This is a genomic window from Pseudomonas sp. (assembly GCF_030684895.1).
Taxonomy (GTDB): Bacteria; Pseudomonadota; Gammaproteobacteria; order Pseudomonadales; family Pseudomonadaceae; genus Aquipseudomonas.
In genome coordinates, this window is record NZ_JAUXXP010000043.1 from 1 (window position 1) to 49,522 (window position 49,522).

Genomic DNA, 49,522 nt, shown 5'->3' on the forward strand with positions numbered 1-49,522 from the left:
TCCTGCAACTGATCGGACGGAGCAAGTAATGCCGCGACTGGAACCTGGGATGGCGCGCATCCGCGTCAAGGACCTGCGCCTGCGCACCTACATCGGCATCAAGGAAGAGGAGATCAACAACAAGCAGGACGTGTTGATCAACCTGACCATCCTCTACCCGGCGGTGGAAGCAGTGCGTGACAACGATATCGACCACGCGCTGAACTACCGCACCATCACCAAGGCGGTGATTCGCCACGTCGAGGAAAATCGCTTTGCTCTACTGGAGCGTATGACCCAGGAGATTCTCGACCTGGTCATGGCCAACCCGGACGTGCGCTACGCCGAAGTGGAAGTGGACAAGCTGCACGCTCTGCGTTTTGCCGAATCGGTGTCGATCACCCTCGCCGGGCATCGCTGAACAACACGCTAAAACGCCTCACATGATTCCCGGCGCGTCCTGCGCCGGGGCCGTTGCCGCCAGGCGGGCATGCTCTTATCATCGCCGCCACGCACTCCCGCCTGCCTTTAGAGAGCATCGCCATGACCGAGCAAGAACGCCTCGAACTTGAAGCCGCCGCCTTTCGCAGCCTGGTGCAGCACCTGCGCTCCCGCCCGGATGTGCAGAACATCGACATGATGAACCTCGCCGGCTTCTGCCGTAACTGCCTGTCCAAGTGGTTCAAGGCCGCCGCCGACGATATCGGTGTGGCCATCACTCCGGATGAGGCGCGTGAAGAGGTCTACGGCATGCCCTATGCCGAGTGGAAAACCAAATACCAGAAGGAAGCCAGCGCCGAGCAGCAGACAGCCTTCAGCAAAGGAAACAAGTAATGCGCAGCCTCACCGATTTTCGCGCCAAGCTGCGCGGCGAGCACTTCACCTTCGCCGAAACCCTGGCGTTTATTGCCGAGCACTACCACTACCAGCCCAGCGCCTTCAGCAATGGCACTGTGCACAACCCAGCCGGACAGAACGAAGGCTCGTGCAAGACCCTCGGCCTGGCCTTGCTCGAAGGCCTGAGCCTGGAAGAAACCCTGCTGTGCTTTGGCGAACATTACCGCAGCGTACTGGCCACCCCGAGCGGCAGCGACCACGGCAATATCCGCGCATTGATGGAAACCGGCCTGGCGGGCGTGCGCTTCGAGCAACCGTCACTGCAGCGCAACAGCTTGTAATCACTCGAAAGAGCAAGCGTGCAAGTTCTTGCGCAACTGTCGGCAAAGGCTGACAGACATCACATTTAAATCCCCCTATGCTGCGCGCCATTACTTGAACGAGAACACCAGGGAAGGTGCTCCGTGCTGCGTCAGGGCCGTGCTTCCCCGGTTTCTCCAACCCTACCTGGCTTGGAGTCGCTTGCATGCAGCAGACCTTGGTATGGAAACCATGGCACAACCCCGGCGTGGAAAATCTGCGCCTGAACATCGATGAACACGGCATCAACGCCACCAGTCATCTGATGCAAAGCCTGCAAGGCCACAGCATCGCCGCCACCTACGTGCTCAACTGCGACCCACGCTGGCGCTTTCGCCGCCTGTGGCTAAAGGTCGACAACCACGGCCAACGCAGCCTCAACCTCAAGCGCGACATCCGTGGCAACTGGTTCCACAACGGCGAACCACGCCCGGACCTCAGCGAATGCCAGCAGGTCATGCTCTCCGAATCGCCCTTTACCCACACCCCAGCCCTGCAGCGCTGCGCCCTGGAAACCGGGCAGAGCGAACTGATGCAAGTCGCCTATGTCGACTTGCTGACGCTCAAGGTGGAAGCACGCAGCCAGCGCTACCAGCGCCTGCGCGAAGAAGGCGCGACAACCCTGTACCGCAGCGAAGCGCAGGGCAAAAAGAGCAGCGAACTGACCGTCGATGAGCACGCCTTGCTGGTCAAAGCCAGCGATCAGTTTCTGCGCATGAGCTCGCGGGATTTGAAGTTGAATACCTGGGTCTGAGGAACCACTGCTGATGTGGGAGGGGCTTCAGCCGCGATACAACCACTAAAAGCTCGCCGCTAAAGCGCCTCCTACGAAGCCCTCATCGCCCCGTACAGATGCTTTCCTCGGACACATAAAAATGCCGCCGACCTGATCCAGGTCGGCGGCATTGCGGTTCATATCAAGGTCTTTGCATTCTCAGGCTTACTGACCGTCGAGATAACGCTCTACATCCAGCGCCGCCATGCAGCCGGCACCGGCCGAGGTGATCGCCTGGCGGTAGACGTGGTCGGCCACATCGCCCGCAGCAAACACGCCGGGAATGCTGGTCGCAGTGGCATTGCCGTCACGACCGCCGTTAACCACCAGATAGCCGTCCTTGAGCGCCAGCTGGCCCTCGAACAACGAGGTGTTCGGCGTATGGCCGATGGCGACGAACAGGCCATCGACGCTCAGCTCATCGAAGCTGCCATCGTTGTTCTTCACCCGTACACCGGTCACGCCCATGTTGTTGCCCAGTACCTCATCCACCTCGGCGTGCAGCTTGAGCACGATCTTGCCTTCGGCCACCCGCGCCTGCAGTTTGTTCTGCAGAATTTTCTCCGCACGGAAGCTGCCACGGCGATGCACCAGGGTCACCTTACTGGCGATATTGGCCAGGTACAGCGCCTCTTCCACAGCGGTGTTGCCGCCACCAACCACCGCGACTTCGCGGTTGCGGTAGAAGAAGCCATCGCACGTGGCGCACGCGGAAACGCCCTTGCCCATAAAGCGTTCTTCGCTGGGCAAGCCCAGGTAACGAGCGCTGGCACCGGTGGCGATGATCAGCGCATCACAGCTGTAGGTGCCGCTGTCGCCGACCAGGGTGAACGGCTTGCCGGCCAGGTCGACGGCATTGATATGGTCATAGACAATTTCCGTCTCGAAGCGCTCGGCATGCTCCTGCATACGCTGCATCAGCGCCGGTCCCGTCAGGCCATGTACATCGCCCGGCCAGTTATCCACCTCGGTGGTGGTAGTCAGTTGGCCGCCGGCCTGCAGGCCGGTGATCAGCAGCGGCTTGAGATTGGCCCGCGCCGCGTAGACCGCAGCGCTGTAGCCGGCAGGGCCGGAGCCCAGAATGATCACACGGGCATGACGATCAGCAGACATCAACAGCTCCTCCCGGCAATGCCGGCAGCAATAAAAAGGGACTTCCGCGAGAACCTAGGGGAAGGCAGTAAGGTCGGAAGCCCCACAAAGGGATGCCGCGCAGCCTATGCCCGCCCAGCCCACGGCGGAAATATGCTTTGCCAATCCCTTGCATAGGCAAGCGCTATAACCCCGCCAGGCAATCGTTAACGCCCATTGCAGAGGCTTTCACCTGCCAGACAAAGCCGGTAAGGTCGCGCGGAGTTCAATTTCACGGAGACGCCCTTATGTCCGCGCCTGTGCTGACCGGCCCGCAATACCTCAGCGAAGGCCTGAAACTGGTGCTGAGCCCCGGCCTGCGACTGTTTGTGCTGCTACCCCTGACGATCAACCTGATCCTCTTCGTTGGCCTGATTTACCTGGCCTTGCAGCAGTTCGGCGGCTGGGTCGATACCTTTATGCCCAGCCTGCCGAGCTGGCTGAGCTTTCTCGAATACGTACTGTGGCCACTGTTTGTGGTGCTGGTACTGCTGATGGTGTTTTTCACCTTCACCCTGCTGGCCAATATCATCGCGGCGCCGTTTAACGGCTTTCTCGCGGAAAAGGTCGAAGTGGTGGTACGCGGTCAGGACGACTTTCCGCCGTTCAGCTGGGCCGAGCTGATGGCCATGGTACCGCGCACCCTGGGCCGCGAACTGCGCAAGCTGGGCTACTTCCTGCCGCGCGCCATTGGCCTGCTGATTCTGAGCTTTATCCCGGTGGTCAACCTGATCGCCGCACCGCTGTGGCTGCTGTTTGGCGTGTGGATGATGGCGATTCAGTACATCGACTACCCGGCGGACAACAACAAGATGAGCTGGCAGGAGATGCTCGCCTGGCTGCGTGAAAAACGCTGGCAGAGCCTGGGCTTTGGCGGCATCACCTACGTGGCGCTGCTGGTGCCAGGGCTGAATATCCTGATGATGCCGGCGGCCGTAGCCGGCGCCACGGTGTTCTGGGTGCGTGAACGCCAGGAGCAGGCGCTCACGCCCACTGCCTAAGTAATCACCCCGCAGGCTAGCTGCGCTCAAGCACCGTGCGCAGCGCCTGCATCGAGGCCTGGGATTCGCGCTCAATGCGCCGGCTTAGCAGCAGGCGATTGGCCAGGCGCATCAGCACACCGTCGAAGCCGTATTCCAGGGTGCGGACAAACTCGCAACCGCCTTCCACTTCCAGGCACTCGTAGGTCAGCAGCAGCCCCAGGCCGTGATCACCACGGGCGCTGGCTTGCCAGCGGCGTGCCGGTTGATAGTCGAGTACATCCCAGCGCAGATGGCCGGCGCGGCCGCCGGCGTGGATATCTTCCTCGAACACGTCACCCGCGAGCAGGACACCATCGCGGCCGTAGATATGTAACGACGACGGGTGCCATTCGGGCCAATGAATAGGCGCGGCGGCATAACTCAGCACCTCGTCCGCCGGGCGGGTGAGGCGAATGCGATGCTGCTGGCGGTTCTGCTGATAAGTCGGCTCCGGTTCCCAGTGCAGGGTGCCGTACAGCCAGTCCATCAGTGGATGGACGATGCCGAAGTTGCGCGAATGCATCAGCTCACGGCGGTGGTGCAGCGCATGTAGACGGCGCATCTGACGAATCCACGGCAGGCGCGTAAGCGGATGTTCGGCCGGCAGGTGCTCGCAGGCGTGCACCACCTCGTAGCTCATATACCCCAGCAGCATGCTGCCGGCGAACAGCGCGGCAAGGTTGCCGTCGAGCTGCGCCAGCAGCCACCAAATGCCCAGCAGCGGCAGGCTGTAGAGCACGATCAGCCAGGCAGGAAAGAGGATCACCCGCCAATCACGCAGCGTCTCGTAGCGCATCTGGCCTTCAACAAAAAAACTGTGGTGATCGCCGGTGTGGCGCTTGTAGAACAGCTGGCCGAAGCGCGTCTTGTTGTGCCCCAGGCGCTTGTGCACCTGGTACTCACCCCAGCTGAAGAACACCAGGCTCAGCGGCACCAGCAGCCATTGCCAGAGCGCCACCGCGTCCAGCGTGCGCCACAGCAGGCTTATACAAGTCAGGCCGTAGGCCAACACAAAGCCGGCATGCAGCCAGGGGTTGTACAGCGGGTGGATGGCATCCCGATAACGTGTGCGGAAAGCCTGAGCATTGTCATTGTTATAGGCCACGGCATGACTCCTGTGCGGATTGACAGCAGTCTAGGCGCGGCCAGATCATTCCGATAATGGATATTCAGAAAGAGCATTATTCTTGATAACGAATTTGCGTCAGCTCGACCTCAACCTGCTGCTGGTCTTCGATGCGCTGATGCAGGAAGGCAACCTGACCCGCGCCGCCGAACGCCTGCACCTGAGCCAGTCAACCGTGAGCAACGCCCTCGCCCGCCTGCGCCAGCAACTGGGTGAAGAGCTGTTCCTGCGCACCGCCCGTGGCCTGACCCCCACCGCCCGCGCCCAGGCCCTCTATATACCCGTGCGCCAGGCGCTGCGCCTGCTGCAGACCGGCCTGGGCCCGGCCGAACCCTTTGACCCGCAAACCCCGCACGCCTTCAGCCTGTCGCTGAACGACTACGCGCAAGCCGCGCTGCTGCCCATGTTGCAGGCGCATCTGACGCGAGTCGCCGCGCAGGTCGAGCTGCTGGTGCAAGCCGATGATGCCGACAGCCTGGTGCAGCGTTTGGAAAGCGGCGCGCTGGACCTGGCCATCGACTACCTGCATTTCGATTCACCCGACCTGCATTACGCGCCGCTGCGCGAAGAACCGCTGGTGGCCATCGGCCGCGCCGGGCACCCAGCCTTTATCGGCGGGCTGAGCCTGGAGGATTACCAACAGGCGCGGCATATCATCGTCACCCCACGCGCCGGGCGTGGCTCGCCGCTGGAAATCGTCCTGGGTTCGGCCAGGGTACGGCGGCAGGCGGCCTTGCATTTGCCCAATTACCTGCCGATCCCGGCCATCGTCGCCCAGACCGACCTGCTCGGCACCGTGCCCGCCCGCCTGGCCGAGGCGTTCGCTCCGGTGCATGCGCTGGAAATCGCGGCGCTGCCCTTCGCTATGCCGCCCGTGCAGGTCAGCCTGATCTGGCACCAGCAACAGCACCTCGACCCGGCGCACATCTGGCTGCGTCAGCAGCTGATCAAGCTGCTCGACTGAAATACAAGCGCAATCAAAGCGTCACAGTCACTACATAACGGCAGCGGACACTGCTGCCATGAGCACAGCTTCCCTGCATATTGCGCTGATCAGCGAAACCTTCCCGCCGGAAATCAACGGCGTAGCCAACACCCTCGGGCGCCTGGTCGATGGCCTGCGTGGCCATGGCCATCGCGTGCAACTGGTGCGGCCGCGACAAAGCGTCGACCCGCGCGGTGCGGTCGATCAGGATTTATTGCTAACCCGTGGCTGGCCGCTGCCCGGCTACCCCGGTTTGCAGTGGGGTCAGTCGTCGATGCACAAGCTGCTGCGCAACTGGCAACGGCAGCGTCCGGATGTGCTGTATATCGCCACCGAAGGCCCGTTGGGCCTGTCCGCCCTGCGCGCCGCGCGGCGTTTGCAGATTCCGGTGGTCAGCGGTTTTCACACCAACTTCCAGCAATACACCGGGCATTACGGCTTTGGCTTGCTGACCCGCGTTCTGACCAACTACCTGCGCTGGTTCCATAACCGCTCGCAGATGACTCTGGTGCCCAGCGTCAGCCAGCAGATCGAGCTGCAACGGCGTGGCTTCGACAACCTGGAACTGCTTTCGCGCGGCGTCGACAGCCAGCTGTTTCACCCGGCCAAACGCTGCGCGGCTTTGCGCGAGCGCTGGGGCCTGGCGGAACAAGACATCGCCATCCTGCATGTCGGCCGCCTGGCCGCAGAAAAGAACCTGGCCCTGCTTAGCAAGAGCTTTCAGGCGCTGCAGCAGGCGCACCCGCAGCGGCGGCTGAAACTGATCCTGGTCGGCGATGGCCCGCAGTGCGCCAACCTGCAGCAGCAACTGCCCGAGGCGGTGTTCTGCGGCCTGCAGCGCGGAGAGGAACTGGCGGCGCATTACGCCTCGGGCGATCTGTTTCTATTCCCGAGCCTGTCGGAAACCTTCGGCAATGTGGTACTCGAAGCCCTGGCTTCCGGGCTTGGCGTGGTGGCGTTTGATCAGGCGGCGGCCGCGCAACATATCCGCCACGGGCACAACGGCGCGCTGGCGGTGGCCGAGGACGAACAAGGTTTTATCGACGCCGCCAGCTGGCTGCTGACCGACCACGAAGGCCTGCGCCGGGTGCGCCTGAATGCCCGGCTACATGCCTCACGCCAGGGCTGGCCGGCGATTGTCGAGCTGTTCGAGCAGCATCTACGTACTGCCATGCAACCAGTAGCGGAGCTGCCGGCCGGCAGAACGCAGCATTGAAGCCCCTGTAGGAGCGGGCCATGCCCGCGAAAAAATGGACTTAAACAGCAAAAGCTCGCGGACAAGTCCGCTCCTACAACAGCACATCCAGACGCTTGATCAGGCACCGTAGCCCGGATAAGCCTTGGCGCAATCCGGGAAGCAATCACCGCCCTACTCACAGGCCACTGCGCAAACATCCAACCCCGGACTGCGCTGCGCTTGTTCGGGCTACGGGTTGAAACGGAAAGCTCCGTTCCTACAACCGCACATCCAGACGCTTGATCAACCGCACTTCCTGCGCGCTGATCGCCGCGCCATAGGCCAACACCTCAACACCGGCGCTCACTGCCTCACGCAACGCGGCGGCATAGGCCGGGTCGATTTCCTCAGCTGGGCGCACCGCGTCGATGTCCGTCAGGTTCACGCAATACAGCTGCACCGCGCGAATGCCCTCACGGGCCAGTGCCGCCAGTTCACGCAGGTGTTTGCTGCCGCGCTCGGTGCGCGCATCAGGAAAGGCGGCGACGCGGCTGTCGGCGAAGCCCAGGGTCACGCTCTTCACTTCGACAAACGCCGCGCCTGTCGGGTAGTCCAGGCGAAAGTCGATACGGCTGCGCTCATGGCCATACGGCACCTCGCGCTTGAGGCTGGTAAAGCCGTTCAACTCGGTGATCAGTCCAGCATTTAGCGCCTCCTCCACCAGGGCATTGGCGCGCCCGGTATTGATCACCGCCAGGCGGCCGTGCGGTGTCTCACCAATCTCCCAGGTGCCCGGCAGCTTGCGCTTGGGGTCGTTGCTGCGGCTGAACCAGATGCGCGCGCCTTCACTCATGCAGTTGAGCATCGAGCCGGTATTGGCGCAGTGGATGGTCAGCCGCTCGCCGCTGGCGGTCTCGATATCGGCGAGAAAACGCTTATAGCGGCGCAGCAGCCGTCCCTCTTGCAGCGGCGGCTCAAACTGCATGGGGCTTCCAGCTATTCAAGCCACGTTTGATGCGATCCACCGCCTGCTGCAGGCGCGGCAGGTCCTGGGTATAGGCAAAGCGCACATGCTGCGCGGCCTGGTAGCGGCCGAAATCCAGACCGGGGGTAAAGGCCACATGCTCGGTTTCCAGAAAGTGCTGGCAGAAGGCAAAGGCATCACCGCCGAAGGCGCTGATATCGGCATATAAATAGAAGGCGCCCTCCGGCTCCACGGCGATCTTGAAGCCCAGTTCACGCAACGCCGGCAAGAGGAAATCACGGCGGCGCTGAAATTCATGGCGACGCTGCTCGAGGATCTCCAGGGTCTGCGGCTGAAAACAGGCCAGCGCAGCGTGCTGGGCCATGCTCGGCGCGCTGATATAGAGGTTCTGCGCCAATTTCTCCAGCTCCGGCACGGCGGCCGGTGGCGCCACCAGCCAGCCCAGGCGCCAGCCAGTCATGCCGAAATACTTGGAAAAACTGTTGAGCACAAAGGCTTCGTCGTCCACTTCCAGCACGCTGGCGGCATCTACGCCGTAGGTCAGGCCATGGTAGATCTCATCCACCACCAGATGGCCGCCGCGCGCCTTCAAGGCCTGGGACAGCCCGCTTAGCTCATCACGGCTAAGCAAGGTGCCGGTCGGGTTGGCCGGCGACGCCACCAGTGCGCCGACGCTATCCTGATCCCAATAACGCTCGATCAGCTCGGGCGTCAGCTGATAACGCACCTCCGGGCCCACCGGCACCAGCTGCGCCGCGCCTTCGACCAGGCGCAAAAAGTGCCGGTTGCAGGGATAACCGGGATCGGCCAGCAGCCAGTGCTTGCCGGGGTCAACCAACAGGCTGGTGGCCAGTAGCAAGGCGCCCGAGCCACCCGGGGTGATCAAAATGCGCTGCGGGTCGATATCCAGACCGTAACGCTGGCCATAGAAACTGGAAATCGCCTCACGCAGGGCCGGCAGGCCGCGCGCGGCGGTGTAACGAGTGTGCCCATCGGCCAGAGCGGCCTGCCCGGCGGCGACAATCGGCGCGGCGGTGGTGAAGTCCGGCTCGCCGATTTCCAGGTGAATCACGTCATGGCCGTCAGCCTGCAGCTGATTGGCACGAGCGAGCAGCGCCATCACGTGAAAAGGTTCTATGGCGCGGCTGCGCGCACTGTAGGACTGGGCCATGGGACTGCCTTGGTCTGGATTAAGGCGCGGATTCTAACAGGCCGTCGAAAAACTACCTGCCTTGGCAATACGGCGTTAAAAACAGGCTCGGAATGCTCATGTACAAAAGTACACTCCGCTTCCTCGCCTGTTTTCGCCTTGTCTTGCCTGCCTCGCCTACGTTTTTCAACGGCCTGCAGCAGCATACCCGGCGCAACCACGACAACCGGGAGTGGCGCAGGCCGAGTTGTTCTGGTAAGTTCGCCCGCTTGCAGCCGCAGGGCCAGTTCTACTCGACGTAGAACGGGCAAGGGACACCGTCCTGCGCAGTGGATTAGAAGAGTGAGAGGCGGTCATCCATGCCCACCAAAGCAAAAGCAAAAAGCAGCCAACTGACTCGTGGTTTCGAGCCCTATAAAGAAACAAAGGGTGAGGAATACATGGGTGAGCCGATGCGCGCCCACTTCACCGGCATCCTCAATAAGTGGAAGCTGGAATTGATGCAGGAAGTTGATCGTACTGTGCACCATATGCAGGACGAAGCAGCCAACTTCCCCGATCCAGCGGATCGCGCCAGCCAGGAAGAAGAATTCAGCCTGGAACTGCGTGCCCGTGATCGTGAGCGCAAGCTGATCAAGAAGATCGACGAAACCCTGCAACTGATCGAAGACAACGATTACGGCTGGTGCGATTCCTGCGGCGTCGAAATCGGCATCCGCCGTCTCGAAGCACGCCCCACCGCCACCCTTTGCATCGATTGCAAAACCCTGGCGGAAATCAAAGAAAAACAGATCGGTTCCTGATCTGACCCAGAGGGTGCTTCGGCACCCTCTGTTGTTTCTGTCCCTGTGTGTGCCAGACATGAACACACCCGCCTACATCGGCCGCTTCGCCCCCACCCCAAGCGGTTATCTGCACTTCGGCTCACTGGTCGCAGCTCTTGCGTCCTACCTTGACGCGCGCGCGGTAAACGGCCGCTGGTTGCTGCGCATGGAAGACCTCGACCCGCCCCGCGAAGTCGCCGGCGCTCAAGCGGGGATTCTCAGCACCCTGGAAAGCTACGGCTTCGAGTGGGATGGCGAACTGGTACGCCAGAGCGAACGCCACGCAGAATACGCCGCGCTGGTCGAACGCCTGCTCAGCCAGGGCCTGGCCTACGCCTGCACCTGCTCACGCAAGCAACTGGAAGGCAGCCAGGGCATCTACCCCGGCACTTGCCGCAATGCCGGCCACGGTTTTGCCGATGCGGCGATTCGCCTGCGGGTCCCAGAGCTGACCTACCACTTTGTCGACCGGGTGCAAGGCGAGTACCGCCAGCACCTGGGCCGTGAGGTGGGTGACTTTGTGATTCGCCGCCGTGATGGCCTGTATGCCTACCAGTTGGCGGTAGTGCTCGACGATGCCTGGCAGGGCATCACCGATATAGTGCGCGGCGCCGACCTGCTCGACTCCACCCCGCGCCAGCTGTACCTGCAGGAGCTGCTAGGCTTACCGCAGCCGCGCTACCTGCATGTGCCGCTGATTATCCAGCCGGATGGCCACAAGCTGGGCAAATCCTACCGCTCACCACCGCTGCCGGCCGATCAAGCAACGCCATTGCTGATACGCGCTCTGCGCGCACTGGGCCAGCCGTTACCGGACGGCGCCCCCCATGGCCAGCCTGCCGAACTGCTGCGCTGGGCCAGCCAGCACTGGGATGCATCGCTTATTCCGCGCAGCCTGACCCTCGCCGAAGCGCAGCTGCGTTAAACGCAGGCCCATTTGCAGCTATGTCCGTTAGCGAACAGACGCCAGCCAGGGCCCTGCTGTAGGGTGGTGACAATGCTGCGACAGCATTCTTCCCGATGGTGCAGGTTTACCCCGCCATCGCGGTACCCGGGTCTTGGGTGTTGACCGGTCACACCAGCGTCTGCGGCCAATATGCAAAATCAGCACGGCGAAGCAACAGGGCACGGCAATCGTGACTTCGTAGGTCCGCTGTCGCGGTTTCTCAGATGGGTCTCGCACCTCGACGCCCATCGCGCATGCCAATGATGGCTGGAACCGCGCCCTATGACCTCAGTCTTCTCTGCTCTATTCAGCCGTGCAGCTGCACCCTCGCCATGGCTTGATCACGCCCCGGTACGCGAAGAACTGTTCGGCATCGAACGCCTCGAACAACACGCCTGCACCCTGGCCGCTGCCCAGCCGGTGAGCAGCAAGCCGCCCGCCGTGCTGTCCCTGCATCGCCGCCTGAATGACAACGCCAAGGTGCTGCTCGCAGCCTACCGCGCCAGTGCTGCGGAGCTGGCCAATGGTCGCGGCGTGGTGCCAGCGGCCGAATGGCTGCTGGATAACTACCACCTGGTCGAAGAGCAGATTCGCGAGATCCGCGATGACCTGCCGCCCGGCTATTACCGCCAGCTGCCGAAACTGGCCAGCGGCCCCTTTGCCGGTTACCCACGGGTATTGGGCATGGCCTGGGCGTTTATCGCCCACACCGACAGCCACTTCGACCCGGACATCCTGCAGCGCTTTCTCGTCGCCTATCAGCAGGTGCAGCCGCTGACCATCGGCGAGCTGTGGGCGGTGGCCATCACCTTGCGCATCGTGCTGATCGAGAACCTGCGTCGCCTGGCTGACCAGATGACCGCAGGGCGCAGCGCGCGGGCCGACGCCGATGCCCTGGCCAGCCGTCTGCTGGGCAAAAGCGCCACGCACGCAGCACTCGACAAGGAGCTGCACGAACGCGCCCGCATACCGCTTAGCGAGCCGTTTGCCGCGCAACTGGCCAAGCGCCTGCGTGACCATGATCCGCTCACCACGCCAGCGCTGGGCTGGCTGGAAGAGCGCCTCGGCGCGCAGGGCAGCAGCATCGATGAAGTGGTGCAGCACGCGCAGCAGCGCCAGGGCGCGTCCAACCTCACGGTGCGCAATATCATCAACAGCATGCGCCTGATTTCCTCCATCGACTGGGCGCAGCTGTTCGAGAACGTCAGCCTGGTGGATGCCCGCCTGGGCGCACGCAGCGACTTTGCCGCGATGGACTTTGCCACCCGCAACCAGTACCGCAGCGCCATTGAGCAATTGGCCCGTGGCAGCGCCTGCAGTGAACTGGAGGTTGCCGAACAGGCCCTGCAGGCCAGCCAACTGGCCGGCGAGGCCGAGCTTGCCGACCCACGCACCAGCGACCCCGGCTACCACCTGATCGCCGAAGGCCGCCTGGCGCTGGAGCAGCGCATCAATTTTCGCCCGCCGCTGCGTCTGCGCATCAGCCGTGGGCATATGCACCTCGGCATGCCCGGCTACGTCGGCGCCATCGTCGGCCTGGCCAGCCTGCTGCTGGGTTTGGCGTTGTACAGCCTGGCCGGCCAGGGCGTCACCGCTGGCTGGCTGCTGGCGCTGGGTGTGCTGGGCTTTCTGCCCGCGACTGAGGTGGCCACCGCGCTGGTCAACCGCGCGGTCAGTAACAGCTTCGGCGCCATGGGCCTGCCGGGTCTGGAGCTTAGCGAAGGGGTGCCCAGCAACCTGCGCACGCTGATTGCCGTGCCGACCCTGCTCGGCAGCAAGGCCGATCTGCTGGAGCAGATCGAGCGCCTGGAAGTGCATCACCTGGCTGGGCATGGCGGCGATCTGACCTTCGCCCTGCTCACCGATGGCCTGGATGCCCAGCAGGAGTACCTGGCCAGCGACGCCGCCCTGCTGCAATTGGCCAGCGCCGCCATCGACCAGCTCAACCAGCGTTACGGCCCCGGCATCGTCGGTAGTCGTTTCCTCCTGCTGCACCGGCGCCGGCAGTTCAACCCCAGTGAAAACGTCTGGATGGGCTGGGAGCGCAAGCGCGGCAAGCTGCATGAACTCAACCGCCTGCTGCGCGGCGCCGACGACACCAGCTTTACCGAGGTGCCTGGGCTAAGCCAGCGCATCCCCACAGATGTGCGCTATGTCATCACCCTGGATGCCGACACCCGTCTGCCGCGTGATGCGGCGCTGCGCCTGATCGGCAAGATGGCCCACCCGCTGAACCAGCCGCGCTTCAACACCGAGCTACAACGGGTAGTCGGCGGCTACGCGATTCTGCAGCCCCGGGTGACCCCGTCGCTGCCCTTGCAGCGCGAAGGCTCGCTGTACCAGAAAGTCTTCTCCAGCCCCGGCGGTATGGACCCCTACGCCGCTGCTGTCTCCGATGTGTACCAGGACCTGTTCGGCGAAGGCTCCTTTACCGGCAAGGGCATCTACGACATCGATGCCTTCGAGGCCGCCTTGGCCGGCCGGGTCGGGGAAAACAGCATGCTCAGCCATGACCTGTTCGAAGGGGTTTTCGCCCGCGCAGGCCTGGCCTCGGATGTGGAAGTGGTCGAGGAATTCCCCTCGCGCTACGACGTCGCCGGCAAGCGCCAGCACCGCTGGACCCGTGGCGACTGGCAGCTGCTGCCGTGGATTTTCGGCCCGCTACGCGGCAAACAGGCGCTGCCGAGCATCGGCCGCTGGAAGATGCTCGACAACCTGCGCCGCTCCCTGCTGGCCCCGGCCACCCTGGCGGCGCTGGGGCTGAGCTGGCTGCTGCCGTTGCCGGCAGCGCTGAGCGCCAGCCTGCTACTGCTTGCCAGCCTGCTGATCCCGGCCGTGCTGCCGCTGTGCTTCGGCCTGCTGCCGGCACGCGCCGGCATTCGCTGGCGCAGCCACCTGGGTAAGCTGCGCGATGACCTGCTGCTGGCCCTGCTGCAAAGCGCGCTGAACCTGACATTTCTCGCCGACCAGAGCTGGCGCATGCTCGATGCGATCAGCCGCACCCTGACCCGCCTGCTGATCACCCGGCGCAACCTGCTGGAATGGACCACCGCAGCCCAGGCGGCGATCAGCCCGCGCCTGAAACTGCTGGGCTTCTACTGCGGCATGGCCGGCGGCACCACGCTCGGCCTGCTGCTATGCGTCCTGGCCGTGCTCTGGGCGCCGGCCATCTGGCCGCTGGTACTGCCCTTCGCCCTGCTCTGGCTCAGCGCGCCGGCAATTGCCATGCTGGTCAGCCGTTCGCCACGCGTGGCCAAACGCCTGCTGATCGACCCGACGCAAACCAGCGAACTGCGGCTGATTGCCCGGCGCACCTGGCGCTTCTTTGAAACCTTCGTCACGCCAGCCGACAACCAGCTGCCACCGGATAATTTCCAGGAAGACCCCAAGCCGGTTATCGCCCACCGCACCTCGCCGACCAATATGGGCCTGTACCTGCTCTCCGCTATCGCCTCCCGCGATTTCGGCTGGGCCGGCACCCAGCGCACTCTCACCCGTCTGCAGGCCACGCTGACGGTCATGGCGCAGCTGCAGCGCCATCGCGGGCACTTCTTCAACTGGTACGACACCGAGGATTTACGCCCGCTGGCACCGGCCTATGTGTCGTCGGTGGACAGCGGCAATCTGGCGGGCCACCTACTGGTGGTCGCCAATGCCTGCGAGCAATGGCTGAAAGCCCCCGTGAGCGCGGACGCCCGCCAGGGCATCCACGACAACCTGCAACTGGCCCGCACCGCGCTGGCGGCCCAGCCAGCCACCGGTAGCGAACGCAGCCAACAGCTGCACGAATTACTGCAACAGATCGAAGCGGGCCTGAATGGCGCGCAGCCGCTGCTTAGCCTGTTGCCAACCCTGCTGCGCCTGAGTGACAAAGCCGTGCTGCTGGCCAGCGGCATCGCCCCGCTCGACACGGACAACCAGGCTGGCGACCTGTTGTTCTGGCTGCAGGCCATCGCCCAGGCCCTGGGCGACCTGCAGCAGGATGTCGAGCTGACCGATAGCCAACGCACAACCCTGCACAACGAGCTGCGCAGCGTCGCCGAACAAGCACGCAACATGGCCCTGGGCATGGATTTCGCCTTCCTGCTGGAGCCGGAACGCAAGCTGCTGTCGATCGGCTTCTGCCTGGCCGACAACAGCCTGGACAGCAGCTGCTATGACCTGCTCGCCTCGGAGGCGCGCCTGGCCAGCCTGTTCGCCATCGCCAAGGGCGATGTCAGCACCCGTCACTGGTTCCGCCTGGGCCGCACGGCCACGCCACTGGGCAGCGGTTCGGCGCTGATTTCCTGGTCCGGCTCGATGTTTGAATACCTGATGCCGTCGCTGGTGATGCGCGCCCCGGCCGGCAGCCTGCTGGAGCAGACCAACCGCCTGGTGGTGGCGCGCCAGGCCGCCTATGGCGAAGCCCTGGGCATCCCCTGGGGGATTTCCGAATCGGCCTACAACGCCCGCGACATGGAGCAGACCTACCAGTATTCCAACTTCGGCGTACCGGGCCTGGGCCTCAAGCGCGGCTTGTCCGCCAACCGGGTGATTGCCCCTTATGCCACGGGCCTGGCGACCATGGTTGACCCACAAGGCGCCCTGGCCAACTATCGACGCCTGGCGCAGAAGGGCGCATTGGGCCGTTATGGCTTCTATGAAGCGCTGGACTTCACCCGCACGCGCCTGCCGGATGACCAGCCCTTCGCCATCGTGCGCAACTTTATGGCCCACCATCAGGGCATGAGCATCGTCGCCATTGCCAATACCCTGCATGACGGCCAGATGCGTGCGCGCTTCCACCGCGAACCGATGATCCAGGCCTGCGAGCTGCTGTTGCAGGAACGCATGCCACGCAATGTCGCCGTCGCCCATCCGCGCGCCGAAGAGGTCAGCGCCTGCGCCACAGAAGCCGACTGCACGCTGCACAACGAGCGCCGGCTGAACCACTTCAACGGCAATCCGCCGGTCACCCACCTGCTCAGCAACGGCCGTTACAGCGTGATGCTCACCGCCAGCGGTGCGGGTTACAGCCGCTGGCGCGACATCGCCATCACCCGTTGGCAGGAAGACAGCACCCGCGACCAGCACGGCTCATTCATCTTCCTCTGGGACACCCGCAACGGCACGCACTGGTCCCTGGGCGCGCAGCCGAGCAGCGGCAACCCCTATGACGAAGTGGTGTTCGCCGAGGACTACGCCAGCTACAGCCGCCACGACGGCAACCTCACCACCAGCCTGGAAGTGCTGGTCTCCGGCGAAGACGATGGTGAAGTGCGCCGTGTTTCGCTGACCAACAGCGGCCGCGTGGCGCGGGAAATCGAACTGACCTCCTACGCCGAACTGGTGCTCGCCAGCGCCGCCAGCGACAACGCCCACCCGGCGTTCTCCAAGCTGTTTGTGGTCACCGAATACCTGCCCGCCTTCGCCGCGCTGATTGCCACACGGCGTCCGCGCAGCGCCAGCGAGCAGCCGTTGTGGGCCGCGCATTTTGCCGTGGTTGAAGGTGACGTGAGCGCCGAGCCGCAGTACGAATCCGACCGTGCGAAGTTTCTCGGACGCAGTTGCGCGCTACACGCCGCCGCGGTGATTCGCCAGGGCCAGCGCCTATCCAATAGCGTCGGCACTGTGCTCGACCCGATCTTCTCGCTGCGTCAGCGCCTGCTGATCGAGCCGGGGAAAATCGCCCGCGTGGCGTTCTGGACGATGGTGGCGCCGACCCGTGAGGCGCTGCTCGACCTGATCGACAAGCACCATGACCGCAGCGCCTTCGAGCGGGCGAAAACCCTGGCCTGGACCCAGGCCCAGGTGCAGCTGCGTCACCTCGATATGCTCGCCGCCGAAGCCGCCGACTTTCAGCGCCTGGCCGCGCCGATTTTGTACGCCGACGCGCGCTTTCGCGCACCGGCCGCCAGCCTGCTGCGCGGCCTCGGTAGCCAGTCGGTGCTGTGGTCCCAGGGGATTTCCGGCGACCTGCCGATTGTCCTGCTGCGCATCAGCGACGCCGAAGACATCGCCCAGGTGCGGCAACTGCTGCGCGCCCACGAATACTGGCGGATGAAGCGCCTGGCGGTGGACCTGGTGATCGTCAACGAGCATGCCTCCTCCTACCTGCAGGACCTGCAGGTGGCCATTGAAACCGCCGTACGCAGCAGCCAGTCACGCCCACGCTTTGCCGCCGAACTGGCGCAGGGCTCGGTGTTCGTGCTGCGCGCTGATCTGCTCAGTGGCGAGTTCCGCGAACACCTGCAAGCGGTGGCACGGGTGCTGCTGGTGGCCCATCGCGGGCCGATCAGCGAGCAACTGGCGCGTATCCCGCCCTGCCCCAGCCCGCTGCCTGCCAGCATCGGCAACCACAGCGCACAGCCCATACCGGTATCTCACGCGCCACCGCCCAGCCCGCTGGAGTTTGCCAATGGCCTGGGCGGCTTCGACCTGGACGGCCGCGAGTACGTGGTGCGCCTGAACGCCTGGAGCAACACCCCGGCGCCGTGGATCAATGTGATCGCCAACCCGCAATTCGGCTTTCAGGTTTCAGCCGAAGGCAGCGGCTACACCTGGGCCGACAACAGCCGGGAAAACCAGCTCACGCCCTGGTCCAACGACCCGGTCAGCGACCCGCCAGGCGAAGCCCTGTACGTGCGCGACGAAGACAGCCTGGCGCTGTTCAGCCCCACCGCCCAACCGCTGCGCGACAGCGGCCACTATGAAGCGCGGCATGGCTTTGGTTACAGCCGCTTCAGCCACCAGGCCAGCGGCATTGCCATGGAGCTGCTGCAGTTCGTGCCGCTGGACGACCCGCTCAAGATCTCCCGGCTGACCCTGCGCAACCTCTCCGGCCGGCCACGCCGCCTGAGCGTCACCGCCTATGCCGAATGGGTGCTGGGCAGCACGCGAGCGGCCAATGCGCCGTTTATCCTCAGCCGCCAGGACAGCGCCACGGGTGCCATCCTGGCGCGCAACCCTTGGAGCATTGCCTTTACCGGGCGCAGCGCGTTCAGCGACCTGGGCGGCCGGCAAAGCAGCTGGACCGCTGATCGCAGCGAGTTTATCGGGCGCAACGGCAGCCTCGCGCAGCCTGCCGCCCTGGCCCGAGAAACAGCGCTGAGCGGCAGCCTGGGTGCGGGCCTCGACCCCTGCACGGCGCTGCAATGCCAGCTGGAACTGCAACCCGGGGAAAGCGTTGAGGTGCTCTGGCTACTGGGCCAATGCGCCAGCGAGCAGCAGGCCAGCGCCTTGATTGCGCAGTACCGCCAGGCCGACCTGGACGCCGTACTGGCCCAGGTGCAGGCGCACTGGCAGCGCGTGCTCGGCGCGGTGCAGGTGCAAACCCCAAGCCGCGCCATGGACATCATGCTCAACGGCTGGCTGCTCTATCAGACCCTGGCCTGCCGCGTCTGGGCGCGCTCGGCGTTTTACCAGGCCAGTGGCGCCTACGGTTTTCGCGACCAGCTGCAAGACGGCATGGCACTGACCTTCGCCAGCCCGGCCATGACCCGCGCGCATATCCTGCGCGCGGCCAGCCGCCAGTTTGTCGAGGGCGATGTACAGCACTGGTGGCTGCCGCATTCCGGCCAGGGCGTGCGCACGCGCATCTCCGATGACCGGGTGTGGCTGGCCTACGCCACCGCGCAGTACATCCAGTGCAGCGGCGATGCGGCGATTCTCGATGAGCAGTTGGACTTTCTCGAAGGTCCGCTGTTGGCCGCCGGTGAGCACGATGCGTTCTTCCAGCCGATGCAGGCCGATGCGCCGGCTTCACTGTTCGAGCACTGCGCCCGTGGCCTCGACCAATGCCTGCAACTGACCGGCGAACTGGGCCTGCCACTGATTGGTGGCGGCGACTGGAACGACGGCATGAACCGCGTGGGCGAACACGGCAAGGGCGAAAGCGTGTGGCTGGGCTGGTTGCTGCTGCGCAGCATTGCGCTGTTCAGCCCCTATGCCGAGGCGCACGACAGCACCCGTGTGGCGCGCTGGCGAGCGCATGCCGAGCAACTGCGCCTGGCGCTGGAGACCTATGCCTGGGACGGCCAGTGGTACCGCCGCGCGACCTTCGATGACGGCACCTGGCTCGGCTCGGTACAAAGCAGCGAATGCCGAATCGACTCGATTGCCCAGTCCTGGGCGGTGCTGTCGGCCAGCGCCGATCCGCTGCGGGCGAATATGGCCATGGCTGCCATGCAACGCCAGCTGATCCGCGAAGACGACGGCATCGCCCTACTGTTCACCCCGCCGTTCGACAAAACCCCGCTGGAGCCCGGCTATATCAAGGGTTATCCGCCGGGCCTACGGGAGAACGGCGGGCAATACAGCCACGCGGCAATGTGGGCAATTCTGGCGTACTGCCAGCTCGGCTCCGCCAAGCAGGCGTTCGATCTGTTTGACCTGGTCAACCCGATCAACCACGGCAACAGCCCTGAGGCCTGCCAGCGCTACAAGGTCGAGCCTTACGTGCTGGCCGCCGATGTTTACGCGGTGGCGCCGCACAATGGTCGCGGCGGCTGGACCTGGTACACCGGCGCGGCCGGCTGGATGTACCGCGCCGGCGTGGAAGGGATTCTCGGTATTCGCCGTGAGGGTGACTGGCTGCTGCTCAACCCTTGCATTCCGGCCGACTGGCCAGGCTTTAGCGCACGCATTGCGCTGGCAGGCAGCCATTACCAGATTGAGCTGAGCAACCCAGCGCAACGCAGCCAGGGCATTCGCCAGGCCTGGCTGGACGAGCAGCCCATCGAGTGCCCGCAAGGGCTGCTGAAAGTGGCGCTGGATGGTGCCACGCATCGTTTGCGGATCGAGTTATAGGTCGGTATTAGAAGGCGCTTCGGCCAGCAGTTCGGCCAGCTCATCACAGCCACTCTGCACCGTTGCCAAGGCGGCGGCGCAGAGGGCGCGGTAGCGCTGCAGAATCAACTCGCCGGTGGCGGTGAGCTGGGTGCCGCCGCCCTGCTTGCCGCCGGCCAGCGTGCTGACCAGCGGCTGCTGGAAACTGCGGTTCATGGTTTCCACCAACAGCCAGGCACGCCGATAGGACATGCCCATGGCGCGCGCGGCGGCGCTGATCGAGCCGTGCTGGGCGATAGCCGCCAACAACTCGGCCTTGCCGGGCCCGATGGCAATGTCGGAGCCGTTATACAGGCGGATTTTTAGATCAAGACGGTACATACGGCGACCACAGCGGCGGATACGCTGCGCAGACTAACGCCTGATCAGATCAGGTGGAAGGGACACGTCAGCCAAGTGGGTAGGTTGGGTTGAGGAGCAACGCGACGAAGCCCAACGAGACCTGTCACAGCCTGTTGGGCTTCGCTGCGCTCAACACCAACCTACCCATTGCATGCACACGCAATGGCTACATAGCCTTTAAATTCGGCCCATTAACAGCAGCACCACCAGCACAATCACCACTACGCCCAAGCCGCCCGTAGGCCCGTAGCCCCAACTGCGGCTGTGTGGCCAGGCCGGTATGGCGCCGACCAGCAACAACACCAGCACGATCAATAGAATGGTACCCAGGCTCATGGCGTTCTCCTTGATGAGTCACTGCAGCACGCCGGAACAACAGGTGCCGACATGACACCCAAGCGCCCCTTCATCCTGTACGCCAGCGCCACCTCCGTCGGTGCGCTATCGCACCAACAGGCGCAGCGCTATTCGCCAGTCAGGGCGCCATCGACGATCTGCTGCGCCTCGCTGAAGATGCGCTGCAGGTGCGCCTCATCGCGAAAGCTCTCGGCGTAGATCTTGTAGATGTCTTCGGTGCCCGACGGCCGCGCGGCAAACCAACCGCCTTCGCTGACCACCTTGATCCCGCCAATCGCCGCGCCATTGCCCGGCGCCTTGTCGAGCACCTGGGTGATGGCATCACCGGCCAGTTCACGGCTGCTGATCTGCGCTGGCGAGAGTTTGCCCAGGGCTTTTTTCTGCGCCGGTGAGGCCGGTGCGTCAACGCGGTCGGCATAGATTGCGCCGAACTCATCGCTCAGGCCCTGGTACAGCTCGCCCGGGTCACGCCCAGTCACGGCGGTCATCTCGGCGGCCAGCAGGGCCAAGGCGATGCCGTCCTTGTCGGTGGTCCAGACCCGACCATCACGGCGCAGGAAGGTCGCCCCGGCGCTTTCCTCGCCGCCAAAGCCCAGGGAGCCATCGAACAGGCCGCCAGCAAACCATTTGAAGCCCACCGGCACTTCCTGCAACGGCCGCCCCAAGCGTGCAGCGACGCGGTCGATCATCGCGCTGCTGACCAGGGTTTTACCCACCGCCGCGCTGGCGCTCCACTGCGGACGATGCTGGAACAGGTAATCGATGGCCACGCTGAGGAAGTGGTTGGCCGGCAGCAGGCCGACGCTCGGCGCGACGATGCCGTGGCGGTCGTAGTCGGTGTCGCAGGCAAAGGCAATGTCGTAGCCATTCTTCAAGCCGATCAGACGCTGCATGGCATGGCTGGAGGATGGGTCCATGCGGATCTGCCCGTCCCAGTCCAGGCTCATAAAGGCGAACTGCGGATCGATAATCTCACTCACCACATCCAGATTGAGGCCGTACTGCTCGGCGATGCGCGCCCAGTAATGCACCCCGGCGCCGCCCAGCGGATCGACGCCCAAACGCAAACCGGCTGCGCGGATCGGCGCGAAGTCGATGACATTGCCCAGGTCATTCACATAGCTGCCGAGGTAATCGTATTCCTGCACATTGGCCGCCTGCCGCGCCTGCGCCAGGGGCATGCGTTTGACCTCGCGCAGGCCGCCTTCGAGCAGCGCATTGGCGCGGTTCTGCACCCAGGTGGTGATATCGCTGTCGGCCGGGCCGCCATTGGTTGGGTTGTACTTGAAGCCGCCGCTGTCCGGCGGGTTGTGCGAGGGGGTGATGACGATGCCATCGGCCAGGCCCGAACTGCGGCCCTGGTTGTGCACCAAGATGGCCTGGCTGATCGCGGGCGTCGGGGTGAATTCGCCGCCAGCGGAGATCATGGTCTGCACGCCATTGGCCGCCAGCACTTCAATCGCGCTTTCCAGCGCCGGTTGCGACAGCGCATGGGTATCGGCGCCGATAAACAACGGGCCGCTGATGCCCTGGGCCACCCGGTAATCACAGATCGCCTGGCTGATCGCCAACACATGCGCCTGATTGAAGCTGCAAGCCAGGGAGCTGCCGCGATGCCCGGAGGTGCCGAATGCCACACGCTGGCTGGCCACGCTCAGGTCCGGCTGCAGATCGTAATAGGCCGCCAGCAGCGCAGAGATATCGGTCAACAGGGTCGCAGGTGCCGGCTGACCGGCCAAAGGGTGAATGCGCGGGCTCACAAGGGGCTCCAAAGGATGATCGGGCGGTGAAAAGTGCGCCAGTTTAGCAGCCAGGCTGGCTAAACCGGGCAGGCTTTAAGCCGCATGCACGCTAGGTGCGATAGCGCACTGACAACACCCCGGCAATCAGCGTATCTAAGACTTAGCCCCACCCTATTTGCGCCAGCATGGGACTTGCTCAGAGGTGATTATGGACAGACCAACCCAGCGCCAACCCGCCCCACGCCCAAACGGCCAGGCTCGACGAAAGGCCATGCGGCGCACCCTGAGCGAAAGCCCGATTAATCAGCAGTAAACCTATTGCAGTTGTCGACGTTAGCGCGGGTTAAGCCCAGCGGCGGACGTTGTGCGTTGGAAAAAGCACGTGAAACACGTCCACGAACAGGGAGAGATGACATGCACAGGCTTGGATACATCCACACGATGGCCAGCAGCATCGCTCTGATACTGCTGACCTTGCTGGCCGGCAGCGCATCTGCCGAGCTATTTGCACCTGAAGTGTTCAGCCATGCGCCGCTGTACGCGCCAACCGCCGAACCGGACGAGAGCAACGGCCTATACAACACCAGGTTGCTGCCCAAAACAGAGAGCACTGAGCCCGCCAGTAGCCAGGCGCGGCTAAACAGCCGCTGGATCAGCCTGCCGGTAAAAGCACCACAGTACGACCAGCCACCACCACCTGGGCTGCGCTTCTAAGCACGCAAACACACTGCACCGCCCACGATGCTTAACGCCATATCGGCAACGCAGGTGCCTCACCCGCCCCGCGTAATGTTGTGCAAGGAAGAATAAGCATCATGGTTAATCGCGTTCTGATCATTACCGGCAACACCGACGACGCCGCCACCCTGGAAGACGTGCTGGAAAGGGCTCAGGACGGCCCGTTCTTGATCGAGTGGGTGACCAGCCTGGCGCAGGCCCTGCAGCGCCTGGAAACCCACCGCAAAGCGCCCATCGACGCGATCATGGTTGATCTCGACCTGCCGGACAGCCAGGGTATGGCCACCTTCGATCAGCTGTTCGCCCTCGCCTCCAGCATTCCAATTCTCACCCTCAGCACCCTGGATGATGACCAGCAAACCTGGGACGCCATCCAGCGTGGTGCCCAGGGCTGCCTGTCCAAGGGCCACTTCAGTAGTTACCTGGTGCCGCAATCACTGCGCAATATCATCCAGCGCAAGGCGGTGGAAGAGGCGCTGTTCGTCGAAAAAGCCCGCGCATCACTGACCCTCAACTCGATCAGTGATGCGGTGATCAGCACCGACCTACAGGGCAACGTCGACTACCTCAACAGCGCCGCCGAACATATGACCGGCTGGCAACTCGACGAAGCCCATGGCCTGCCGATCGACAGCGTGATGCGCCTGGTCAACGACAAAACCCGCGAGCCGGTAATCAACCCCATCGTCCAGGTACTGCAGCACGATGAGGGCAAAGTGCTGGCGGCCGGCACGATACTGATCCGCCGCGATGGCAGCGAGTCCGCCATCGAAGATTCCGCCGCGCCGATCCATGATTCAGCCGGGCGCCTAAAGGGCGCGGTGATGGTCTTCCACGACATGACCGCCGCCCACGCCATGACCGAAAAGATGACCCACCTGGCGCAGCACGACGCCCTGACCAACCTGCCCAACCGCGCCTTGCTCAATGACCGGATCAACCAGGCGATTGCCCTGGCCGAACGGCGCAGCAGCCACCTGGCGTTGCTGTTTCTCGACCTGGATAACTTCAAGCACATCAACGATTCGCTCGGCCACGGCGTCGGCGACCAGCTGCTGCAAGCGGTAGCGCTGCGCCTGAGTGACTGCGTGCGCAGCTCCGACACGGTCAGCCGCCTGGGTGGTGACGAATTTGTTGTGCTGCTGAGCGAAAGCCATTGCGCCGAAGATGCCGCGCGCACCGCTGAAAAAATCCTCAGCGCCCTGGCCGTGAGCCACAACATTGGCCAGCAGCAGCTGCACATCACATCCAGCATCGGCATCAGCACCTACCCCAACGATGCCAAAGATGCCGAAGGCCTGATCAAGAATGCCGACACGGCGATGTACCTGGCCAAGGAAGAAGGCCGCAACAACTACCAGTTCTTCCGCCACGAAATGAATGTTCACGCAGTTGAACGACAGTTGATCGAAACGCACCTGCGCACGGCCATGGAAAACAGCGAATTTGTCCTTCACTACCAGCCGAAGATCGACCTGCACAGCGGCAGAATCACCAGCGCCGAGGCGCTGATCCGCTGGCAGCACCCGGCCTGGGGCATGATTCTGCCAGGGCGGTTTATTCCAGTGGCCGAGGCCTGCGGGCTGATCGTGCCGCTGGGCCGCTGGGTGCTGCTGCACGCCTGCGCCCAAGCCAAACGCTGGGAGAACTGCGGTTATGCCCTGGAGTCGGTGGCGGTGAACATCTCGGCCCTGGAGTTTCGCCGCAAGGATTTTGTCGACAGCGTGGAAAGCGCCCTGCGGGTCACCGGCCTTGACCCCAACAACCTGCAACTGGAGATCACCGAAAGCGTGCTGATGCGCGACGCCCAGGCCAGCGCCACGATCCTGCAGCAACTCAAGACGCTCGGCGTACAGCTGGCGGTGGACGATTTCGGCACCGGTTACTCAAGCCTCAGCTACCTCAGTCAGTTCCCCATCGATGTGCTGAAAATTGATCGCTCTTTTGTTCAGGACATCCACACCAGCAACGGCATTATCGTCAGCGCCGTGATTGCCATGGGTAACAGCCTCAAGAAACGAGTGATCGCCGAGGGCATCGAAGAAACCGCGCAGCTGGAGTTTCTGCGCAATCATCACTGCAGCGAAGGCCAGGGCTTTCTGTTCAGCCACCCGGTCAGCGCGCAAAACTTCGCCAACCTGCTGCGCAGCGGCATCAACTCGCCGATCAATACGCTGCACCAGGTAACCGGCACTCTGGGTTAGAACTGCGCGCGGTAATCGGCCTGCAACGCCGCATAACACTCGCAGGCCGCGCGTTCCAGCCCGGCGCGGTCAAGGATATTGATCTCGCCTCGGCTGTAGCTGATCAAGCCGCGCGCCTGCAACGCCGCAGCGGCAATCGATACACCACTGCGGCGCACCCCGAGCATGTCAGCGAGAAACTCATGGGTCAGGTGGAAATGATCGGCATGGGCGCGGTCATGGGTCATCAGCAGCCAGCGCGCCAGGCGCGGCTCGATTGCATGAAAATGCGTGCAGGCCGCGCTCTGTGACAACTGCGCCAGCACCACATACAGGTAGCGTTTGAGCGAACGCAACAGCGCCGGGCTGCTCAGCAACTCCTGCTTGAACAACTGGCTGCTGATGCGCAAGGCACTGCCGGAGCCCTGCACCACCGCACGCATGGGCGCCAGGCCGATGCCCAGAGCGAGGGTCGCACCGAGCATGCCTTCATTGCCGATCAGGCCCATTTCCAGCGGCTGATGCCCATCCAGGGTGGTGACCAGCGAGATAAAGCCGCTGAGGGGGAAGTACACATGGTGAATCGGCCGGTTGGCCTCATGCAGCACATTGCCGAAAACCAGGTCCACCGGTTCGCAGCTTTCAAGGAGTTGTTTGCGTTGTTTGGCCGGCAGCCCTTCGATCAGCAGGCTGAGGATATGCAGCGGTGCTTTAACAGACATTCACTTGTCCCGAGCACGACGCTTGCCAAAGAATGGCACGACAGCGGTGCCTGACGCTCTCGCCGCTGCAGTCTGCCTGAGCACCCGGCAAAGCTCTGTGCGCTACGGCACTCAAGCCACGCCATTAAATTGCTAACCGCGCGCGTAACAGGTTAGTGCGCCGGATGCGCCACTTTATAAGGCAGCAGGCGGTCTGTTTCGCGCTTGACCACGGCATAACACTCGCAGCTCAGGCGTTCGAGCTTGTCGCGATCCAGCACAGTGATCAGCCCACGGCTGTAATCGATCACACCCAGGCGGTGCAGTTTGCCGGCCGCCTCGGTAACGCCCTCGCGGCGCACGCCGAGCATATTGGCGATCAATTCCTGGGTCATGGCCAACTGGCTGCCGGAGAGGCGATCCAACGACAGCAGTAACCAGCGGCACAGCTGCTGGTCAATCGAGTGGTGGCGGTTGCACACCGCTGTTTGCGCCATCTGGGTAATCAGCGCCTGGCTGTAACGCAGCATCAACTGCAGCATGTCACCATGGCGGTTGAACTCTTCCTTGAAGCGCTTGCCGAGCACCCGGTAAGCACTGCCGGCACTCTGCACAATGGCCCGGCTGGTGGTGCTTTCGCCGCCCATAAACAGCGCTACGCCAATCACCCCGTCATTGCCCACCACGGAAATTTCCGCCGAGGCGCCGCTTTCCATCACATACAGCAGGGACACAATCGAGTCGGTGGGAAAGTACACATGCCGCAGCGTGTCGCCCGATTCGTAGAGCACCATGCCCAGCGGCATCTCCACCAGCTCAAGGTGCGGCAACAGGCGCTCCAGCACCTCATCGGGCAAGGTGGCAAGCAGATGGTTTTGTTGCGGATATGGGGCTGCGGACATCACTGTCTCCGGTCTTCTTAGGCCTGTTGGCGATTGATATGCGCTCGCTACAGAGCCTTAACTGCACACGCCAGCATAAGCCAATCTGTTTTTTTGTCTGTACGCCATCGCACAGACAGGCTCTATGCCGGGCAGTTAAAAACACGTAAGAATGGCCGCCAGTGCGCCCGCAAACGCGCACAAATGCAGCGTTTACAGCCGTTTCCGGCTATCCTGGCCGGCCTCTTTTATGCCGCAGGATGACCCGAATGAAAGCCCAGCTTGAAGAACTGATCAGCAAAATAAGCTCGGGCTGCATGCTGGCAGAAGAAGTCGCGCGCATCGCCGATGAGGCCGCTCAGGCCTACGCCGACCCGCAGGCATTTCTCGCCGCCAACCCGGACATCAATTTCGACGACAGCTTCCCAATCCCGCTGGGCGAATGGGTGGTGGTCGGCAGCCTGCCGGAAACCGTGCTGTTTCAGGCCGATAGTTATGATGCGCTGTTTCAGCAGATCGTCGACTCCTTCGGACCAGAGGTGAGCTTTGTGCTCAAGCCCAAGCAACTGGTGAAAGTCGAGCCGCTGAAAGCGCTAAACCGCATCCAGGTGCAACTCGCCAGCCTCAGTCCGGAAACCAAGGGTTATGTCTTGCTGGATTTCAGCGAGCCGCTGGATGACGAGCTGCAAGCCGTACTGGTGTACAGCACAGACTTGGCGCGGGTGATGGAGCTGGCGGTGGAAGTCGGCATCTACGCCGCACCGGCCTATGAGGCGCTAAAAGCCGCGCAAAGCGAAGAATAGAGGTGAGCAGGCAGCAGCAGATTCAGCGCTGCTGCCGGCGCAATTCGGCAAGTTTGCTCGCCAACTCATCCAGCTCAGCGCTCTGCCCAGGCGGCAGTTGCCGTAGCACCGCCTGACTCAGGCGCATCTGGCGGATAAATCGTCGGCAGTGCTGACACATGGCCAGATGCATGCGCACGGACAGGCGTTTGCGCAGGCCCAGCTGACCATCAAGAAATTCACTGGAGTGGGCCACCAACTCCTTACAGCTCAACATTGGCCGGTCTCCTCAAAATGCTCCAAGGTAGCAAAGACCTTGAGACGCGCGCGGTGCAGCAGCACCCGCACATTGGAGAGCGAGACCTGCAAAAGATTACAAATTTCCTCCAACTCCATGCCTTCACGTTCACGCAGGTGCAGCACGCTGCCCTGCATCTCAGACAGACTACCCAGGGTTTTCTCCAGGCATTCGCGCAACTCGTCCTCGGTCAGCAGCGCTTCCGGGGAGTCGTGATGCCAGGCATGCGGCGCCAGCAACCAATGGCCATCGGCGCTGAAACGCTCATCACCAATGCTGCCGTGGGGCGAGGGAATATCGTCGAGTAATACTTCGCGGCGATTGCCCTTGAGGCGGGTTTTCGCAGTATTGGCGGTAATGGTCAGCAGCCAGGTCTTCAGACTCGAACGGCCTTGAAAGCCATCCAGATTGCGCACTACAGCAAGCCAAGCGTCCTGCACCACCTCATCTGAATTACGGCTGCCAACAATGGCAAAGGCCACCGCGCGCATTGCCCCCTGATAGGTGGCGACCAGCTCGCGGTAGGCCTTCTGCTCACCCGCCCGCAGACGAGTGAGCAGCGCCTGATCGGCCGGGTACTCCATCAATGCTTACGCAGGATCACGCTACCAATCGAATAACCGGCGCCGAACGAGCTGAGCACGCCCAGCGCGCCGCTCGGCAGGTCTTCCTGGTATTTGTGCAGGGCGATTACCGAACCGGCCGAGCTGGTGTTGGCGTAGGTGTCGAGAATCACTGGCGCCTCGCCTGGCTCGGCATCGCGGCCAAGCAGCTTGCGCGCGATCAGCAGGTTCATATTGAGGTTGGCCTGGTGCAGCCAGAAGCGCTTCACATCGCCGACGTTCAACTTGTTCTCGGCCAGGTGCGCGGCAATCAGCTCGGCAACCATCGGGCAGACATCCTTGAACACCTTGCGGCCTTCCTGGACGAACAGTTTGTCACGCGCGCCAACGCCCTCTTGCGCACAGCGGTTGAGGAAGCCGAAGTTGTTGCGGATGTTGTTGCTGAACTGAGTGATCAGCTTGGTGCCGACGATATCGAACTGGTAGTTCGAGGTGGCCTGATCAGCACGCTCGATAATCACCGCCGTAGCGGCATCACCGAAAATGAAGTGGCTGTCGCGGTCACGGAAGTTCAGGTGGCCGGTGCAAATTTCCGGGTTGACCATCAAGATCGCGCGGGCCTGGCCCAGTTGTACGCTGTTGGCGGCCGCCTGGATGCCAAAGGTGGCCGAGGAGCAGGCGACGTTCATGTCGTAGCCAAAACCCTGGATGCCCAGTGCAGCCTGCACTTCAATCGCCACGGCCGGGTAGGCGCGCTGCAGGTTGGAGCACGCGACGATCACCCCGTCGATATCGGCAGCGGTCTTGCCGGCGCGGGCCAGGGCGTCCTTGGCGGCGCCTACGGCCATCTCGCAGAGGATGCCCCACTCGTCATTGCTACGCTCAGGCAGGCTCGGCGCCATGCGCGCGGGGTCGAGGATGCCGGCCTTGTCCATGACAAAGCGGCTCTTGATGCCCGAGGCTTTTTCGATAAAGCCGCTGCTCGACTCGCTCAGCGCTTCCACTTCACCGCTGGCGATGGCGGCGGCGTTGTCGGCATTGAATTGCTGGACGAAGGCGTTGAACGACTCGACCAACTCATCGTTGGAAATACTGTTTGCCGGGGTATAGAGGCCGGTACCACTGATCACGACGTTATGCACAGTCATTCCTCTTGTTCTTCGCCGCAGGCAGCGGCCAATTATGCAATACACCCAGGGCAGGCTAGGCCATGGGCAAAAAACGGCTGACAGGCTCAGCAAACTCGATCCATGAAACGTCCTGTTACGAGCCACGGAGTTTGCCACAGCCAGGGGGGCTTCGTCCGCTCAGCACGTCAGGCCAACTGCAACAAGCTGCCGGCTATTGAGGCAAAGATGCTCACAACGTGGCGCAAGGCACATCCCGCCAGCGCCCGCGCACTGGCGCTTGAGTAGCCTCACCCGTCCGGGTGATAGATGATTGTCGGACAATCTATATGCTCGCCTTTCCCTAATAACAAGAAAGGTTTCCGCCATGCGCAAGCTGCTTTTATTGCTGGTGCTGAGTTTTGCCTCCCTGAGCCAGGCCGCCGTGGGCGTGTTCCCCGACAGCACCTTCCAGAATCTCGACCACGGCCTGTACTGGTTCGGTTATGGCGACAGCTGGCAGAAGGCCGTGCCTGGCCAGAGCAACGCCTATTACGTGGCCAGCAAACCGACGCTGATTTATATCCACGGCTGGCAGAATGGCTCGACGCAAAAGAAGAACCGCGAAACCTTCAACCGTAAGGATGCCGGCGGGCCGGACCTTGACTTGGCAAACGCCTGGCTCGCCGCCGGTTACAACGTCGGCGTGCTGTACTGGAACCAGTTCGCCGATGAAGGCGAAGTGCAAGACGCCGAAGCCAAGATCTGGACCGCCAGCGGCCCGCGCGCCATGCGCTGGCGCAACAGCAGCGGCGCTTACGCCACAGGCCCCAGTCAGTCGGCCGGCGATCTGCTGTTCAACAGCTATAAGGCCAACCTGGCTGGCTACAGCGGCAGCAATATCCGTATCGCCGGGCATTCTTTGGGCAACCAGATGGCCATCGTGCTGACCAAGAAGATCAGCGATGCGGTCAGCGCTGGCACGCTTAACAGCAAGCTGCTGCCCAAGCGCGTCGCCCTGCTCGACCCCTTCTACTCCAACAACGCGAAAAGCTACCTGGGCAACAAGTGGGTCGGCGAAGTCTGCCGCACCTATGTCAGCGAGCTGAAAACCAAGGGCGTGATCTTCGAGACCTACCGCACCTCCGGGGCCAGCAGCACCGGCTTTATCGGCGACAGCAACAGCGGGCTGATGAACATGACCGCCTTCAGTGAGCTCAAGCCCTGGTACTTCGGCGCCACGCAGCTGACCGAGAAGCACAACGCCGCCGTGTGGCACTACCTGTGGTCATTCAGCAGCAACCCGCCACTGATTACCGGCACCAGTAATCAGGCCGCCTCGGCGAAAACCAGTGATAGCCGCATCACCACCCTGATGAATGGCAGCAAAAAACTGGTACACGACCAGGGCGCCTACACCAAGGAGCCGTCCGACGATAACTTCAAGGAAGCCAACCGCTGATAGCGCCGGTCCTGCCTTCGCGGGCAGGACCGCTGCCTCTGCATATCCGCCACCGCGACTTAAGGCGGCTTGACTATCCAGTCACAGCATGAAAAAACAGAGGCACGCAGGCGCCGCCCTGCACTCCCCCGCTTCTGGATACCTGCTTTATGGCCCTGCATACCTGGCTGATCTTTCTTACCGCAGTATTGGGCTTATCGCTGACGCCTGGCCCCAATGGCCTGCTCGCGCTTAGCCATGGCGCCTTGTACGGCCATCGCAAAACCCTGTTTACCGTCAGTGGCGGAGTACTCGGCTTTACCCTATTGATGGCCTTGTCGATGCTCGGTATCGGCACCTTGCTGCAAGCCTCGGCGCAGGCCCTGAGCATTCTCAAATGGCTTGGCGGCGCCTACCTGATCTGGCTCGGCATTCAGCTCTGGCGCGCGCCGCCGCTGCACCTTGCGATGGCCGAGAAGGCCACCGAAACCGGCGCTTTCAGGCTGTTTCGCCAGGGCCTGCTGTCGGCCATTTCCAACCCAAAAGTGATCCTGTTTTTCGGCGCGTTTCTGCCGCAGTTTCTCGACCCGCGTGGCGACCTCTGGCTGCAGTTCGCCATCATGGCGCTGACCTTTGCGGTGGTCGAAGGCAGCGTCGAATACCTGCTGGCACGCATGGCCCATCGCGTTCGGCCCTGGTTGCAGCGCAGCGGCAAAGGCTTCAACCGCTGCTGCGGCGGCCTGTTTGCGTTGATGGGCGCAGCCCTGCCGATGACCCGCTGAGCCGCTTACACCGCAAAGGATCTGCCCTGGTGCCCAAGCTGTTGCCTGCCCTGCTGTTGCTCACCCTGAGCTGCGCATCACCCGCCAGCGAGCGGGCGCTGCGCTTCGCGATCAACGACAGCTGGGCCATGCCCATGGTACGTATCGAAGACGGCAAGGCAGTGGAAGGCATTCTGGTCGACCTGCAACAACGCATGGCCGCCAAGGTTGGGCGCAAAGCCGAGCTGCTGGTGATGCCGCGTATGCGCGTGCAACACGCACTGGATAGCGGCGACATCGATGTGCGCTGCTACGTCAGCCCGCACTGGATCAACAGCGGCCACTATCGCTATATCTGGAGCCTGCCCTTTATGACCCAGCGCGACGTGCTGGCAGGCATTAATCCCGAGCAACTGCAACCCGAGCAGCTGCTCAATGAGCGCCTGGGCACCGTCCTCGGCTTCGCCTATCCGCGCCTGGAACCGCTATTCGCCAGCAAGCAGATCCAACGCGAAGACGCCCGCACCCAGGATCAGGTGCTGCTCAAACTCAGCGCCCGGCGCTACCGCTACGCCATCAGCAACGAACTCTCGCTGCACTGGTTCAACCGCCATCAGCCGCCTGGGCAGAAGCTGCACCTGCTTAGCGAAGTGGCTAGCGACCCCATCGCCTGCATCGTCCGCGACGCCACAGACATCCCGACCATGGCCCTGCTGCGCGCCATGGTGCAGATGAAACAAGCTGGCGAATTCGACGACATACTCGCCCGCTACCGCTGACCTCAAACCCTGCGCAGGCAACCGCCGATCAACCACGGGCTTGTCATGCCCCATATAGTTAGTTAGCCTAACAAAATATAACGGAGAGCACGTATGCCGATCACCGACAGCCTTAAACGCCTGCAATGGCACATGTGGCACCACTGGCGGCAGTACGCCCAGCACAGCGGCAGCATGGAGCTGAGCAACAGCGAGCTGGATTACCTGTATGCCCTGATGTCCGCCGAAAACGGCCTGCGCCTGACCGAACTGGCCGAGCGCATGAGCGTCAGCAAGGCCAGCGCCAGTGCCATGGCCAGCAAGCTGGAAGCACGCGGTTACCTGCAGCGCCTGCCCTGCAGTGAAGATGGCCGCGCCATGCGCCTGCTGGCCACGGCCAAATCCAACGCGCTGGAACAGGAAGAGCGCGACGTCTACGTGCAAACCGCCGCCAGCCTTGAACAAAACCTCAGCCCTGAAGAAATGCAGCAGCTCAGCCAGTTACTGGCCAAAGCCTGCCAGAGCCTCGAAATCGGCTGATACAGCCGCGCAACCGTTTACCCGTGAAACCTTATGAACAGTCAAAGCATCACCCGCACCTTCTGGCGCTACAGCATCCCGGCCATCGCCGCCTTGATGATCAGTGGCCTGTACATGGTCGTCGACGGCATCTTTATCGGCCACGCCATGGGCGCCACCGGTTTGTCGGCGATCAACATGGCCTGGCCGCTGTCCGGGGTGATGCTGGCCGTCGGCATGATGATCGGCATGGGCGGCGGCGCTCAGTGCTCCCTGGCCCAAGGCGCCGCACAGTGGCCAGCAGCGCGCAGCTACCTGGCCCAGGCACTCTGGCTGCTGATTCTCCTAGGCATCCCCACAGGCGTGCTGGTGGTGCTGAGTGGCCCGGCTTTTATGGCCATGCAAGGCGCCGAGAACGACCTGGCGCAACTGGGTAACGACTACCTGCTGGTGCTCGGTTGGGCCACACCCTTGGTATTCGGCTCCATCGCCCTGCCCCTGCTGGTGCGCAACCTCGGCGCACCGCGCCTGGCGACCCTGGCCATGCTGGTGGGCGCCCTCACCAACGTGGCGCTCGATTACCTGTTTATCATCGTCTGGCAATGGGGTTTGCATGGCGCCGCCCTGGCCACGGTGATCGGCGAGAGCCTGTCAGTGCTGATCTGCCTGGGTTTTATCTGCAGCCGTCACAACCCGCTGCAGATGGCCCTGGCCGCCTGCACGCTAAACCTGCGCAAGAGCCTGGACATCCTCACCACCGGTTTCTCCAGCATGCTGATGTACCTCTACATGAGCCTGGTGGTGGTGCTGCACAACCTGCTGTTTATGCACTACGGCAGCCCCTTGCAGGTGGCCGCCTACGCCATCGCCGGCTACCTGATGGCCTTCTACTACATGTTTGCCGAAGGCGTGTGCGGCGGTATGCAGCCGCTGGTCAGCTATTTCTACGGCGCCCGCGAGCCGGACAAGGTGCGCCGGGTGCTGCGCCTGGGTCTGCTCACGGCGGTGGGCAGCGGTGTGCTGATGACTGCAGCGCTGTTGATCCTGCCCAGGCTGTTTGCCGGGATTTTCAGCGGCAGCGATGAAGCCCTGCTGGACGCCAGCGTGCTGGGCCTGCGCCTGCACCTGTTCGCCATGTTCCTCGATGGTTTTATCATTCTGGCGGCGAGCTTCTTCCAGGCCATGGGCCAGGCCCGCTACGCCACCCTGGTGACGGTGGGCAATATGCTGATCCAGCTGCCCTTCCTCGCGCTGATGCCACTGCTGCTGGGGCTTAATGGCGTGTGGCTGGCCCTGCCGCTGTCCAACGTCTGCCTGAGCCTGGTGGTGATCTGGATGCTGCGGCGCCAGTTGCAGCAATTGAAACGCCTCGACAGCACACCGCCCAATCCAACTCAGGAATAGCCGCCATAACCGGAGGCGGCAAAACAGCGCAATTACGCGCAGATCAATAGCCGTCCTCACAGCACCTCAACTACGCTGATAACACCCAAATCGCCGTCAGCTGCATGAGAGGTCTTACATGCGCATTAGCTTGGCACTGCTTGCCCTTAGCCTCGCCATCAATGCCCACGCCACACAACAGCCGGTACAAGTCTGCCTGGGCGACAGCTACGAGTGGCCGCCGTACAGCTTCTGGGAACGAGTCAACGGCGAGCCAGACCAAAGCCGGCTAACCGGCTATTCGGCCACCCTGGTGCTCAAGGCTTTGCAGAACCTCGGCCTGGATTACCGTATCCACTACATGCCCTGGGCCCGCGCCCAGCAGGAACTCGCCGACTTCGCCAGCAAAGGCCGCTGCGAAATGACCTGGGACGCCAGCTTCAACAGCACCCGCGCCGGTTTTCTCTACTACAGCGTGCCGCTCTACAAAACCCGCCTGGGGCTGTTCTATTCGCGCAAACGCTTTAGCGAGCCGCCACAACTGGCACTGCCCGATGGCCTGCGCCAGTTCAAGGTGTGCGGCGTGATCGGTTTCAATTACCAACCCTATGGCATTGACTGGCCCCTGGAACGGCTGCCGACCATTCAACAGAACCTTGAGATGCTCGACCGCCAGCGCTGTGACTTCTTCCCCAGCGAGATAGAACCCACCCTCGGCGGCATCGCCATTGGCACCTACAACGACCCAGGGCAACTGCAGAACCTGCCGTTGGAACAGCAAAAGACCTTCTACCTGATGATCAGCAAGGGCTCACCCCGCGCCCACGAACTGCTCAACCGGCTTAACCAGATCATCATTGAGCAGCAGGAAAATGGTGAAGCGCAGCGGCTGCTGGAGCGCTTTCTGCCTGGCATGCAGTAATCCACTCAACCTGCCGACTTAATGTCGCGCAGCCAGATATTCCAGTACTTGTTCAACACGCCGTGAAAGCGAACCACTCAGCCGCGTGTAGGCCCAACCTCGGCGCTGCAACTGATCCTCGTACCAGCCGTTCTGTCGATGACGGAATGACTCATCCTGGCGCGTACCGTCCTGAACGAAGGGAAAATCATCGGCGCAGAGAAACAGATGCGTGTAGCGGCGCTCTGCCAGGCGCTCCAACTCGGCCTCAGCTGCCCCAAACAATTCGCGCGAGTAGAACAGAGTGGTCAACGGCGTAGTATCACAGACCAAGTAACGCTGGCACCGTGCTGCCAACGCATGCTCACGCGCGACCTGGCTACGGCCGATATGCAGCAGGTCGCCGTAGGCCAAGTCACCACCGCGCATCTCCCACAGCTCGCGGCCGAATTCAGCGGCATAAAGGGTTTGCAGAGACTCGGCAAGGGCCTGAGCGAGACTGCTCTTGCCGGTGGACTCGCCGCCTAACAGGGCAATGCGCTCGACAAAATCTCCGTACACCTCCGGCGCCAGATACTGACGTAAGCCATGCACATCGGCGCGCAGACGCGAGGCCGAGATCGGCACATGCTGGCGCGCTCGGTCCAGCTCCACATGCCGGACTGGGCGGCCAAAACAACTTGCCAGATGCGCGGCAAAACCATCGCCATAGGCCTCGCTGGTAAATACCGCCTCAACCGGCTCACGCAGCACCTGCAAGCAAAAATCCGCCACGAACTGACGCTGCTGGGCTTCCGATTCATGGTTGTGCGGCAAGGCTGGCAGCTGCAGCCCATCACTCTGCCAGGCCGCCACCCGTTCAGGCGTCACGACCCAGCAAGGCAAGTCAGGAAAGCGCATATGTAACCAGCGCTCGCGGCGCTCGGCCGCAAAACCCTGGTACTCCGGCAGCGACCAACTGAGCAGATAAAGGCGCTCGCACTGCGCCTGCGCCTGCTGAATCAGCCACTCATGCCCCAGATGCAGAGGGGCGAACTTGCCCACCACCAGCCCACTGGCAAACGCCTTGGCCATGCTCAGGCCCGCTGCTCGGCAGCGCCGGCTGAAGAATCCAGCGCGACCACCTGACGCTGCCAGCGATACAAGCCATACCAAGCGTTGCACCAGAACAGGCCATAGATAAGGGCCGTCAGATACAGTTCACGAGAGGCGAACAGCGGCACAGCAAGGCTGTTGACCAATAGCCAGCAGTACCAGTTTTCCAGTTTGCGGCGCATTAACAGCAACTGCGCCAGCACGCTGAACGTCAGCACCAGAGAATCGATAACGGGTGCATAGGCATTGGTGAAATGATGCAGCAGCGCGCCGTAGCCCAGCGCAACCAGTAGCGCGATCAACATGGCCAACAGCAGCCCGTACCAAGGCGTACGCGTGATGGATAAAGCAGCACCGCTCTGCCCATGCAGCCAGCCCCACCAGCCAAGCAAACTGGTCACGATGAAAAAAAACTGCAGGGTTGCATCGGCATACAACTGCACGTCGAAAAACAGCCAAGCGAACAGCACACAACCGACCAATCCAACCGACCAGGTGTGAACTGAATTGCGCGCGGCCAGTAGCACGGCAGCCAGATAAAACAGATTGGCAAATACCTCCAACGATGACGGCATGTACGCATCCTTATGAACGTGGATTCAGCCCGCGCAGCCTACCAGCCCGATTTGCTGTGATCCACGCCACAGCCGCCATGGCTGTGCCTGACAAGCAGCTATCATGCGTGATCTGATAGCCACGTTTGTGCGACTTATCTCTATTCCAAAGGACTGGATCATCACCATGCCCCTACTCGCCCTGCTGGTTATCGCCTGCCAAGTCACCTGTGGTCTGCACGTGGTGCGCAGTGGCCAGGAACGCTACTGGATCTACCTGATCATCGCCCTGCCTGGTCTCGGCTGCCTGATCTACTTCCTCGGCATCATGCTGCCCGACATGCTCGGCAGTCACCGTGGGCGCCGGACCATCAACCGCCTGCACGACAGCATCGACCCCGAGCGCCACCTGCGCGTCCTGCGTGATGAGTTGGAGATTCGTGACACCCGCGACACGCGCGTCAATCTGGCCGATGAGCTGTTGCGTATGGGGCTGGCCGAAGAAGCGGCCAAGCACTATCAGCTAGCCTTGCGCGGCATTCACAGCGACGCGCCGGATATTCTTCTCGGTCTGGCCAAGGCCCGCTTTGCTCACAACGATTTCGCCGGCTGCCGCGAAAGCCTTGAGCAGTTGATCAACAAAAATCCAGACTTCCGTTCCGCCGACGGCCACTTGCTCTATGCCCGCACGCTCGAAGCCCTGGGCGAAACCCTCAAGGCCGAAGAGGAATACCAGGCGCTGAGCAGCTACTACACGGGGCCCGAAGCCGCCTATCGCTACGCTTTACTGCTACGCCGCCTGGGCCGCCAACGTGAAGCGCGTGAAATGCAGCAACAGATCCAGACCTACGCTCGCCGCGCTGCCAGGCACTACCGCACGCTGCACAAGGAGTGGCTGGATCTCAGCCTGCAGGAGCTGCGCAGCCTGCAACAGGACTGACAATTCAAACCGCTAAACCTTATGCAGGGCGGGCTCACGCTCTTCGTGCCCACCCTGCACTCCCTCGCCCTGCGCCTGTTCCCCGCTCCACACATGCAGTGCGCACTTTTCAGCGTTTGACCACAACCAGCCACTGCGCCCACCCACCAGAGTGCTAACCGCATGCGCGCGGCCCAGCGGGTTGTGCCGGGCCAGTAGCAGGACGCCATCGCGCAGCCAGGCCAGACTGCGGCTGTGAGACTGGAACAACGGGGTCAGCAGGCGGCTGGCCTGACGGTAATAACGCAGGTGATCACGCCGGCTACTGGCATAGGCGGCGAATACCGCTGACCAGTCGCAATCGGTTGGTGTGCTTTGTGTGGTGACGGCTGCGGATAAAGCCGCCGCATCCACCAGGGCCATATTGGCGCCCTGGCCCAGTTGCGGGCTCATGGCGTGGGCGCAGTCGCCGATGGCGATCACCCGGCCGTCGTGCCACTGCTGCATGCGCACATCGGCATACACCGCCTGGCTCAGTTGCTCGGGGCGTTCGATCAATTCAATAAAGGGCTCGGCGGCGCTGCCGGCCAGTTGCAGCACCTGGGCTTTCCAGGCTGCAAGCCCGCCCTCACGCCAGGCTGAAAACTGCGCCACCGGCAGGCTCCAGAACAGACTACTCAGGGCCTGTTCGCGGTTCAGGTGAGTACGCCCGGTGGGCATGATGCCGAACATCTGTGCGCAGTCGCGATACCACTGGCGCAGATCCGTCGAGTCCGGCGCGGTTGGTGACGAAGCCGGAGTCGGCACAATGCTCCACAACGCGCCCCAGGGGTAAGGCTGCAGCCACTGTTTAACCTGCATCTGCCCACGCAGGGCCGAGCGCACGCCATCGGCCAGCACCAGCGCGGCGAACTCGCCGAATGGCTGTTCCACGCCCTGCTCGTCCTGGCGATACAGCTGCACATGGCTGCCGTGCTGGGTGAAGCGGCTGATATGCACACCGGTTTCGATCTGCACGCCGGCTTGCCGAGCCGCGTTGAGCAAAGCCGTGAGCAATACGCTGCGGTGAATGCCCATGCCGAAACTGCCGGGTTGCCAATGCGCGTAACGGGTATCGAGAATCACCCGGCCATTGCCCGAGGTGCCGTACAGGCGGCTGACCGCCGCCCCCAGGCCGCTGCACTCGGCAAACAGCCCCAGCTGCTGCAACACCGCCAGCCCCGAAGGCTGCAACAACACCCCAGCGCCCACCGGCTGCAGCTGCGGCACGCGCTCCAGCAGGCGCACGCTAAAACCCTGGCGGACGAGGAACAGCGCCGTGGCTAATCCCGCTGTACCGGCCCCGACAATGGCAATCGGCAATCCCTTCACGATCCGTCTCCGCTATTAAACCGAGCGGATTCTACCCTTGCCGCTTGCCTACGCCGCCATACGTAGCAGCAGATTGCCGCGAGTCTGAGCGCCAGCGCACATCATATGTTGGCAAGCGGCAGAACCTGTTTACGATCTCGCGAGCTAGAGCGAGACAAGGCAGAAATGGCCGAGGGCGCGGAGTTTACTGGTTGTAAATGAGCAGCCCGAGGCCATTTCTAACGCCGTATCGCCGACGCGCAGCAGATCGTAAGTAGGTTCTCAGAGGAACATGCCGCCCGAGGCTTCAATCCGCTGCCCGGTAATCCAGCGGCCGCCGTCGCTCAGCAGCATGGCAATCGCCCCACCGATATCGTCCGGCAGCCCGACCCGGCCCAGGGCGGTATTGGCGGCGATAAAGGCGTTGACCTGGCTGTTGTCGCGCACCACGCCGCCACCGAAGTCAGTCTCGATAGCGCCGGGGGCCAGCACGTTGACGCTGATGCCGCGCGGGCCCAGTTCCTTGGCCAGGTAGCGCGTCCACACTTCGATGCCGCCCTTCATCGCCGCATAGGCGGCATAACCCGGCAGGCTGAAACGCGCCAGACCGGTGGAAATATTGACGATGCGGCCCTGCTCGGCGATCAGCGGCAGCAGCTGCTGGGTGAGGAAGAACGGCCCCTTGAGCTGGATATTTACCAGCTGATCGAACTGCGCCTCAGTGGTTTCGGCAAAGCTGGCGTGGATGCCGATACCGGCGTTATTGATCAGAAAGTCGAAATCACTGCGGCCGAAGGTGCTCTGCAATCCCTCAGTAACAGCGGCGGCAAACGCAGCGAAGCTGCTGCTCTGGCTAACATCCAGTTGCAGCATCAGCGCACGCGCGCCGAGTTGTTCGATCTCGGCTGCCAGGCTTTGCGCATCAGCCGCCTGGCTGTGATAGGTGCCGATGATGTCGATGCCCTGGGCCGCCAGGTGCAGGGCGGTGTTACGCCCCAGGCCGCGGCTGGCGCCAGTGATCAGTGCGATTTTACGGGTCATGGGCGTGCTCCCTTTAGTTGACGAGTAGTGCGGTGGTTGAAATCAGTGAGCACAGGTTATTGCTCGCGTTAAGCTGGATAAACTCAGCAAAACTGAAAACACTGATCATCAATCACGAACAATCCAGCGGAGCGCCTGCCCATGAATACCTTGGAACTGCTGCGCACTTTTGTCCGCGTCAGCGAGCTGGCCAGCTTTACCCAGGCCGCCGACAGCCTTGGCCTGCCCAGATCGAGCGTGTCGCAGCAGGTGCAGAGCCTGGAAAGCCTGCTCGGTACGCGCCTGCTGCACCGCACCACGCGCAAGGTGCAGCCAACCCAGGATGGCCTGGTGCTGTATGAGCGCAGCAAGGACATGCTGGCCAATATGGAGGAGCTGGAAAGTCTGTTCCGCCAGGACGGCGCGCAGCTCAGCGGTCGCCTGCGCATCGATATGCCCACCGGCCTGGCGCGGCGCCTGGTGGCTCCAAGGCTGGGCGAATTTACCGCGCAGCACCCTGGCATCGAGCTGGAGATCAGCAGCAGCGATCGGCGTGTCGATCTGGTGCGCGAAGGCTTCGACTGCGTGCTGCGCATCGGCGTGGTCAACGAACCCAATCTGATCGTGCGCCCGCTCGGCCAACTGCCGATGGTCAACTGCGCCAGCAGCGCCTACCTGGCGCGCTATGGCACGCCGCAGAGCCTCGACGACCTGGCCCAGCACCGGCTGATCCACTACGTGCCGGTGCTCGGCAGTCGCTCAGATGGTTTTGAATACCTGGCCGGCGGCGTGCTGCAGCAACTGCCGATGGCGGGAAATATCACGGTAAATAACATCGATGCCTATGAAGGCGCGTGCCTGGGCGGCCTGGGGATTATTCAGGCACCGCTGCTTGGCGTCAGCGAGCTGCTGGCCAGCGGGCAGCTGCACAGCCTGTTGCCAGATTACTTGCCGCCGCCCATGCCGATCAGCCTGCTGTATGCCCAGCGCCGTCATCAGCCGCAGCGGGTGCGGGTATTTATGCAGTGGTTGGAAGCGTTACTGAGCGAGCACACCGGCACCTGACGGGCAGGCACCGGCGCGTGGCGAGTTACTGAGTAATCGGCAGGATGTCGAAACCTTTGCGGTTATCGCTGACGATACGGAAGTTCTGCTGCGAGCCCGGTTCGACCTTCACGGCCAGTTCACGACGCAGGCGACCCATGCCGCACAGAGTGTCGTCCATCTCGTCGATACCAATGCTCAGCACCCGCGTGCCGACCGGCACCTGAAAACGCACCTGCTCACCCACGCCGATGCGCGCAGCCACCTTGCGGTCGACCAGAACGGCTACATAGCAACCGCCGCCCATGCCGCCGACATCACGATTGACCTGCAACTCTCCGCCCCGCCCCAGCGGCTCCTGATAACCCAGCAAACGGTCCGCCGGCACAGGTTTGACATCCTCTGGCGCGGGCTTCCAGGACGAACAGCCGGCCAACAGCAACAGCGGTAAAACGGCACAAGTCAATCGCATATGACGCATGGAAGCCCTCCATGGGCGCAGAAAACAGCAAAGGGGAACAGCCAAAACGGCTTGAGTATTGCCCCTGACGCGGCTGGCCTCAAGTGCAGACTGATGCGCCGCCGCAACCAGGCTTTTATCACCCAGCGATACGCTTGAGCAGACGCGCCTGCAGCGCCGCCAGCTCTTCCGGCTCGGCCTTGCCGCCGGCGTGCACGCTGAGCTTCTCGCCGACGTAGCGCGGCACGATATGCATATGAATATGGAACACCGTTTGCCCGGCTGGCGCGCCATTGAACTGCGCCACCTGCACCCCGGCTGGCTCCAGCTCGTCGATGATCACACCCGTAAGCTTCTGCACCACAGCCATCACCTTGCTCAGGCTGTCGCTGTCGATTTCCAGAATATTGCGCGCCGCCGAGCGCTTGGGGATCACCAGGGTATGGCCGAAGGACTGCGGAAACACATCGAGGAAGGCCAGCACATCCTCATCCTCGTAGAGCTTGTAGCAAGGGGCTTCGCCGCGGATGATCTGGGCAAAGATATTCTGGTTGTCGTATTCGCCGTGCAGGCTCATCGGGGTTCTCCAGTGGGCTGGGGTTGAGATGGCCCCAACCATACCGATTTCTGCGCGCGGGGAAAAACCTGCAACCTGACCAAATGGCCAATCACCGTTATCCTGCGCCTTTCGCCACCTTAATCCGGAGCGCCCATGTCAGACCTTTCTGCTTACCCAATTACGCACAAATGGCCCGCCCAGCACCCCGAGCGTCTGCAGCTGTATTCGCTGCCCACGCCCAACGGCGTCAAAGCCTCAATCATGCTGGAAGAGATCGGCCTGGCCTATGAACCGCACCTGGTCAGCTTCGATACTAACGATCAGCTCAGCGAAGAATTTCTCTCGCTCAACCCCAACAACAAGATCCCGGCGATCCTCGACCCCAACGGCCCAGGTGGCAAACCGCTGGCGCTGTTCGAGTCCGGGGCGATTCTGATCTACCTGGCGGAAAAGACCGGCCAGCTATTGGCCCAGGACCCTGCCACGCGCTATGAAACCCTGCAATGGCTGATGTGGCAGATGGGCGGCATCGGCCCTATGTTCGGCCAGCTGGGCTTCTTCCATAAATTCGCCGGCAAGGACTACCCGGACAAACGCCCGCGCGACCGCTATGTCGCCGAATCCCAGCGCCTTCTCGGCGTCCTCGAACAACGCCTGCAAGGCCGCAGCTGGATCATGGGCGAGGACTACAGCATCGCCGATATCGCCGTGTTCCCCTGGGTGAGAAATCTGGTGGGGTTCTACGAGGCCGGCGAGCTGGTGGAGTTCGAGCGCTTCAGCAATGTGCAGCGGGTGCTGCAAGCCTTTGTCGCCCGCCCGGCGGTGATCAAGGGCCTGGTCACGCCAGCGCGCGGCTAAAATAGACGCCAGCGGCCCAATCAACGCATAAGAACAGCGCCACGAGAACCGATATGAACAACCCTCTTCAACAGCCAGCGGTGACAGCATGATCGAGGTAACTGAGCTTTCCATTGCCGAGCTGCGCGCCGCGCTCGAAGCCGGCCAGACCACGGCGGTCGAACTGGTGCAGGCCTATCTCGCCCGCATCGACGCCTACGACGCTGCCGGCACGCCGACCAAACTTAACGCAGTCGTCGTGCGCAATCCCGATGCGCTCAAGGAAGCCCAGGCATCCGATGAGCGCCGCGCCCGTGGCGCAACCCTAGGCCCGCTCGATGGCATTCCCTACACCGCCAAGGACAGTTACCTGGTCAAGGGCCTGACCGCCGCCTCCGGCAGCCCGGCCTTCAAGGACCTGGTCGCCTATCGCGATGCCTTTACCGTCGAGCGTCTGCGCGCCGCCGGGGCCATCTGCCTGGGCAAAACCAATATGCCGCCCATGGCCAACGGCGGCATGCAGCGCGGCGTCTATGGCCGGGCGGAAAGCCCGTACAACGCCGATTACCTCACCGCGCCCTTCGCTTCCGGCTCATCCAACGGCGCCGGCACCGCCACAGCAGCGAGCTTTGCCGCTTTTGGCCTGGCCGAGGAAACCTGGTCAAGCGGTCGCGGCCCAGCCTCGAACAACGGCCTGTGCGCCTATACGCCGTCGCGCGGGGTGATCTCGGTGCGCGGCAACTGGCCGCTGACGCCGACCATGGACGTGGTGGTGCCCTACGCGCGGACCATGGCCGACTTGCTCGAAGTGCTCGACATCGTGGTTGCCGACGACCCGGACAACCGTGGCGACCTCTGGCGCCTGCAGCCTTGGGTACCGATCCCGAAAGCCTCCGACGTGCGCCCCGCCGCCTATGCCGACCTCGCCGCCAAGGCCGATGCTCTGGCCGGCAAACGCTTTGGCGTGCCGCGCATGTTTATCAACCAGGATGACGCCGCCGGCACCAGCGAAAACCCCGGCATTGGCGGCCCAACCGGCCAACGCATCCACACCCGCGCCTCAGTGATCGACCTGTGGGAAGCCGCACGCAAGGCGCTGGAAGCCGCCGGCGCCGAAGTCATCGAAGTGGACTTCCCGCTGGTGTCCAACTGCGAGGGCGACCGCCCCGGCGCGCCGACCGTGTACAACCGTGGCATCGTCACCCCGGAGTTCCTCCACGACGAGTTGTGGGAGCTGAGCGGCTGGGCCTTCGACGACTTTCTGCGCGCCAATGGCGACCCCAAGCTGAACAAACTGGCCGATGTCGATGGCCCGCAGATTTTCCCCCACGACCCCGGCACCCTGCCCAACCGCGAGGGCGATCTGGCCGCTGGCATGGACGAATACGTCAACATGGCCAAGCGCGGCCTGAAGAACTGGGAGCAGATCGAAACCCTGCCCGATGGCCTGCGCGGCCTGGAACACACCCGCAAGCTCGACCTGGAAGACTGGATGGACCAACTCGGCCTCGACGCCGTGCTGTTCCCCACCGTCGCCGACGTCGGCCCAGCGGATGCCGACGTCAATCCAGAGTCTGCCGACATCGCCTGGAGCAACGGCGTCTGGGTAGCCAACGGCAACCTGGCGATCCGTCACCTGGGTGTACCCACCGTCACCGTGCCGATGGGCGTGATGGCCGACATCGGCATGCCAGCCGGCCTAACCTTCGCCGGCCGCGCCTACGACGACTCGGCACTGCTGCGTTTTGCTGCCGCGTTTGAGTCGACGGGCTCGAAACGTCTGGTGCCGCCACGCACACCGCCGCTGTCGCGAGGCTGAATGCAAAACGGGATTGCCGCGCAAGGCGTCAATCCCGTTTACTTGCTGTGAACAGCGGTATAAATCAGCTCTTTTTATATATAGTCGCCTTCACCAAGGCTGCCCTCAGGCACCGCTATGAAACTAAGAGCTATCAATTGAGAGAGCAACTGCAGCCTACTTCTGCTCGAATATCATCAATGACCAAGGGTATCTCTTATGGCGAAGCCGCCGAAGCGAGCACACAGTTTCGATAAAGGCTTTAGGAAAATCCAGGAAACTATTCGCCGCTATGATGCGTTGAGCATATTAAGCGCCGCACTGAATTACTTATACACCCCCACTAAAGATCGCATGGAACAAGCATCCAAGCAGCCATGGTTGATCATGCTGCTCATTAAGTGGGTTTTTCTCGACCCGTTAGCAAATAGCCCCTTGGGGCGGCCAGCAATCGCTCAGAAAGAAATGCTTGACCTGCTACAGAAAGTTATTGATCTGACAGATAGCGGCAGCATGCCAAATGAGTACGATGACGTGCGACTTTTCATGCGTGCGTTAGCCTTTCAGCAGTTTTTTCATCAGACAGAAAGTGGGTTATTTGATATCGCACGACAAGAGTTAATATTCGCCAAAGTACCGGAAAATCATTATTTTAAAGTTCGATTCCTAGAGGGAACTGGGGTTTCTATACACAACTTCCTTCGTCTCGCGTTCGCGTTAATAGCCACTACAACCAAGCATGGCCCAGTGATTCAAAGATCCACCCTATTTGAACTCTGCCCGCCTTTTACACCAATGGCTGTAGACGCTTTTCTGCGCTCGATCTCTGTTGACATTTATGAATTACATCACGACTTGAAAGCGGCAGATAAGGAAGGTCGTCACCCTAATGAATATTTGCAGCAGACCCCCTTCCTGAAATTCCCGCTAGTTAAGGTCAGTTCTGAATATTGGTGTATATCTCCTCATGTGCTTGAGCGCTCTCTTGGACATTTTATCTACGACTACCTTAAGCGAGCTGATGTGGATAGTTTTAATAACCCTTTCGGCAAGTCGTTTGAACGATACGTTGGCGACTGGCTCCGGAGATCAGGGTTACCGTCGGCTAATGAGAGTGAATTGAACCGGGTCCTTATGGGTCAGGGAAAGGTCGTTGACTTCATGGTGGCTGATGGTGATTCGAATGTGTTAATTGACGCCAAAGGTGTCGAAATGGCACATCGTGGCATGACAGCACTTCAACGAGGCGAGGTGCGCCGAGCGACCCAAACGTCTCTAATTAAAGCGTTCGAGCAAGGTCATGAGGTTGCCGCTCGAGTCGCGCTGTTGGCAGGTGAGCATCCTGTGGTTCGCCAACGCTCCACCACATACTTGCTCGCCGTCACTTACAAAGAGCTCTACATCGGAAACGGGCTAACCTTGGAGGCAGTAGTTGGCAGTACGGCGTTAGAAAAAATACGGACAAAATATGACGACCAGTATTTAATTCCTATCGAAAATATCTACTTCCTCACAATCCACGAATTTGAAGTACTGATGCGTTTGGTAGAGAATGGAAAAATTGGTTTAGTAGAGGCGTTGGAGAGGGCAAAAAGTGCCGACGCTGTGCGGATGACACAAAAATTCAACTTCGAACTCCATATAAATGAGTGGTCAACGCAATTCGGCAGAGAGCAACCACTGCGAGAAGCTCTAAGGTCAATCCTGGATGAAATGCGTACTCTTCTCCCAGCCTAGAGCCACTCTGAAGTAGCCATGCAGACAACAGGGAAGAAACCAAAATTTTGGGGAGGATTAATGGTGCACACCCCTGCTAGCCTGAAGTCATACACTCAAATTGCATATGTGATTTTTAACTTCGCAGGAAGCTTTACATCGTCTTGCAGGCCTCCAACTCTTCCTGCGTTTTCAGTTCGGCTTTGACACCCAGCCGATACTTGCAGTAGTTGATCACCACGTTCCGCTCCTCATCGCTCAACTGGTCAAGTTTTTTGTCATCTTCATCCGTTAGGAAAATATTCTCAAACCGGACCTGTAACGTCGGATGTTTTTTGATAAAAAACACAGAACGATTATCTTCAGCAAAGTATGTTTCATACACACCTACTTTCAGCCATAAAAATGGCAACACAATAACAATCAAAGCAAGGATTATCTTATTTTTCATGGCGATGTCGGCGGCGGCAGTAAGCCTGTAACCACCCTCATATTTTTTACAAATTCCATCCCGATATTTCCTGGGCAAATTTTCCCGTCAGCAGCTTGCCCAGGAAACTCACGATGCCCGCCCAACTGCTTAATAACAAATACACTTTTAAGAGCACTGATCAGATTGGTGGCTGCATCAATCTGGAGAGGCGGAATAACGTTGGTCGTATTAACTCCCAGGCGCTCAATTGCCTCACGCCCCATTGCCCAAATATCATCCCCCTCGGCGGCAATGGTGAGATTGTTCAAGAAAACCATCCCAATAACACCGGTGTTATACCCTCGAACACTACCACCTTTTAGGCGAACGTCACGACCTTCATAAACAACTCCACTACAATCAATCCCAAAGTGATATGCGATGTCGTCATATTTACTCCCAAGCTGTTCCTCTTGAGTGCCTTTCATCTGATCAGCACCATGCCCACAACTGTAACTGCGTCCGGCATGATGAAAAGCAATCATTGAATAATCCCAATCTGACGCCATCCCTTCCTTTGCTGCGATGGCTCCCCATTCAGAGCGCTCGACAAACTGGTGTCCTGAAGAGCGCACAGTTCGGATGATTGCTTCGCGAGTTGCAGCTCGGTCATCAACGACAACTGTTAGTGGAACGAGCGACTGGCCAGTCTTCACCTCTTGAGCCTTGGCTGTAGTCTTGAAAGCTTTGCCGGTCATTGGTTGCCCTCCGACAGCTCTGTGAGCGTGCGCGCTGGGGACTTGAACAGGACGTGCAATGAAATGACAGAGTCTGCTGATGGTGCCTGTATATGGGCCAGACCGCTGGCATCTGTTACTCCAAACGTTTCACGCCCATCCACAAGTGCAACGAACTCACGATAGGCGAGCGGGCCACCGGTTTTACTATCGGTAATGTTGAATACTTGGGCGAAGGTTTTCTGAAATTGGAGCGGAGCTGGCGCAGTGAATGGCTTAGGGGTGTGGCTGTCACCAATTATTACGGTGCCAGACCCCATGATGACCGTATTCCCATGAGAACCACTGCTACCCAAAGTGGCGGCATGCAAGCCATTGATAATTACAGTGGAGGACAACCCCGAAACTAGGGGACTTCCACAAGCGCTCGCGTCGGTCTCGCGTGCGGCTGGCAGGTTATCAAACAACACGTTGGGTGAACCAATGACAATGGGGTTGATGCCATGGCCTGGCAGAGGACAAGAGGTGGGATCAGTTTGGCGAGCCGCCGGTTTTCCGCTCATGGTGAAGCTCCTTGGATACACAGACAGAAGACGGATACTACCTGCGCACTATCGTGGAAACCCAGCGCCATAGCAGAACCGAGGGGGATGTCACTATTTTTTACTGTTGGTTCGAAGTCAGGCCGTCGCTAACCCGGCCCATAGCCCCCATCCGACTTGCAAGGAACGCTGTAAATCAGTTTTCAATCCATAGCATTGTCTGAACCGTAATATGCGGATGACTGTCGAGCGGTTCCCATTCATCCAGGAATGCAAAACCCTGCTTCAGATAAAAATTCGAGGCTCTTGCACTGTCGGTGGAGACCTCCAGATACACGCGATCAAAGCCTTTCTTCCTAGCGCGACTCTTCACTACATCTACCAGTTGAGTGGCCACGCCAGAGCCTCGTGCCGCAGGTTCAACCCACATCCCAATCAGACTAAAGCGCTGCGCGCTACTGACTGTGGCACCCACCATTGCGACAGGTCGGCCTTGCTCGAAAGCCAGCCAGAATTCTGTTCCGGCTGATGAGGCTCTTTCCTTCCACTGTTCGTCACTGTATGCGGCGGCCGTTTGATAACTCACAGCAAACGCCGTGGGCGTGTCCAAAAGTGCGGCGAGGCGGACTTGCTTTAATAGCATCCAGTCTTTTGTTTCCGTTGATCGAATGCCCATGATCTTCCCTGGAAAATTAACGTCACCTCAACCTCTCACAAGCGTTCCGAGGGAGCAACCAGACTCGCGGGGCGTAATGACAAAGCCTGGCCGGTAGCTGGCAACCTGAATCGCCCCGGGTTTCGTGGAGGCCTCAACTCTTGAGAAGATGAGGCTATGAAAAAGACCACGACCTACTCCCCTGAAATCCGTGAACGTGCCGTGCGCATGGTTCTGGAGCACCT

At 61.7% G+C, this 49,522-nt stretch carries 46 protein-coding genes; 24 read left to right on the top strand and 22 right to left on the bottom strand.

Features of this window, described 5'->3' with window-relative positions; genetic code table 11:
• Positions 1–28 precede the first annotated feature (28 nt).
• The 4 genes from folX to Q8M42_RS08595 all read left to right on the top strand — a co-directional run bounded on the left by folX (position 29) and on the right by Q8M42_RS08595 (position 1,930).
• Positions 29–400, top strand: coding sequence for a dihydroneopterin triphosphate 2'-epimerase (folX, locus tag Q8M42_RS08580; protein WP_090375336.1), 372 nt, complete (start codon positions 29–31; stop codon positions 398–400).
• Between the two features lie 122 nt (positions 401–522).
• The gene (locus tag Q8M42_RS08585) at positions 523–813 is read left to right on the top strand and encodes a DUF1244 domain-containing protein (RefSeq protein WP_304867036.1); all 291 of its coding nucleotides are present in this window, start codon (positions 523–525) and stop codon (positions 811–813) included.
• A complete protein-coding gene (locus Q8M42_RS08590; protein WP_304867038.1) occupies positions 813–1,157 on the top strand; it encodes a HopJ type III effector protein in 345 nt (114 codons plus the stop codon). The genes Q8M42_RS08585 and Q8M42_RS08590 overlap by 1 nt, the downstream gene beginning before the upstream one ends.
• Positions 1,158–1,342: 185 nt before the next feature.
• Complete coding sequence (locus Q8M42_RS08595; RefSeq protein WP_304867041.1) at positions 1,343–1,930, top strand: putative glycolipid-binding domain-containing protein; 588 nt, start codon at positions 1,343–1,345, stop codon at positions 1,928–1,930.
• Between the two features lie 186 nt (positions 1,931–2,116).
• On the opposite strand, the gene trxB is transcribed toward Q8M42_RS08595, so the two are convergent.
• Positions 2,117–3,064, bottom strand: coding sequence for a thioredoxin-disulfide reductase (trxB, locus tag Q8M42_RS08600; protein ID WP_304867044.1), 948 nt, complete (start codon positions 3,062–3,064; stop codon positions 2,117–2,119).
• A gap of 266 nt (positions 3,065–3,330) precedes the next feature.
• Between trxB and cysZ the strand changes: the two genes are divergently transcribed.
• On the top strand, positions 3,331–4,083 hold the full coding sequence (gene cysZ, locus Q8M42_RS08605; RefSeq protein ID WP_304867047.1) for a sulfate transporter CysZ: 753 nt from the start codon (positions 3,331–3,333) through the stop codon (positions 4,081–4,083).
• A 16-nt stretch (positions 4,084–4,099) separates the two neighbouring features.
• On the opposite strand, the gene Q8M42_RS08610 is transcribed toward cysZ, so the two are convergent.
• Positions 4,100–5,209 carry an SRPBCC family protein gene (locus Q8M42_RS08610; protein ID WP_304867050.1) on the bottom strand — a complete coding sequence of 370 codons (1,110 nt, stop codon included), beginning with the start codon at positions 5,207–5,209 and terminating at the stop codon, positions 4,100–4,102.
• Positions 5,210–5,291: 82 nt separating this feature from the next.
• Between Q8M42_RS08610 and Q8M42_RS08615 the strand changes: the two genes are divergently transcribed.
• Positions 5,292–6,194 (top strand): LysR family transcriptional regulator, encoded by a 903-nt coding sequence (locus Q8M42_RS08615; RefSeq protein WP_304867053.1) that lies wholly within the window; start codon positions 5,292–5,294, stop codon positions 6,192–6,194.
• A gap of 58 nt (positions 6,195–6,252) precedes the next feature.
• Entirely contained in the window at positions 6,253–7,431 is a 1,179-nt protein-coding gene (locus Q8M42_RS08620) for a glycosyltransferase family 1 protein (protein WP_304867055.1), read from the top strand.
• A 238-nt stretch (positions 7,432–7,669) separates the two neighbouring features.
• On the opposite strand, the gene sfsA is transcribed toward Q8M42_RS08620, so the two are convergent.
• Both sfsA and Q8M42_RS08630 read right to left on the bottom strand, forming a co-directional pair.
• Positions 7,670–8,377, bottom strand: a complete 708-nt coding sequence (gene sfsA / locus Q8M42_RS08625) for a DNA/RNA nuclease SfsA (RefSeq protein WP_304867059.1) — start codon at positions 8,375–8,377, stop codon at positions 7,670–7,672.
• Positions 8,367–9,548: a pyridoxal phosphate-dependent aminotransferase gene (locus tag Q8M42_RS08630; protein ID WP_304867062.1), complete on the bottom strand. Its 1,182-nt coding sequence runs from the start codon at positions 9,546–9,548 to the stop codon at positions 8,367–8,369. The genes sfsA and Q8M42_RS08630 overlap by 11 nt, the downstream gene beginning before the upstream one ends.
• A gap of 338 nt (positions 9,549–9,886) precedes the next feature.
• On the opposite strand from Q8M42_RS08630, the gene dksA reads away from it, so the two are divergent.
• The 3 genes from dksA to Q8M42_RS08645 all read left to right on the top strand — a co-directional run bounded on the left by dksA (position 9,887) and on the right by Q8M42_RS08645 (position 20,084).
• A complete protein-coding gene (gene dksA / locus Q8M42_RS08635) occupies positions 9,887–10,330 on the top strand; it encodes an RNA polymerase-binding protein DksA (protein WP_090251641.1) in 444 nt (147 codons plus the stop codon).
• 58 nt (positions 10,331–10,388) lie between these two features.
• The gene (gene gluQRS, locus Q8M42_RS08640; protein ID WP_304867065.1) at positions 10,389–11,276 is read left to right on the top strand and encodes a tRNA glutamyl-Q(34) synthetase GluQRS; all 888 of its coding nucleotides are present in this window, start codon (positions 10,389–10,391) and stop codon (positions 11,274–11,276) included.
• Positions 11,277–11,579: 303 nt separating this feature from the next.
• The gene (locus Q8M42_RS08645) at positions 11,580–20,084 is read left to right on the top strand and encodes a GH36-type glycosyl hydrolase domain-containing protein (RefSeq protein WP_304867067.1); all 8,505 of its coding nucleotides are present in this window, start codon (positions 11,580–11,582) and stop codon (positions 20,082–20,084) included.
• Here the strand turns inward: Q8M42_RS08645 and Q8M42_RS08650 are convergent.
• From Q8M42_RS08650 to pgm, 3 genes are all read right to left on the bottom strand, one after another.
• A complete protein-coding gene (locus Q8M42_RS08650) occupies positions 20,079–20,444 on the bottom strand; it encodes a winged helix-turn-helix domain-containing protein (protein WP_304867070.1) in 366 nt (121 codons plus the stop codon). The two genes, Q8M42_RS08645 and Q8M42_RS08650, sit on opposite strands and share 6 nt — an antisense overlap.
• Positions 20,445–20,642: 198 nt before the next feature.
• Positions 20,643–20,801, bottom strand: a complete 159-nt coding sequence (locus Q8M42_RS08655) for a DUF3309 family protein (RefSeq protein WP_304867073.1) — start codon at positions 20,799–20,801, stop codon at positions 20,643–20,645.
• A gap of 128 nt (positions 20,802–20,929) precedes the next feature.
• Entirely contained in the window at positions 20,930–22,582 is a 1,653-nt protein-coding gene (gene pgm, locus Q8M42_RS08660) for a phosphoglucomutase (alpha-D-glucose-1,6-bisphosphate-dependent) (RefSeq protein WP_304867076.1), read from the bottom strand.
• Positions 22,583–22,978: 396 nt separating this feature from the next.
• Between pgm and Q8M42_RS08665 the strand changes: the two genes are divergently transcribed.
• The gene (locus Q8M42_RS08665) at positions 22,979–23,278 is read left to right on the top strand and encodes a hypothetical protein (RefSeq protein WP_304867079.1); all 300 of its coding nucleotides are present in this window, start codon (positions 22,979–22,981) and stop codon (positions 23,276–23,278) included.
• A 101-nt stretch (positions 23,279–23,379) separates the two neighbouring features.
• Positions 23,380–25,506 carry a bifunctional diguanylate cyclase/phosphodiesterase gene (locus tag Q8M42_RS08670; RefSeq protein WP_304867081.1) on the top strand — a complete coding sequence of 709 codons (2,127 nt, stop codon included), beginning with the start codon at positions 23,380–23,382 and terminating at the stop codon, positions 25,504–25,506.
• On the opposite strand, the gene Q8M42_RS08675 is transcribed toward Q8M42_RS08670, so the two are convergent.
• Together Q8M42_RS08675 and Q8M42_RS08680 are read right to left on the bottom strand one after the other, a co-directional pair.
• Positions 25,503–26,207, bottom strand: coding sequence for a Crp/Fnr family transcriptional regulator (locus tag Q8M42_RS08675; protein ID WP_304867083.1), 705 nt, complete (start codon positions 26,205–26,207; stop codon positions 25,503–25,505). The genes Q8M42_RS08670 and Q8M42_RS08675 overlap by 4 nt on opposite strands.
• Before the next feature lie 152 nt (positions 26,208–26,359).
• On the bottom strand, positions 26,360–27,088 hold the full coding sequence (locus tag Q8M42_RS08680; protein ID WP_304867086.1) for a Crp/Fnr family transcriptional regulator: 729 nt from the start codon (positions 27,086–27,088) through the stop codon (positions 26,360–26,362).
• A gap of 248 nt (positions 27,089–27,336) precedes the next feature.
• Between Q8M42_RS08680 and Q8M42_RS08685 the strand changes: the two genes are divergently transcribed.
• A complete protein-coding gene (locus Q8M42_RS08685; RefSeq protein ID WP_304867089.1) occupies positions 27,337–27,870 on the top strand; it encodes a hypothetical protein in 534 nt (177 codons plus the stop codon).
• A 22-nt stretch (positions 27,871–27,892) separates the two neighbouring features.
• Here the strand turns inward: Q8M42_RS08685 and Q8M42_RS08690 are convergent, their stop codons facing one another.
• The 3 genes from Q8M42_RS08690 to Q8M42_RS08700 are packed head-to-tail and all read right to left on the bottom strand — an operon-like array spanning position 27,893 to position 29,852.
• Entirely contained in the window at positions 27,893–28,126 is a 234-nt protein-coding gene (locus Q8M42_RS08690) for an anti-sigma factor (protein ID WP_304867091.1), read from the bottom strand.
• Positions 28,120–28,731: an RNA polymerase sigma factor gene (locus Q8M42_RS08695; RefSeq protein WP_304867093.1), complete on the bottom strand. Its 612-nt coding sequence runs from the start codon at positions 28,729–28,731 to the stop codon at positions 28,120–28,122. Before Q8M42_RS08695 ends, Q8M42_RS08690 begins: the two co-directional genes overlap by 7 nt.
• Positions 28,731–29,852, bottom strand: a complete 1,122-nt coding sequence (locus Q8M42_RS08700) for a beta-ketoacyl-ACP synthase III (protein WP_304867148.1) — start codon at positions 29,850–29,852, stop codon at positions 28,731–28,733. Before Q8M42_RS08700 ends, Q8M42_RS08695 begins: the two co-directional genes overlap by 1 nt.
• 352 nt (positions 29,853–30,204) lie before the next feature.
• Between Q8M42_RS08700 and Q8M42_RS08705 the strand changes: the two genes are divergently transcribed.
• From Q8M42_RS08705 to Q8M42_RS08730, 6 genes are all read left to right on the top strand, one after another.
• The gene (locus Q8M42_RS08705; protein WP_304867095.1) at positions 30,205–31,278 is read left to right on the top strand and encodes a hypothetical protein; all 1,074 of its coding nucleotides are present in this window, start codon (positions 30,205–30,207) and stop codon (positions 31,276–31,278) included.
• Positions 31,279–31,427: 149 nt separating this feature from the next.
• Positions 31,428–32,039, top strand: coding sequence for a LysE family translocator (locus Q8M42_RS08710; protein ID WP_304867098.1), 612 nt, complete (start codon positions 31,428–31,430; stop codon positions 32,037–32,039).
• Positions 32,040–32,068: 29 nt separating this feature from the next.
• Complete coding sequence (locus tag Q8M42_RS08715; RefSeq protein ID WP_304867101.1) at positions 32,069–32,797, top strand: ABC transporter substrate-binding protein; 729 nt, start codon at positions 32,069–32,071, stop codon at positions 32,795–32,797.
• 93 nt (positions 32,798–32,890) lie between these two features.
• On the top strand, positions 32,891–33,316 hold the full coding sequence (locus tag Q8M42_RS08720; RefSeq protein WP_269382057.1) for a MarR family winged helix-turn-helix transcriptional regulator: 426 nt from the start codon (positions 32,891–32,893) through the stop codon (positions 33,314–33,316).
• 33 nt (positions 33,317–33,349) lie between these two features.
• The gene (locus tag Q8M42_RS08725) at positions 33,350–34,699 is read left to right on the top strand and encodes an MATE family efflux transporter (protein WP_304867104.1); all 1,350 of its coding nucleotides are present in this window, start codon (positions 33,350–33,352) and stop codon (positions 34,697–34,699) included.
• Positions 34,700–34,817: 118 nt separating this feature from the next.
• The gene (locus tag Q8M42_RS08730; RefSeq protein WP_304867107.1) at positions 34,818–35,600 is read left to right on the top strand and encodes an ABC transporter substrate-binding protein; all 783 of its coding nucleotides are present in this window, start codon (positions 34,818–34,820) and stop codon (positions 35,598–35,600) included.
• A gap of 18 nt (positions 35,601–35,618) precedes the next feature.
• Here the strand turns inward: Q8M42_RS08730 and Q8M42_RS08735 are convergent, their stop codons facing one another.
• Together Q8M42_RS08735 and pnuC are read right to left on the bottom strand one after the other, a co-directional pair.
• Positions 35,619–36,653, bottom strand: coding sequence for an AAA family ATPase (locus Q8M42_RS08735; protein ID WP_304867110.1), 1,035 nt, complete (start codon positions 36,651–36,653; stop codon positions 35,619–35,621).
• A gap of 2 nt (positions 36,654–36,655) precedes the next feature.
• Positions 36,656–37,249: a nicotinamide riboside transporter PnuC gene (gene pnuC, locus Q8M42_RS08740; protein ID WP_304867111.1), complete on the bottom strand. Its 594-nt coding sequence runs from the start codon at positions 37,247–37,249 to the stop codon at positions 36,656–36,658.
• Between the two features lie 166 nt (positions 37,250–37,415).
• Between pnuC and Q8M42_RS08745 the strand changes: the two genes are divergently transcribed.
• Positions 37,416–38,168, top strand: a complete 753-nt coding sequence (locus Q8M42_RS08745) for a tetratricopeptide repeat protein (RefSeq protein ID WP_304867113.1) — start codon at positions 37,416–37,418, stop codon at positions 38,166–38,168.
• 12 nt (positions 38,169–38,180) lie between these two features.
• Here Q8M42_RS08745 and Q8M42_RS08750 read toward each other — a convergent pair whose 3' ends face one another.
• Both Q8M42_RS08750 and Q8M42_RS08755 read right to left on the bottom strand, forming a co-directional pair.
• Positions 38,181–39,518, bottom strand: a complete 1,338-nt coding sequence (locus Q8M42_RS08750; protein ID WP_304867115.1) for an NAD(P)/FAD-dependent oxidoreductase — start codon at positions 39,516–39,518, stop codon at positions 38,181–38,183.
• A gap of 261 nt (positions 39,519–39,779) precedes the next feature.
• Positions 39,780–40,538, bottom strand: a complete 759-nt coding sequence (locus Q8M42_RS08755) for an SDR family NAD(P)-dependent oxidoreductase (RefSeq protein WP_304867117.1) — start codon at positions 40,536–40,538, stop codon at positions 39,780–39,782.
• Positions 40,539–40,679: 141 nt separating this feature from the next.
• Between Q8M42_RS08755 and Q8M42_RS08760 the strand changes: the two genes are divergently transcribed.
• The gene (locus Q8M42_RS08760) at positions 40,680–41,582 is read left to right on the top strand and encodes a LysR family transcriptional regulator (RefSeq protein WP_304867119.1); all 903 of its coding nucleotides are present in this window, start codon (positions 40,680–40,682) and stop codon (positions 41,580–41,582) included.
• 25 nt (positions 41,583–41,607) lie between these two features.
• Here the strand turns inward: Q8M42_RS08760 and Q8M42_RS08765 are convergent, their stop codons facing one another.
• A complete protein-coding gene (locus tag Q8M42_RS08765) occupies positions 41,608–42,033 on the bottom strand; it encodes a 3-isopropylmalate dehydratase (protein ID WP_304867151.1) in 426 nt (141 codons plus the stop codon).
• A gap of 127 nt (positions 42,034–42,160) precedes the next feature.
• Positions 42,161–42,598, bottom strand: coding sequence for an HIT family protein (locus Q8M42_RS08770; protein WP_304867122.1), 438 nt, complete (start codon positions 42,596–42,598; stop codon positions 42,161–42,163).
• Positions 42,599–42,733: 135 nt separating this feature from the next.
• Between Q8M42_RS08770 and Q8M42_RS08775 the strand changes: the two genes are divergently transcribed.
• The 3 genes from Q8M42_RS08775 (at position 42,734) to Q8M42_RS08785 (ending at position 46,952) form a co-directional block, all read left to right on the top strand.
• Entirely contained in the window at positions 42,734–43,438 is a 705-nt protein-coding gene (locus tag Q8M42_RS08775) for a glutathione binding-like protein (RefSeq protein WP_304867125.1), read from the top strand.
• A gap of 88 nt (positions 43,439–43,526) precedes the next feature.
• Entirely contained in the window at positions 43,527–45,236 is a 1,710-nt protein-coding gene (locus tag Q8M42_RS08780; RefSeq protein WP_304867128.1) for an amidase, read from the top strand.
• A gap of 198 nt (positions 45,237–45,434) precedes the next feature.
• Entirely contained in the window at positions 45,435–46,952 is a 1,518-nt protein-coding gene (locus tag Q8M42_RS08785) for a hypothetical protein (protein ID WP_304867131.1), read from the top strand.
• Between the two features lie 133 nt (positions 46,953–47,085).
• Here Q8M42_RS08785 and Q8M42_RS08790 read toward each other — a convergent pair whose 3' ends face one another.
• The 4 genes from Q8M42_RS08790 to Q8M42_RS08805 all read right to left on the bottom strand — a co-directional run bounded on the left by Q8M42_RS08790 (position 47,086) and on the right by Q8M42_RS08805 (position 49,298).
• Positions 47,086–47,382 carry a hypothetical protein gene (locus Q8M42_RS08790; protein ID WP_304867134.1) on the bottom strand — a complete coding sequence of 99 codons (297 nt, stop codon included), beginning with the start codon at positions 47,380–47,382 and terminating at the stop codon, positions 47,086–47,088.
• A complete protein-coding gene (locus tag Q8M42_RS08795) occupies positions 47,379–48,101 on the bottom strand; it encodes an N-acetylmuramoyl-L-alanine amidase (RefSeq protein ID WP_304867138.1) in 723 nt (240 codons plus the stop codon). Before Q8M42_RS08795 ends, Q8M42_RS08790 begins: the two co-directional genes overlap by 4 nt.
• Positions 48,098–48,643, bottom strand: coding sequence for a PAAR domain-containing protein (locus Q8M42_RS08800; RefSeq protein WP_304867140.1), 546 nt, complete (start codon positions 48,641–48,643; stop codon positions 48,098–48,100). The genes Q8M42_RS08795 and Q8M42_RS08800 overlap by 4 nt, the downstream gene beginning before the upstream one ends.
• Positions 48,644–48,818: 175 nt before the next feature.
• Positions 48,819–49,298: a GNAT family N-acetyltransferase gene (locus Q8M42_RS08805; RefSeq protein WP_304867143.1), complete on the bottom strand. Its 480-nt coding sequence runs from the start codon at positions 49,296–49,298 to the stop codon at positions 48,819–48,821.
• Between the last annotated feature and the right edge of the window lie 224 nt (positions 49,299–49,522).

Excerpts from the sequence above, each read along its gene's own strand:
- folX (WP_090375336.1), top strand. The coding sequence starts at position 29 with ATGCCGCGACTGGAACCTGGGATGGCGCGCATCCGCGTCAAGGACCTG.
- Q8M42_RS08585 (WP_304867036.1), top strand. The coding sequence starts at position 523 with ATGACCGAGCAAGAACGCCTCGAACTTGAAGCCGCCGCCTTTCGCAGC.
- Q8M42_RS08590 (WP_304867038.1), top strand. The coding sequence starts at position 813 with ATGCGCAGCCTCACCGATTTTCGCGCCAAGCTGCGCGGCGAGCACTTC.
- Q8M42_RS08595 (WP_304867041.1), top strand. The coding sequence starts at position 1,343 with ATGCAGCAGACCTTGGTATGGAAACCATGGCACAACCCCGGCGTGGAA.
- trxB (WP_304867044.1), bottom strand. The coding sequence starts at position 3,064 with ATGTCTGCTGATCGTCATGCCCGTGTGATCATTCTGGGCTCCGGCCCT.
- cysZ (WP_304867047.1), top strand. The coding sequence starts at position 3,331 with ATGTCCGCGCCTGTGCTGACCGGCCCGCAATACCTCAGCGAAGGCCTG.
- Q8M42_RS08620 (WP_304867055.1), top strand. The coding sequence starts at position 6,253 with ATGAGCACAGCTTCCCTGCATATTGCGCTGATCAGCGAAACCTTCCCG.
- sfsA (WP_304867059.1), bottom strand. The coding sequence starts at position 8,377 with ATGCAGTTTGAGCCGCCGCTGCAAGAGGGACGGCTGCTGCGCCGCTAT.
- Q8M42_RS08630 (WP_304867062.1), bottom strand. The coding sequence starts at position 9,548 with ATGGCCCAGTCCTACAGTGCGCGCAGCCGCGCCATAGAACCTTTTCAC.
- dksA (WP_090251641.1), top strand. The coding sequence starts at position 9,887 with ATGCCCACCAAAGCAAAAGCAAAAAGCAGCCAACTGACTCGTGGTTTC.
- gluQRS (WP_304867065.1), top strand. The coding sequence starts at position 10,389 with ATGAACACACCCGCCTACATCGGCCGCTTCGCCCCCACCCCAAGCGGT.
- Q8M42_RS08645 (WP_304867067.1), top strand. The coding sequence starts at position 11,580 with ATGACCTCAGTCTTCTCTGCTCTATTCAGCCGTGCAGCTGCACCCTCG.
- Q8M42_RS08650 (WP_304867070.1), bottom strand. The coding sequence starts at position 20,444 with ATGTACCGTCTTGATCTAAAAATCCGCCTGTATAACGGCTCCGACATT.
- Q8M42_RS08655 (WP_304867073.1), bottom strand. The coding sequence starts at position 20,801 with ATGAGCCTGGGTACCATTCTATTGATCGTGCTGGTGTTGTTGCTGGTC.
- Q8M42_RS08665 (WP_304867079.1), top strand. The coding sequence starts at position 22,979 with ATGCACAGGCTTGGATACATCCACACGATGGCCAGCAGCATCGCTCTG.
- Q8M42_RS08670 (WP_304867081.1), top strand. The coding sequence starts at position 23,380 with ATGGTTAATCGCGTTCTGATCATTACCGGCAACACCGACGACGCCGCC.
- Q8M42_RS08675 (WP_304867083.1), bottom strand. The coding sequence starts at position 26,207 with ATGTCTGTTAAAGCACCGCTGCATATCCTCAGCCTGCTGATCGAAGGG.
- Q8M42_RS08680 (WP_304867086.1), bottom strand. The coding sequence starts at position 27,088 with ATGTCCGCAGCCCCATATCCGCAACAAAACCATCTGCTTGCCACCTTG.
- Q8M42_RS08685 (WP_304867089.1), top strand. The coding sequence starts at position 27,337 with ATGAAAGCCCAGCTTGAAGAACTGATCAGCAAAATAAGCTCGGGCTGC.
- Q8M42_RS08690 (WP_304867091.1), bottom strand. The coding sequence starts at position 28,126 with ATGTTGAGCTGTAAGGAGTTGGTGGCCCACTCCAGTGAATTTCTTGAT.
- Q8M42_RS08695 (WP_304867093.1), bottom strand. The coding sequence starts at position 28,731 with ATGGAGTACCCGGCCGATCAGGCGCTGCTCACTCGTCTGCGGGCGGGT.
- Q8M42_RS08705 (WP_304867095.1), top strand. The coding sequence starts at position 30,205 with ATGCGCAAGCTGCTTTTATTGCTGGTGCTGAGTTTTGCCTCCCTGAGC.
- Q8M42_RS08710 (WP_304867098.1), top strand. The coding sequence starts at position 31,428 with ATGGCCCTGCATACCTGGCTGATCTTTCTTACCGCAGTATTGGGCTTA.
- Q8M42_RS08720 (WP_269382057.1), top strand. The coding sequence starts at position 32,891 with ATGCCGATCACCGACAGCCTTAAACGCCTGCAATGGCACATGTGGCAC.
- Q8M42_RS08725 (WP_304867104.1), top strand. The coding sequence starts at position 33,350 with ATGAACAGTCAAAGCATCACCCGCACCTTCTGGCGCTACAGCATCCCG.
- Q8M42_RS08730 (WP_304867107.1), top strand. The coding sequence starts at position 34,818 with ATGCGCATTAGCTTGGCACTGCTTGCCCTTAGCCTCGCCATCAATGCC.
- Q8M42_RS08735 (WP_304867110.1), bottom strand. The coding sequence starts at position 36,653 with ATGGCCAAGGCGTTTGCCAGTGGGCTGGTGGTGGGCAAGTTCGCCCCT.
- pnuC (WP_304867111.1), bottom strand. The coding sequence starts at position 37,249 with ATGCCGTCATCGTTGGAGGTATTTGCCAATCTGTTTTATCTGGCTGCC.
- Q8M42_RS08745 (WP_304867113.1), top strand. The coding sequence starts at position 37,416 with ATGCCCCTACTCGCCCTGCTGGTTATCGCCTGCCAAGTCACCTGTGGT.
- Q8M42_RS08755 (WP_304867117.1), bottom strand. The coding sequence starts at position 40,538 with ATGACCCGTAAAATCGCACTGATCACTGGCGCCAGCCGCGGCCTGGGG.
- Q8M42_RS08760 (WP_304867119.1), top strand. The coding sequence starts at position 40,680 with ATGAATACCTTGGAACTGCTGCGCACTTTTGTCCGCGTCAGCGAGCTG.
- Q8M42_RS08765 (WP_304867151.1), bottom strand. The coding sequence starts at position 42,033 with ATGCGATTGACTTGTGCCGTTTTACCGCTGTTGCTGTTGGCCGGCTGT.
- Q8M42_RS08770 (WP_304867122.1), bottom strand. The coding sequence starts at position 42,598 with ATGAGCCTGCACGGCGAATACGACAACCAGAATATCTTTGCCCAGATC.
- Q8M42_RS08775 (WP_304867125.1), top strand. The coding sequence starts at position 42,734 with ATGTCAGACCTTTCTGCTTACCCAATTACGCACAAATGGCCCGCCCAG.
- Q8M42_RS08780 (WP_304867128.1), top strand. The coding sequence starts at position 43,527 with ATGATCGAGGTAACTGAGCTTTCCATTGCCGAGCTGCGCGCCGCGCTC.
- Q8M42_RS08785 (WP_304867131.1), top strand. The coding sequence starts at position 45,435 with ATGGCGAAGCCGCCGAAGCGAGCACACAGTTTCGATAAAGGCTTTAGG.
- Q8M42_RS08790 (WP_304867134.1), bottom strand. The coding sequence starts at position 47,382 with ATGAAAAATAAGATAATCCTTGCTTTGATTGTTATTGTGTTGCCATTT.
- Q8M42_RS08795 (WP_304867138.1), bottom strand. The coding sequence starts at position 48,101 with ATGACCGGCAAAGCTTTCAAGACTACAGCCAAGGCTCAAGAGGTGAAG.
- Q8M42_RS08800 (WP_304867140.1), bottom strand. The coding sequence starts at position 48,643 with ATGAGCGGAAAACCGGCGGCTCGCCAAACTGATCCCACCTCTTGTCCT.
- Q8M42_RS08805 (WP_304867143.1), bottom strand. The coding sequence starts at position 49,298 with ATGGGCATTCGATCAACGGAAACAAAAGACTGGATGCTATTAAAGCAA.